The organism is Kribbella sp. VKM Ac-2568, assembly GCF_004345365.1.
Classification (GTDB): Bacteria; Actinomycetota; Actinomycetes; order Propionibacteriales; family Kribbellaceae; genus Kribbella; species Kribbella orskensis.
Genome location: NZ_SLVF01000012.1, coordinates 227,468 through 283,749, shown reverse-complemented (window position 1 = coordinate 283,749; position 56,282 = coordinate 227,468). Strand labels below are relative to the sequence as shown.

At 68.4% G+C, this 56,282-nt stretch carries 55 protein-coding genes (2 of these 55 running past the window's edge); 26 read left to right on the top strand and 29 right to left on the bottom strand.

What is annotated here, in order from left to right; all coding sequences use genetic code 11:
• Positions 1 to 153, bottom strand: the beginning of a protein-coding gene (gene dapF, locus EV648_RS31955; protein ID WP_132298839.1) for a diaminopimelate epimerase. It extends 696 nt beyond the left edge of the window; 153 of the gene's 849 nt are visible here — the first part of the coding sequence; its start codon is at positions 151 to 153; its stop codon lies off the left edge, out of view.
• Between the two features lie 23 nt (positions 154 to 176).
• Here dapF and EV648_RS31950 point away from each other — a divergent pair, with 23 nt between their 5' ends.
• Positions 177 to 446 (top strand): hypothetical protein, encoded by a 270-nt coding sequence (locus EV648_RS31950; RefSeq protein ID WP_132298838.1) that lies wholly within the window; start codon positions 177 to 179, stop codon positions 444 to 446.
• Between the two features lies 1 nt (position 447).
• Here the strand turns inward: EV648_RS31950 and EV648_RS31945 are convergent, their stop codons facing one another.
• From EV648_RS31945 to EV648_RS31925, 5 genes are read right to left on the bottom strand one after another with little or no spacing between them, the layout of a single operon-like run.
• Positions 448 to 2,016 carry an amidohydrolase family protein gene (locus EV648_RS31945; RefSeq protein ID WP_132298837.1) on the bottom strand — a complete coding sequence of 523 codons (1,569 nt, stop codon included), beginning with the start codon at positions 2,014 to 2,016 and terminating at the stop codon, positions 448 to 450.
• Positions 2,013 to 3,527, bottom strand: coding sequence for a Na+/H+ antiporter NhaC family protein (locus EV648_RS31940; protein WP_132298836.1), 1,515 nt, complete (start codon positions 3,525 to 3,527; stop codon positions 2,013 to 2,015). Before EV648_RS31940 ends, EV648_RS31945 begins: the two co-directional genes overlap by 4 nt.
• A gap of 47 nt (positions 3,528 to 3,574) precedes the next feature.
• Positions 3,575 to 4,696, bottom strand: coding sequence for an o-succinylbenzoate synthase (gene menC, locus EV648_RS31935; protein WP_132298835.1), 1,122 nt, complete (start codon positions 4,694 to 4,696; stop codon positions 3,575 to 3,577).
• A gap of 16 nt (positions 4,697 to 4,712) precedes the next feature.
• On the bottom strand, positions 4,713 to 5,372 hold the full coding sequence (locus EV648_RS31930; RefSeq protein WP_132191549.1) for a MurR/RpiR family transcriptional regulator: 660 nt from the start codon (positions 5,370 to 5,372) through the stop codon (positions 4,713 to 4,715).
• Entirely contained in the window at positions 5,365 to 6,144 is a 780-nt protein-coding gene (locus EV648_RS31925; RefSeq protein WP_132298834.1) for a GNAT family N-acetyltransferase, read from the bottom strand. The genes EV648_RS31930 and EV648_RS31925 overlap by 8 nt, the downstream gene beginning before the upstream one ends.
• 141 nt (positions 6,145 to 6,285) lie before the next feature.
• Between EV648_RS31925 and EV648_RS31920 the strand changes: the two genes are divergently transcribed.
• Positions 6,286 to 7,428, top strand: coding sequence for a M20/M25/M40 family metallo-hydrolase (locus EV648_RS31920; RefSeq protein WP_132298833.1), 1,143 nt, complete (start codon positions 6,286 to 6,288; stop codon positions 7,426 to 7,428).
• A 52-nt stretch (positions 7,429 to 7,480) separates the two neighbouring features.
• On the opposite strand, the gene ggt is transcribed toward EV648_RS31920, so the two are convergent.
• The 4 genes from ggt to miaA form a co-directional block, all read right to left on the bottom strand.
• A complete protein-coding gene (gene ggt / locus EV648_RS31915; protein ID WP_132298832.1) occupies positions 7,481 to 9,337 on the bottom strand; it encodes a gamma-glutamyltransferase in 1,857 nt (618 codons plus the stop codon).
• A 96-nt stretch (positions 9,338 to 9,433) separates the two neighbouring features.
• Positions 9,434 to 10,147 carry a hypothetical protein gene (locus tag EV648_RS31910; protein WP_132298831.1) on the bottom strand — a complete coding sequence of 238 codons (714 nt, stop codon included), beginning with the start codon at positions 10,145 to 10,147 and terminating at the stop codon, positions 9,434 to 9,436.
• Between the two features lies 1 nt (position 10,148).
• Entirely contained in the window at positions 10,149 to 10,676 is a 528-nt protein-coding gene (locus EV648_RS31905; protein WP_132298830.1) for a SigE family RNA polymerase sigma factor, read from the bottom strand.
• Complete coding sequence (gene miaA, locus EV648_RS31900) at positions 10,663 to 11,667, bottom strand: tRNA (adenosine(37)-N6)-dimethylallyltransferase MiaA (RefSeq protein WP_132298829.1); 1,005 nt, start codon at positions 11,665 to 11,667, stop codon at positions 10,663 to 10,665. The genes EV648_RS31905 and miaA overlap by 14 nt, the downstream gene beginning before the upstream one ends.
• Positions 11,668 to 11,871: 204 nt before the next feature.
• Here miaA and EV648_RS31895 point away from each other — a divergent pair, with 204 nt between their 5' ends.
• From EV648_RS31895 to EV648_RS31880, 4 genes are all read left to right on the top strand, one after another.
• A complete protein-coding gene (locus tag EV648_RS31895; protein WP_132298828.1) occupies positions 11,872 to 12,093 on the top strand; it encodes a hypothetical protein in 222 nt (73 codons plus the stop codon).
• Positions 12,094 to 12,183: 90 nt separating this feature from the next.
• Positions 12,184 to 12,429 (top strand): antitoxin, encoded by a 246-nt coding sequence (locus EV648_RS31890; protein WP_132298881.1) that lies wholly within the window; start codon positions 12,184 to 12,186, stop codon positions 12,427 to 12,429.
• Positions 12,430 to 12,524: 95 nt separating this feature from the next.
• Positions 12,525 to 12,977 (top strand): NUDIX domain-containing protein, encoded by a 453-nt coding sequence (locus EV648_RS31885; RefSeq protein WP_132298827.1) that lies wholly within the window; start codon positions 12,525 to 12,527, stop codon positions 12,975 to 12,977.
• Between the two features lie 124 nt (positions 12,978 to 13,101).
• A complete protein-coding gene (locus EV648_RS31880; RefSeq protein WP_132298826.1) occupies positions 13,102 to 14,964 on the top strand; it encodes a LamG-like jellyroll fold domain-containing protein in 1,863 nt (620 codons plus the stop codon).
• Positions 14,965 to 16,100: 1,136 nt separating this feature from the next.
• On the opposite strand, the gene EV648_RS31875 is transcribed toward EV648_RS31880, so the two are convergent.
• Together EV648_RS31875 and miaB are read right to left on the bottom strand one after the other, a co-directional pair.
• Positions 16,101 to 16,790, bottom strand: a complete 690-nt coding sequence (locus EV648_RS31875; RefSeq protein ID WP_241995785.1) for a phosphotransferase — start codon at positions 16,788 to 16,790, stop codon at positions 16,101 to 16,103.
• 39 nt (positions 16,791 to 16,829) lie between these two features.
• Positions 16,830 to 18,314, bottom strand: a complete 1,485-nt coding sequence (gene miaB / locus EV648_RS31870) for a tRNA (N6-isopentenyl adenosine(37)-C2)-methylthiotransferase MiaB (protein ID WP_132298825.1) — start codon at positions 18,312 to 18,314, stop codon at positions 16,830 to 16,832.
• A 110-nt stretch (positions 18,315 to 18,424) separates the two neighbouring features.
• Between miaB and EV648_RS31865 the strand changes: the two genes are divergently transcribed.
• The 5 genes from EV648_RS31865 (at position 18,425) to EV648_RS31845 (ending at position 23,455) form a co-directional block, all read left to right on the top strand.
• Positions 18,425 to 19,984 carry an amidohydrolase family protein gene (locus EV648_RS31865; RefSeq protein ID WP_132298824.1) on the top strand — a complete coding sequence of 520 codons (1,560 nt, stop codon included), beginning with the start codon at positions 18,425 to 18,427 and terminating at the stop codon, positions 19,982 to 19,984.
• Between the two features lie 121 nt (positions 19,985 to 20,105).
• Positions 20,106 to 20,876: an amino acid ABC transporter ATP-binding protein gene (locus EV648_RS31860; protein ID WP_132298823.1), complete on the top strand. Its 771-nt coding sequence runs from the start codon at positions 20,106 to 20,108 to the stop codon at positions 20,874 to 20,876.
• A gap of 55 nt (positions 20,877 to 20,931) precedes the next feature.
• Positions 20,932 to 21,777 carry a glutamate ABC transporter substrate-binding protein gene (locus EV648_RS31855; RefSeq protein ID WP_132298822.1) on the top strand — a complete coding sequence of 282 codons (846 nt, stop codon included), beginning with the start codon at positions 20,932 to 20,934 and terminating at the stop codon, positions 21,775 to 21,777.
• An 80-nt stretch (positions 21,778 to 21,857) separates the two neighbouring features.
• Complete coding sequence (locus EV648_RS31850) at positions 21,858 to 22,547, top strand: amino acid ABC transporter permease (RefSeq protein ID WP_132298821.1); 690 nt, start codon at positions 21,858 to 21,860, stop codon at positions 22,545 to 22,547.
• Positions 22,544 to 23,455 (top strand): amino acid ABC transporter permease, encoded by a 912-nt coding sequence (locus tag EV648_RS31845; RefSeq protein WP_132298820.1) that lies wholly within the window; start codon positions 22,544 to 22,546, stop codon positions 23,453 to 23,455. Before EV648_RS31850 ends, EV648_RS31845 begins: the two co-directional genes overlap by 4 nt.
• Before the next feature lie 158 nt (positions 23,456 to 23,613).
• Here the strand turns inward: EV648_RS31845 and groL are convergent, their stop codons facing one another.
• The 6 genes from groL to EV648_RS31815 all read right to left on the bottom strand — a co-directional run bounded on the left by groL (position 23,614) and on the right by EV648_RS31815 (position 30,608).
• Entirely contained in the window at positions 23,614 to 25,263 is a 1,650-nt protein-coding gene (groL, locus tag EV648_RS31840) for a chaperonin GroEL (protein ID WP_132298819.1), read from the bottom strand.
• Positions 25,264 to 25,281: 18 nt separating this feature from the next.
• Complete coding sequence (locus EV648_RS31835) at positions 25,282 to 26,322, bottom strand: amidohydrolase family protein (RefSeq protein ID WP_132298818.1); 1,041 nt, start codon at positions 26,320 to 26,322, stop codon at positions 25,282 to 25,284.
• A 58-nt stretch (positions 26,323 to 26,380) separates the two neighbouring features.
• Entirely contained in the window at positions 26,381 to 26,737 is a 357-nt protein-coding gene (mimD, locus tag EV648_RS31830; protein WP_199234923.1) for a propane 2-monooxygenase effector subunit MimD, read from the bottom strand.
• Positions 26,734 to 27,840 carry an aromatic/alkene monooxygenase hydroxylase subunit beta gene (locus tag EV648_RS31825; protein WP_132298817.1) on the bottom strand — a complete coding sequence of 369 codons (1,107 nt, stop codon included), beginning with the start codon at positions 27,838 to 27,840 and terminating at the stop codon, positions 26,734 to 26,736. Before EV648_RS31825 ends, mimD begins: the two co-directional genes overlap by 4 nt.
• A gap of 9 nt (positions 27,841 to 27,849) precedes the next feature.
• A complete protein-coding gene (locus EV648_RS31820) occupies positions 27,850 to 28,872 on the bottom strand; it encodes an FAD-binding oxidoreductase (RefSeq protein ID WP_132298816.1) in 1,023 nt (340 codons plus the stop codon).
• Positions 28,873 to 28,955: 83 nt separating this feature from the next.
• The gene (locus EV648_RS31815; RefSeq protein WP_132298815.1) at positions 28,956 to 30,608 is read right to left on the bottom strand and encodes an aromatic/alkene/methane monooxygenase hydroxylase/oxygenase subunit alpha; all 1,653 of its coding nucleotides are present in this window, start codon (positions 30,606 to 30,608) and stop codon (positions 28,956 to 28,958) included.
• Positions 30,609 to 30,780: 172 nt separating this feature from the next.
• Here EV648_RS31815 and EV648_RS31810 point away from each other — a divergent pair, with 172 nt between their 5' ends.
• Together EV648_RS31810 and EV648_RS31805 are read left to right on the top strand one after the other, a co-directional pair.
• A complete protein-coding gene (locus EV648_RS31810) occupies positions 30,781 to 32,568 on the top strand; it encodes a sigma-54-dependent Fis family transcriptional regulator (RefSeq protein ID WP_132298814.1) in 1,788 nt (595 codons plus the stop codon).
• A gap of 44 nt (positions 32,569 to 32,612) precedes the next feature.
• Entirely contained in the window at positions 32,613 to 33,524 is a 912-nt protein-coding gene (locus tag EV648_RS31805) for an aminoglycoside phosphotransferase family protein (protein ID WP_132298813.1), read from the top strand.
• Positions 33,525 to 33,531: 7 nt separating this feature from the next.
• Here the strand turns inward: EV648_RS31805 and EV648_RS31800 are convergent, their stop codons facing one another.
• The gene (locus EV648_RS31800; protein WP_132298812.1) at positions 33,532 to 34,821 is read right to left on the bottom strand and encodes an aspartate aminotransferase family protein; all 1,290 of its coding nucleotides are present in this window, start codon (positions 34,819 to 34,821) and stop codon (positions 33,532 to 33,534) included.
• Positions 34,822 to 34,920: 99 nt separating this feature from the next.
• Between EV648_RS31800 and EV648_RS31795 the strand changes: the two genes are divergently transcribed.
• The 7 genes from EV648_RS31795 (at position 34,921) to dhaK (ending at position 42,128) form a co-directional block, all read left to right on the top strand.
• Positions 34,921 to 36,018: an LOG family protein gene (locus tag EV648_RS31795; RefSeq protein ID WP_199234922.1), complete on the top strand. Its 1,098-nt coding sequence runs from the start codon at positions 34,921 to 34,923 to the stop codon at positions 36,016 to 36,018.
• A gap of 61 nt (positions 36,019 to 36,079) precedes the next feature.
• On the top strand, positions 36,080 to 36,784 hold the full coding sequence (locus EV648_RS31790; RefSeq protein ID WP_132298811.1) for an alpha/beta fold hydrolase: 705 nt from the start codon (positions 36,080 to 36,082) through the stop codon (positions 36,782 to 36,784).
• A 97-nt stretch (positions 36,785 to 36,881) separates the two neighbouring features.
• Positions 36,882 to 38,690 carry a GAF domain-containing protein gene (locus EV648_RS31785; RefSeq protein ID WP_132298810.1) on the top strand — a complete coding sequence of 603 codons (1,809 nt, stop codon included), beginning with the start codon at positions 36,882 to 36,884 and terminating at the stop codon, positions 38,688 to 38,690.
• Positions 38,691 to 38,819: 129 nt separating this feature from the next.
• Entirely contained in the window at positions 38,820 to 39,680 is an 861-nt protein-coding gene (locus tag EV648_RS31780; RefSeq protein WP_132298809.1) for a class II fructose-bisphosphate aldolase, read from the top strand.
• Positions 39,681 to 39,685: 5 nt separating this feature from the next.
• Positions 39,686 to 40,492 (top strand): HAD-IA family hydrolase, encoded by an 807-nt coding sequence (locus tag EV648_RS31775; protein WP_132298808.1) that lies wholly within the window; start codon positions 39,686 to 39,688, stop codon positions 40,490 to 40,492.
• The gene (dhaL, locus tag EV648_RS31770; protein ID WP_199234921.1) at positions 40,489 to 41,136 is read left to right on the top strand and encodes a dihydroxyacetone kinase subunit DhaL; all 648 of its coding nucleotides are present in this window, start codon (positions 40,489 to 40,491) and stop codon (positions 41,134 to 41,136) included. Before EV648_RS31775 ends, dhaL begins: the two co-directional genes overlap by 4 nt.
• On the top strand, positions 41,133 to 42,128 hold the full coding sequence (gene dhaK, locus EV648_RS31765; protein ID WP_132298807.1) for a dihydroxyacetone kinase subunit DhaK: 996 nt from the start codon (positions 41,133 to 41,135) through the stop codon (positions 42,126 to 42,128). The genes dhaL and dhaK overlap by 4 nt, the downstream gene beginning before the upstream one ends.
• Before the next feature lie 19 nt (positions 42,129 to 42,147).
• On the opposite strand, the gene rlmN is transcribed toward dhaK, so the two are convergent.
• Positions 42,148 to 43,269: a 23S rRNA (adenine(2503)-C(2))-methyltransferase RlmN gene (gene rlmN, locus EV648_RS31760; protein ID WP_132298806.1), complete on the bottom strand. Its 1,122-nt coding sequence runs from the start codon at positions 43,267 to 43,269 to the stop codon at positions 42,148 to 42,150.
• Positions 43,270 to 43,340: 71 nt separating this feature from the next.
• Positions 43,341 to 44,243, bottom strand: coding sequence for a LysR family transcriptional regulator (locus EV648_RS31755; protein ID WP_132298805.1), 903 nt, complete (start codon positions 44,241 to 44,243; stop codon positions 43,341 to 43,343).
• 100 nt (positions 44,244 to 44,343) lie between these two features.
• Here EV648_RS31755 and EV648_RS31750 point away from each other — a divergent pair, with 100 nt between their 5' ends.
• Together EV648_RS31750 and EV648_RS31745 are read left to right on the top strand one after the other, a co-directional pair.
• On the top strand, positions 44,344 to 45,183 hold the full coding sequence (locus tag EV648_RS31750) for an SDR family NAD(P)-dependent oxidoreductase (RefSeq protein ID WP_132298804.1): 840 nt from the start codon (positions 44,344 to 44,346) through the stop codon (positions 45,181 to 45,183).
• Positions 45,184 to 45,318: 135 nt separating this feature from the next.
• Complete coding sequence (locus tag EV648_RS31745) at positions 45,319 to 46,362, top strand: LLM class flavin-dependent oxidoreductase (RefSeq protein WP_132298803.1); 1,044 nt, start codon at positions 45,319 to 45,321, stop codon at positions 46,360 to 46,362.
• Here the strand turns inward: EV648_RS31745 and EV648_RS31740 are convergent.
• The 6 genes from EV648_RS31740 to rpsB form a co-directional block, all read right to left on the bottom strand.
• Positions 46,352 to 46,960, bottom strand: coding sequence for a GNAT family N-acetyltransferase (locus tag EV648_RS31740; protein WP_132298802.1), 609 nt, complete (start codon positions 46,958 to 46,960; stop codon positions 46,352 to 46,354). The genes EV648_RS31745 and EV648_RS31740 overlap by 11 nt on opposite strands.
• 31 nt (positions 46,961 to 46,991) lie before the next feature.
• Entirely contained in the window at positions 46,992 to 47,825 is an 834-nt protein-coding gene (locus EV648_RS31735; RefSeq protein ID WP_132298801.1) for a phosphatidate cytidylyltransferase, read from the bottom strand.
• Positions 47,825 to 48,379 (bottom strand): ribosome recycling factor, encoded by a 555-nt coding sequence (gene frr, locus EV648_RS31730; RefSeq protein WP_199234931.1) that lies wholly within the window; start codon positions 48,377 to 48,379, stop codon positions 47,825 to 47,827. The genes EV648_RS31735 and frr overlap by 1 nt, the downstream gene beginning before the upstream one ends.
• Positions 48,380 to 48,564: 185 nt before the next feature.
• Positions 48,565 to 49,326: a UMP kinase gene (gene pyrH, locus EV648_RS31725; protein ID WP_132298800.1), complete on the bottom strand. Its 762-nt coding sequence runs from the start codon at positions 49,324 to 49,326 to the stop codon at positions 48,565 to 48,567.
• A gap of 50 nt (positions 49,327 to 49,376) precedes the next feature.
• Positions 49,377 to 50,195 carry a translation elongation factor Ts gene (tsf, locus tag EV648_RS31720; protein ID WP_132191492.1) on the bottom strand — a complete coding sequence of 273 codons (819 nt, stop codon included), beginning with the start codon at positions 50,193 to 50,195 and terminating at the stop codon, positions 49,377 to 49,379.
• Between the two features lie 85 nt (positions 50,196 to 50,280).
• A complete protein-coding gene (rpsB, locus tag EV648_RS31715; protein ID WP_132298799.1) occupies positions 50,281 to 51,297 on the bottom strand; it encodes a 30S ribosomal protein S2 in 1,017 nt (338 codons plus the stop codon).
• 285 nt (positions 51,298 to 51,582) lie between these two features.
• Here rpsB and EV648_RS31710 point away from each other — a divergent pair, with 285 nt between their 5' ends.
• Positions 51,583 to 52,335: a M23 family metallopeptidase gene (locus tag EV648_RS31710; protein WP_132298798.1), complete on the top strand. Its 753-nt coding sequence runs from the start codon at positions 51,583 to 51,585 to the stop codon at positions 52,333 to 52,335.
• Positions 52,336 to 52,382: 47 nt separating this feature from the next.
• On the opposite strand, the gene EV648_RS31705 is transcribed toward EV648_RS31710, so the two are convergent.
• Positions 52,383 to 52,862 (bottom strand): Rrf2 family transcriptional regulator, encoded by a 480-nt coding sequence (locus EV648_RS31705; RefSeq protein ID WP_132191489.1) that lies wholly within the window; start codon positions 52,860 to 52,862, stop codon positions 52,383 to 52,385.
• Between the two features lie 31 nt (positions 52,863 to 52,893).
• On the bottom strand, positions 52,894 to 53,835 hold the full coding sequence (locus tag EV648_RS31700) for a tyrosine recombinase XerC (protein ID WP_132298797.1): 942 nt from the start codon (positions 53,833 to 53,835) through the stop codon (positions 52,894 to 52,896).
• A gap of 135 nt (positions 53,836 to 53,970) precedes the next feature.
• On the opposite strand from EV648_RS31700, the gene EV648_RS31695 reads away from it, so the two are divergent.
• The 3 genes from EV648_RS31695 to EV648_RS31685 form a co-directional block, all read left to right on the top strand.
• Entirely contained in the window at positions 53,971 to 55,587 is a 1,617-nt protein-coding gene (locus EV648_RS31695; protein ID WP_132298796.1) for an APC family permease, read from the top strand.
• 102 nt (positions 55,588 to 55,689) lie between these two features.
• Positions 55,690 to 56,046 carry a YraN family protein gene (locus tag EV648_RS31690; RefSeq protein WP_132298795.1) on the top strand — a complete coding sequence of 119 codons (357 nt, stop codon included), beginning with the start codon at positions 55,690 to 55,692 and terminating at the stop codon, positions 56,044 to 56,046.
• Positions 56,046 to 56,282 carry the start of a YifB family Mg chelatase-like AAA ATPase gene (locus tag EV648_RS31685; RefSeq protein ID WP_132298794.1) on the top strand. It continues 1,341 nt past the right edge of the window, so the window shows 237 of its 1,578 coding nt (coding positions 1–237); the start codon lies at positions 56,046 to 56,048; its stop codon lies beyond the right edge, outside the window. Before EV648_RS31690 ends, EV648_RS31685 begins: the two co-directional genes overlap by 1 nt.

Genomic DNA, 56,282 nt, shown 5'->3' with positions numbered 1-56,282 from the left:
GCCGTCCGCCCCGATCCCGGCGTACCGGTCGCAGAGGAACCGCACCACCGCGGGATCGAGATCCCCGTGCAGGGACCCGTCGGGGTCGGGCAGCAGCACGAAGTCGTTCTCCGTGCCGTGCCCCTTCAGCCAGGGGAAGGTACCGGTACTCATAGGGAGATCGTACGGTTTGACCCATGGCAGACGAGCACGTCGCGTACTTCTGGGACCGCGAGGACGCCGACGCCGTGGCCGAACTGCTGGGCGGACGGGTCCGGCGCGGCCGGTTCCACGGGGAGGACGACGACGAGGATCACCCCTGGGTCGTGGTGACCGCCGCCGATCCCGCAGTACTGGAGCAGGTGGCGGGTGAGCACGACGGCTGGCTGGAGGCGCCCGCCGACGAGCCGACTCCCGCCAAGCCTCCCCCGCTGCCGACAGAGCCGCGCCGGCTGAAGAACCGCTGACTCAGCCCTTCCGCAGGACTCGCCCTGGCCGGTTCGCGGTCGGTACGCCGTCGCGCAGTACGGGCTCCCCGGCGACCAGCACGTGCTCGATGCCGACGGACAACTGCCACGGCTCGTCGTACGTCGACCGGTCCGCGACGAGCTCCGGATCCAGTACTACGAGGTCCGCGACGGCGCCGGGTTTCACCACGCCCCGGTCGTCCAGGCCGAGCCGAGACGCGGGCAGCGAGGTCATCCGGCGGACAGCCTCCGCCAGGGTCAGCACCGCCCCGTCGCGCGCATATCGCCCGAGCACCCGCGGGAAGGTTCCGAAACTGCGCGGATGCGGGTGACCCTCACCGGTGGCCCGCAGGATCCAGCCGTCGCTCGCGACGCTCGTCCACGGATGACGCAGTACCGCAACCACGTCGTCCTCGCTCATCCCGTGATTGACGACGCTCACCGCGGCCTGGTGGCTCTCCAGCACGCGCAGGGCGGCCTCCGCCCCGTCGACGCCGTCCCGCCGGCCGATCTCGGCAAGGCTCTGCCCACGACATTCCTGGTAGCGCCCCGGCGGAAGCGACGCGATCACGACGTTGTCCGGATCGAGGATCGCCTGCTCTCGTACTGCGTCGAGGACCTTCGTGCGGTCGGTGGTGTCGCCGAGGCGCGCGAGCAGACCCGCAGTACCGCCTTCCATCGTCCAAGTTGGGAGGCGGGCGGTGAGAGTGGTGCTGGAGGCGGTGTACGGATAGACGTCGCAGGCAACATCCACCCCGTCCGCGCGGGCCTCGTCCATGCGTTCGAGGGCGGCGTGAACCTTCCCGTGGTTGGCCGGGCCCATCGCCTTGAGGTGAGAGACCTGCAGCCTGGCGCCACCGGCCCGGGCGGCCTCGATCGCCTCGTCGAGAGCCTCCAGCAGGCGGACACCTTCGTTGCGGATGTGCGTGGAATAGAGCAGCCCGTACTCCGCTGCGGTGGCAACCAGCGCGGCTACCTCGGACGGCTCGGCGAAGGTGCCGGGCGCGTAGATCAGGCCCGTCGAGAATCCCACCGCACCCTGGTCGGCGGCGTCCCGCAGCAGCGCCTTCATCTGCTCGAGCTCCGCCTCGGAGGGTGCGCGCTCGGCACCACCGAGGACAGCCAGCCGGAGCGCCGAATGGCCGACCTGCAAGGCGATGTTGATCGCCAGGCCGGCTCCGTCCAGGACGTCCGCGAATCCCCCGCTGTCCTGCCAGGACCAGCTGTTCTCCGGCGCCAGGAACGCAGTACCGGCTCGCATCTGGTCCAGGTCGGTGATCGGGAACGGCGACCAGCCGCAGTTCCCCGTGACCAGGGTGGTGACGCCCTGGTGCAGCTGGGTGACGGCCTCCGGGCTGGCCTCCATCGAGAAGTCCGCGTGCGAGTGCAGGTCGATGAAGCCCGGCGCCACGATGTTGCCCCCGGCATCGATCACCTCGAGGCCGGGTGGCAGCTCGGCGCCGGCGGGCAGCAATCCCGTGATCCGCCCGTCGTCGATCAGGACGGTCGCGGCGACCGCGTCGGCCCCGGTCCCGTCCAGCACGAGGCCGCCGGTGATCGCGCCGATCATGTCGTCACCAGCAGGATGCCGGCGTACATCACGCAGGCCGGGACCAGCATCAGCCAGCCGGTGATCATCATGTTCTTCAGGTTGGACGACCGAGCCAGCCCCATCGCGCCGACCATGTTCGCGTTCGGGAACGGCCCGTAGGTGTCGGCCTTCGAGGCGAACAGCAGCACCACGACCCAGGCGGCAGGTCCCACCCCGGCACTGGCCGCCAGCGTCCCGAAGACCTTGTCGAGCAGGACGACCTGCGCCGCTGTCGCTCCCGGCACCCCGACCCAGCCCAGTACTGCGATCGCGATCGCGACACCGAAGCCCGACACGGTCGCCAGCTCCGGGCCGATCGCGTCCAGGATGACCTTGAACGGCGCCAGTTCGTCGATCAGCGCGAAGAGGGCCGCGAGCAACCAGAACAGCAGCAGGATGCTGATCAGCTTGGCGCCACCGCGGTACATGTGCTCGGCGATGTCGCGCGCGGGCAACCGCCCGGCGATGCCGGTGACGACACCGAGCAGTGGCAGCGCCAGCAGCGGGAAGTTGGTGCCGGCCTCGGTGATGGTCGCGTAGACGACGCTGACGACCAGCGCGACGATGAACGCGATCGTCGCCGCCCGTGGCGCCCGGGCGGTGTGGGCGCTGTCGTCGGTGACGAGTTCGCTCAGGTCGTACTCGTCGCCGGTCCGGACCGTGCGGCGCTGGATGTAGGCGACTACGAACGGCCCGAGCAGCAGGGAGAGCACCGCCAGCGGACCGGCGCCGTACCCGAGGTAGGTGAGGTAGCTGACGTCCGCCGCGGTCATGATCGCCACGTTCGAACCGGCGAACGGTGCCACGGTCAGCCCGGCACAGCCGCCGATGAACAGCATCGAGGCGGTGGCCGAGCGGGTGTAGCCGAGACGCGCGGTGATAGGCAGCACGATCGGCGCGGCGATTGCCAGCGCGCCCGCCAGCGTGCCGAGACTCGCGACCAGCACCAGACAGGCGATCATCACGCCGAGGACGACCGCCGTACGGCTGCGGTCCCCGACCATCCGCATCACGCCGTGCACGATCGTCGAAGCGACACCGGTGACCCGGAGCACCTCGCCGACGCCGGCGCCCAGCACGATGATCAGGCCGATCGCGGTGACCGAATCGGCCAGCGACTCCCCCAGCAACGTGCCGGTCTCGAGCGGGCTCAGGCCGACGATGAGGACGCCGGACAGCACCGCGAGCACCGTGCCGACGACGATGTCCATGCCGAGCAGGCACAACACGGCGTACATCACGATCGGCAACAGGCCCCACAGCGTCGGGCCGTCGGTCGCCAGGCCGGCCACGATCGAGGCCACCAGGCCGACGGCCGCGAGCAGGTTGACCACCCGGCGGCGACCGGGCGGCAGCGCAACGTCATAGGCGTTCGCACCCTGCTCCGGCGCCCTCTTCGCCTGAGCGCCCTTGCCCGGAACGGTCTTCTCCGGAACGGACTCGTCCGGAGTGGTCGTCGGTGGTGCCGTGCTGTTCTCGTGCTGGCTCATGGGGTCCTGTTCTGTCGTGGGGGGCGGTCAATGCGCGGCAGAGCGCGTCAGATTGTGGTGGTGGCGGTGATGGAGGCAACCGTGTTGGCGGCGATCAGGTCGGTGTCGACACCGTGGCCGAGACCGGCTGACTCCGGCACCTGTACGACGCCTCGGCGCGCGACGACCGGTGGGGTCACCACGTCGCGCGCGTAGTACTTCTCCGAGGCCGAGACGTCGGACGGGAGGGTGAAGCCGGGCAGGCTGGACAGTGCGACATTCGCCGCGCGGCCGATGCCGAACTCGTGCATGCCACCGCACCAGACCGCGATCCCCGACTGCCGGGCCAGATCGTGCGCGGCCCGGGCGGCGGTCAACCCGCCCATCCGCGACACCTTGATGTTGAGCACCCGCAGCGCCTCGAGCGACAACGCCGTCTCCAGGTCGTCCAGCGTCTCCACGCTCTCGTCCAGGCAGACCGGCGTCTCCACCGCGCGCTGCAGCCTGGTGTGCGCGAGCAGGTTGCGCGGGGCGAACGGCTGCTCGATCATCGTCAGCCCGAACTCGTCGAGCGCCAGCAGGGCGGCCAGGTGCTCGGCGGACTCCGAATAGATGCCGTTGGCATCGACATGCAGATCGAGGTCCGGGTACTCCGCGCGGACCGCGCGCACCGGCTCGACGTCCCAGCCGGGCGCGATCTTCAGCTTCACCCGCGGGTAGCCGGCGTCCACCTGACGCCGTACTTCGGTGAGCAGGTCGTCGATGGTCGGCTCGATCCCGAGGGAGACGCCCGCGGTGACCTCGGAGCGGGTGCCGCCGAGCGCCTTGGCCAGCGGGACTCCGCGCAGGGTGGACCAGAGCACCCAGGCGGCGACGTCCACCCCGGCCTTGGCGAACTGGTTGCCCCGCACCTTCGCCCAGAACCGCGGCACCTGCTCGGGCTCGTCCCACTCCCGCCCGAGCACGGCCGGGAGCAGATAGCGCTCGGCGATGTGCCAGCTCGACTCCACCGTCTCCGGCGCGTAGTACGGGTCGGACGGCGAGGCGATCTCGCCCCAGCCGATCGCGCCGGAGGCGTCCTCCAGCTCCACCAGGATGTGGTCCAGCTCGGCCTTGCGGTGCGAGCTGGTCGCGAAGGCGTGGACCAGCGGCAGCCGGACCCGATGCAGCCGGGCGGCGGTGACGCGCACAGGAGTTCCCTTCGGTTCAGTCGACGACATACAGCCCCAGTTCGGTGTTCAGCCGGTCCCGTTCCCCGAGCCGACGGCGGGCACCCTTGGCGCTCGCGGTGGTCAGGGTCGCCAGCACGTGCAGAACGGCGGCGACGACGGTCGGCGAGTCCACGTACGACGCGCTGCCGGTCGCCACGTAGATGCACTGGTCCGCGATGTCGGCCAGCGGGGCGTCGTCGTAATCGGTGATCGCGACGAGTTCGCCACCGGCCTCGACGAACCGGCGCGCGACCTCGACGGTGTCCCGCCGGTAGCGGCGCAACGAGAACGCCACCATCAGGTCGCTCGAGCGGACGTCGGAGAGCACGTCGACGCTGCGGACCACGGTGCCGTCGATCAGCGTCACGTGCGAGAGCCCGGCGCTGAGGTCGAAGGCGAGCAGGGACGCGTACGAGAAGGACTTGCTCGAGCCGACGATGAACCTGCGCCGAGCGGCGACGATCCGGGCCGCGGCCCGGGCGATCGAGTCGTCGGCGAGGATCAGGTCGAGCGCCTCGGCGATCGAGGCCCGCTCCTGCTCGACCACCCGCTGCTGCAGCAGGGTGGAGGACCTGCGCTGCAGGCGGGCGTCGTACCGCTCGTGCGGGCTGGCGAGTTCACGGTTGAGAGCCCGTCGCTCCTCGGCTTCAGACATCGGTCGCCTCCTGGGCCGGCCCGAAGAAGTAGACCGCGGTATCGGCGTCGACCCGCTGGCAGGAGATCGCGACCAGGCCCTTGCCGAGCAGGTCGGCGAACGCGGAGCGCACGTCGCGGCGGACCTGGTCGGCGACGTCCGGGCGGGTTGCGCTGAGGGCTGCGAAGTCGGCCGGGAGTGCCAGCCACAGTTCGTCACCGTCGCCTGCCGGGATGCCCCAGTCCGCTTCGGTCGGTTCCACCGGAGAGATCCGTGACGGATTCGGGTGGTCTCCGCCGCGCAGGTCCCACTCGACGACGACGCGGTCGGTGCCGGGTTCGCCGTACAGGTCGGGCTTGAACCAACGGCCGCGGGCGCCGAGGACGTCCAGGTTGAAGTGCGCGTTGCGGGTCTGGAACGGGTCGTAGGTCCAGCGCATCGACGTCATCCCGTTCGCCAGGGCGATCTCGCGCTGTGCCCGCTTGAGGAGTCTGCCGAGGCCGAGGCCCTGCTGGTCGGCGGCGACCACTGCCGTCTGCGAGTAGTGGTAGAGGTTCAGGCCGTCCGTGCCGCAGAACCCGTAGGCGAGGGCGACCAGCCTGTCCGCGGTGTCCAGCACTCCCACTACGGAGCCGCCGTTTGCCACCAGCGCACCGAGCAGACGCGGGTTGAGCGCGTAATCGGGGTGCTGATAGCCGAAGACAGCGCGGTAGAGCGCGGCCGCCTCCGCGAACTGCGCCGGGGTGGTGAGAGTGACGGTACGGAACCCGCCGGCCGTGCGGTGCGCTGTCATCGATCTCCTGCAACCAAAGATACGTAACGGATCTTGTTTCGCTGCTGAGTTAACCCGTTGAGAAATCTCAGGTCAATGCCTGTCCGACAGGCGAAATACAGGAGACAACACCGGGGAGTCGTTGATGATACGTTCACTATCATGGAGAACGGATGGCAGCAGGCGGCAGCCGGACAGGCCGCGCGGATGCTCGAGCGGTTGCAGGAGTACGTCGCGCACGAGACTCCGACGGGTGATGCGGACGCGCTGAACGCGTTCGCCGACCGCCTCGTCGCCCGGTACGCCGACCTCGGTGGCACCGCCCGACGGGTGCCCGCGGCAACAGGTGACCACGTCGTCGCGAACCTGCCCGGCCGGGGTCCTTTGGCGGAGAAGCCGCCGCTCCTCTTCCTGGCCCACCACGACACGGTGTGGCCGGTGGGTCAGCTCGACGGCTCGATGCCCTGGCGCGAGGAGGACGGCATCGTCCACGGGCCGGGGGTCTTCGACATGAAGGGCGGCCTGGTCGTCCTCGAGACCGCGCTGCGACTGATCGCGGAGCAAGAGGCCGATCATCGGCCGGTGCGGATCGTGGTGGTCGCTGACGAGGAGGTCGGTTCACCCTCGGCCCGTGAGCTGGTCACCGCGGAGTCGGAAGGGGTGGTCGCCGCGCTCGGGCTCGAACCTCCGCACCCGAACGGCGATCTGAAGACCGCCCGTCGCGGCAGCAGCCGGGTCCGGATCGAGATCACCGGGCGGGAGGCGCACGCCGCGCTGGATCCGGAGTCCGGCGTGTCCGCGATCGACGAACTGGTCGACCAGTTGATCGCCGTACGCTCGCTCGTCGGGTCCTTCGACGACGTGCTGTGCAATGTCGGCACCATCACCGGCGGCGGGCGGACGAACGTCGTACCGGGGACCGCTTCGGCGGAGATCGGCTTCCGCTTCATCGATCCCGACACCGAGCGGGCTGTGCTCGACTCGATCGGCAAGTTTGAGCCGGTGCGGGACGGTGCACGAGTGCAGGTGTCGGTGATCTCGAATCGGCCTGCCTGGCAGCCCTCTGCTGAAGGCGATGAGCTGTTGGCGAAGGTCGCGGCTGCGGGTCGTTCGGTCGGCCAGGAGGTCGGCGGCGCGGTCGCGGCCGGCGCTGCGGACACGAACCTCACGGGCTGGCTCGGGGTACCCAGTCTTGATGGCTTCGGCCCGGTGGGAAAGGGCGCACACGCGACCAACGAGCAGATCGTCGCGGCCAGCCTTCCCGAGCGCGCTGCCCTGATCGCCGCGATCATCACCACCCTCTGAACAGGACAGCACCCCGCCGCCAGTGGCGACGGGGTGCTGCCTTGATGGTGAGTCAGCGCGGCCAGAGTTGGTGGACTGTGCCGGCGGCGCCGCCGCCGCGGCGCTTCGGTTCGGCTGCGGCCAGGTAGCCGCCTCCGGGTAGTACTTCGAGGGCTGCGACAGCGCCGATCTCGGCCGCTGAGGTGAGGGCATCACCTGAGGGGACGAGAACGTGGCCGTACGGCTTCAGCGCGGTGCCGTAGGCGTCGATGAACGGCGGTTCGGCGGTGACGTTGGCCGTGTTCCGCTGGGAGGCTCGCGGCGCGGCAACCGCCTCGGGGAGCGTCATCCCGCGGTCCAGCCGGTTGGTGAGCGTCTGGAGGACCGTCGTGATGATGGTCGATCCACCCGGCGAACCGAGCGCGAGGAACGGCTTGCCGTTGCGCAGCACGATCGTCGGCGACATCGACGAGCGCGGCCGCTTGCCCGGCTGGATGCGGTTCGGGTCGGCCTCGTCGTAGACCGCCGAGAAGTCCGTGAGCTCGTTGTTCAGCAGGAATCCGCGGCCCGGGACGGTGATGCCACTGCCACCGGTCTGCTCGATCGTCAGCGTGTACGACACCACGTTGCCCCACTTGTCGGCGGCCACGAGATGGGTGGTCGACAGGCCCTCGGTGTCCGGACGTTCCTGCGTCGCGACACCCGAAGCGCACGGCGCGTACGAACCATCCGGCGAACCGGCCTTCAGCGGCTTGATCGACGCCTTCGCCGGGTCGATCAGGCAGGACCGCTCGGCCCCGAACCCGGGCGACAGGAGTTCCTTGGTCGGCACGTTCACGAAGGCCGGGTCACCGACATACGCACCCCGATCCGCGAACGACAGCGCCGATGCCTCGAGGTACGTGTGCAGTGCCTGCGGGGTCGACAGCGTCGACAACTTCTTCGGCGCCAGGATGTTCAGCGCCTCCCCCACCGTCGTCCCGCCCGAGGACGAGGGCGCCATCCCGTACACGTCCAGCCCGTCGTACCGGACCTTCGTCGGGTCCCGCTTGATCACCTTGTACTTCGCGAGGTCCGCCGTCGTCAGCTTCCCCGCCTTGACCGGCAGGGTGGTCCCGGCGACCTTCGGCGGCGTCTGCACCACCGTGGCGATCTCCTGCGCGAGCGGCCCGCCGTAGAAGGCCGCCGGACCCTTCTTGCCCAGCAACTCGTAGGTCCGGGCGAGTTCCTTGTTCTTGAACACCGAGCCGACCTGCGGGGCGTCGCCGCCGGGCAGGAACAGCTTGGCCGTCGGCACGATCGCTGAGAACCGGGCCTTGTTGTCCAGCGTCTGGCTGCGGAACGTCGCATCGACGACGAAGCCGCGATCGGCCAGTTCGGCGGCAGGCTTCAACGCCTTGCCCAGAGACAGCGATCCCCACTGGTGCAGGGCGGAGTCCCAGGTGGCCAGCGTGCCGGGAACCCCGACGGAGACGCCGGAGGTGACCAGCTCGGGGAAGAAGTTGTACGGCTTGCCCGTCGCCGGGTCGATGAACGCGTCGGTCAGCATCTCCGCGGGCGCGGTCTCCCGGCCGTCGATCGTGGACACCTTGCGGCTCTTCGCGTCGTAGTAGACGAAGTACCCGCCACCGCCGACGCCGGCGGAGTACGGCTCGGTAACTCCGAGCGCGGCGGCGGTCGCGACGGCCGCGTCGACCGCGTTGCCGCCGCGCCGCAGTACGGACAGGCCGATGTTCGTGGCGTCGGCGTCGACCGAGGCGACAGCGCCACCGAAGCCGATCGCGGTCGCGTTCTTCACAGGTGGCCGCGGCGCGTGCTGGCCGACGTCCTTCGTCGGGGCGGTGCCCGTTGCCGTGGCCGTGCTCGCGGTCAGGCCGGTCAGGACGAGCGCGCCGGCCGTCAGGGTCGCGGCGAAGCTTTTCGGTCTCACTGGGTCCTCGCAGAGATCGGCGTACAGGGACAGGCCCTGCCTACCGCGTTCGCACGGTGTGCGCCACTTCTGGCGAGTCCAGTTCTGGAGGACGGGTCAGGAGACCTTGCAGGACCCCATGAAGCGACGGAGGATCTCGTCGTTCCAGTCCTTGTCCCCCACCGGCAGTTGGACCAGCAGCCACCGCTCGCCGAGCTTCACCTGCCCGGCCGCGCGGCCGGCCTCGGTGCCGACGTGGAAGACCTTGCCGTCGGCTTCGGTCACTCGGACCGCCTGCAGGCTGCGCGCCTCCGGTGCCGCCTGCAACACCAACTCCGAGGCGCTGTCCGATGAGGTCCGTACCAGCGGCGGCGTCAGCACGACCCGGTCGGTGGTCACAGGCGCCTCCGGCGTCCAGCCCTGCGGCGCGAGCGCGCAGTCGATGTTGCTCCAGGCGTGGCTGTTCGCCGTCAGTTCGATCATCGCTCCGGCGAAGACCGACGCCGACTCGCCGGCCTGGTCCGCACCGGTCGCCGGCGTTGCCGTCCCGGCCGCCTCGGTACTGGCACTGGCGCTGGCACTGGCACCGGCCTCGTCCGAGCCGGTGGCGACCTCCGTCCCGCCACCGCCCCACCACTTCACCTGGTTGCCGATGGCGAGCACGGCGGTGGTCACGACGGCGGCACACAGCACGCCGGTGACCCGGCGCCGGGTCCTGATCCGGCGCAGCGCGCGACGCCCGCGCGCCACGTCGGCCTCCACGTCGGCTGCCGGGAGGCCGTCGACCGCACGGTCGGCGAACCCCTCCAGCAACCTCTTCACGTCGTCCACGTCAACTGCTCCCGGTCGCGGGATCCGTGGCGGGATCGGGTTCCTCGGCCATCAGATCCTTCAGTCTTTTCAGCGCTTTCGCGGTCTGGCTCTTCACGGTGCCCTCGGTGCACTCCAGGATCCGCGCGCAGGTCGCCACGTCGAGATCCTCGAAGTACCGCAGCACCAGGACGGCTCGCTGCCGCGGCGCGAGGTCCAGCAGGGCACGCCGGACGGCCAGAGTGTCGACCTGGTCCGGCTCCTCGCTCAGCCTCGGCTCGAACGTCTCCGCGGTCACCACCTCGGGGTGGCGGCCGGCCCAGCGGCGCTCGTCCAGGAAGGCGTTCACCAGGATGCGATGCGCATACGGTCCGGCGCCCTCGTGCCGGATCCGATGCCAGTGCACGTACACCCGGGTGCAGGCGGTCTGGACCAGATCCTCGGCGGTGTGCACATCCCCCGCGGTGAGCAGCATCGCCGTTCTCATCAGTCTGGTGCGGTCCGCGATCAGGTACTCGCGGAACTCGGCCTCACGATCACCCCCTCGCATCGACAGCCCCCAGGCCCTCTTCCACCCCGACTACGCCGGTGACCTCACCGCGGTTGCCTTGTACTACGGACAAGGCGCGTGCCACCAGGTCCGGGTCGTCGTAGCGAAGCCAGGTGATCCGCGGATCCTTGCGGAACCAGGAGTCCTGCCTGCGAGCGAATCTCCTGGTCGTCTGGGCGGTCCGCTCGCGCGCCTCCTCCTCGGAGATCTCGCCACGCAGCAAGGCGATCACCTGGGAGTACCCGAGCGCGCGGTTCGCAGTACGGCCTTCGAGCAGGCCTTTGCCCAGTAGGTCGCGCACCTCGTCGACGAAGCCCTGCTCGAACATCCGGTCGACCCGGCGGCCGATCCGCTCGTCGAGCACCGGCCGCGGTACGTCGAGGCCGATCTGGACGGCGCCCTCGTAGATGTACTTGTGCTCCGGCAGCGTCGCGACGTACGGGCCCGCGGTGATCTCGATGACCTCGAGCGCGCGGACGATCCGGCGGCCGTTGCTCGGCAGGATCTGCTGCGCGGCGGCGGCGTCGACCTCGGCGAGGCGGCGGTGCAACGCGCCGGACCCGTGCTGCTCGAGCTCGGCCTCCAACCGCTCCCGTACCGCGGGATCCGTGCCGGGGAAGACGAAGTCGTCGAGGATCGCCCGGACGTAGAGGGCCGAACCACCGGCCAGGACGGGGACCCGCCGGCGGCTGAGGCAGTCGTCGATCGCAGTCCGGGCGAGTTGCTGGAACTCCGCCACCGTTGCCGTTTCGGTCACGTCGAGGATGTCGAGCAGGTGGTGCGGGACTCCCTGTTGTTCGGCGGCGGTGATCTTCGCCGTACCGATGTCCATGCCGCGGTAGACCTGCATGGCGTCGGCGTTGACCACCTCGCCCGGGGGCTGGCCGGCGAGGTTGTCCCCGCCGGGAATTTCCTTGCACAGGGCAACCGCGAGGTCGGACTTGCCGGCCGCCGTGGGACCGACGACCGCGACGACGAGGGACTCGACCATCAGACCAGTGTGACAGTGCCGCCGCCGGTCCGGCCGGTCGGGCGTGAACAATCGGACAAGACCGGTGGAAAGGGTTGTGGTCTGCTGATGAGTTCGATAAGAACTAGCCAAGGAGTTCTGGTCCGGACCGCACAGTGCCGATTCGATTCGGGCGCGATCGGGGGGCCGAACACAATCGCAGCACTGACCGGGAGGAATTACCCAGTGACGAATCCGTTCGAAGAGGGATCAGACGAGGCCAAGGAGGCCCTGGACCTGGACGGCGCGTTCGACGCCGCGAAGCGCAGCGGCGGCGATGTGGAGTTGAAGAAGAGCGGCGGTGACGTCGAGTTCAGCGGTGGTGACGTCGAGGCCGGTGGCGATGGCGAAGAAGGCGGCGACAGCGGTGGCGACGTCGAGACCGAACCCGGTACCGGCGGAAATTGAGCGCGTCCCACACCTCGGGGCCCGTTGGTGGAAGGATCACCGCTAGCTGTCAGTAAGTAGTTCACTACGCTAGGAATGGGAGCCCCCGAGATGGGCATCTTCGACAAGTTCAAGGGCAAGGCCGAGGAGCTCAAGGAGAAGGCCGGCGACGTGGTCGACTCGCATGGCGACAAGGTCGGCGAGGGCCTGGACAAGGCCGGCCAGTTCGTCGACGAGAAGACCGGCGGCAAGTACGGCGACAAGATCGACCAGGGTGTCGACCAGGCCAAGAACCGTCTCGACGGTCTGGACGGCCAGGACGACGACATCCCCAACAAGCCGGACAACCCTGCCTGAGCTTCGGCGCGAGGGCCGCAAGGGATCACTTCCCTTGCGGCCCTTCGTCGTTCGCGGCTGGGCGGTTGTCGGTGGGGTTCTTTAGGGTGGCCCGTATGGATTGGTTTCAGGTGATTCCCGCGGCCTACGTGGCCTTGCGCCGGGGCGACGAGGTGCTGTTGTTGCTCAGGGCCAACACCGGCTACATGGACGGCTATTGGGCGATGCCCGCCGGTCACGTCGAGCAGGGCGAATCGGTGCTGGCGGCGGCCCGGCGCGAGGTCCGCGAGGAGATCGGGGTGGAGATCGACCCGGCCGACCTCGTGCCCGTCACCGCGATGCATCGCACCGGCGCGACCGGCGAGCCGATCGACGAGCGGGTCGACTTCTTCTTCACCACCTCTCGCTGGACCGGTGAGCCTAGGCTGATGGAGCCCGGCAAGGCGGCCGGCCTGGAGTGGTACTCGCTGGACAAACTCCCCGACCCCGTCGTCCCACACGAAGCCCGGGTGCTGGCCGGCCTCCGCGACGGCACCATCCCCGCAGTGATCGCCGAAGGCTTCGAGTAGCGCCTAGGGATCTCTCACACGGGGCACTACGTTCTTCTCGCGTTCACCATCGTTGGTGGCGGCTCGTTCTAGGGTGCTCTGGACCCGTGGGCGTGAGGCACCGCGGCGGAGTGCGGAGGCGACGATGGACCAGCAGCACGACGGGACGAGCAGGCGGCGGATTCTCCAGGTCGGTGCACTCGGTGCGGGCGCCGCGCTGACCGGCGGCCTTCCGGCGGCGGCTGCCACGACAGGGATCGCCTCGGCCTCCGCTGCAGAGTCCAGTTCGTCTGCTGCTGCACTAGCCGGCTCGGGGCGGCCGGACCCGGACAACCCGCGCTTCACGCTGGCCGTCGTACCGGACACGCAGTACCTGTTCGATCTGGATCGAGGCGACCCGGCGCCGCTGACCGCGACCTTCAAGTACCTGATCGAGCAGCGGGCGGCGGAGAACCTCGTGTTCACGGCGCATCTCGGCGACGTGGTGGAGAACGCGCAGGCGAGCGAGTTCGCGCAGGCCGATCCGGTGTTCGGCGTGATGGACCAGGCCCGGATGCCGTACAGCGTGCTCGCCGGGAACCACGACATCGACTCCAGCAAGGACGACCAGCGCGGCGACTCGGCGTACCTGCGCACCTTCGGTCCGCGCCGCTTCCGCCGGATGAGCACGTACGGCGGGTCGACGCCCGACGGGTACAACTCGTACCACGTGTTCCGCGCCGCCGGACGCCAGTGGTTGCTGCTGGCAATGGACTGGCGACCCTCGGACGCTGGTTTCGCCTGGGCCCGGAAGGTGATCGCGGAGCACCCGAAGCTGCCGGTGATCCTGACCATCCACGACCTGGTGTACGCCGACGCGGGTGACCCGGTCGCGAAGTTCTCCGAGCACGGCGACCGGGTCTGGGAGCAGCTTGTCGAGGGCAACGACCAGATCTTCCTCACCCTGAACGGGCACTACTGGCCGTCCGGCCGGGTGGTCCGGAAGAACGCCGCCGGCAACGACGTGCACCTGCACATCACCAACTACCAGGACCGGTACTACGGCGGCAGCGCGATGGTCCGCCTCCACCACTTCGACCTGGCCCGCGACACCATCGACGTCGAGACGATCTCGCCCTGGATCCTGGCGGAGAAGCCCGACCGGCGCAGCGTGCTCGCCGAGGGCGAGATCGAGCTGACCGACCCCACGAACCGCTTCAGCATCTCGATCGACTTCACCGCCCGCTTCGCCGGGTTCGACCCCGAACCGGCGCGGCCCGCCCGTCCCGCTCGGGATCTGGTGATCCCCGGCACGGTGGCCTACTGGCGGCTCGATGGGGCGGTGGGCTCGCGGGTGGTGGATCACTCGGGTCGCGGCAACGACCTCACCGCAGTACTGCTGCCTGGTAGTCCGGCCGACAGCCTGAAGGCGTCGACCGAGCACCACCCGGACCAGCCTGCTCACGCGAGCTGGATCTTTGCCGGACGCAAGAATCCGGCGCGCGGCGGGTACCTGCGTACGGCCGACGACGCGCCACTGAACCGCCTCACCTTCCGCTCCGGCTACACGATCGAGGCCTTCGTCAAGCTCGCCGACGACGGACTCGACCACTCGTGGGAGGGCCTGCTCAGCCGCATGGGTACCGGTGCCGACGCAGGCAAGACCGGCAGCGACCCGTCGGAGCCCGTCGTCAACCTCGCCTTCTCAGGCGGCCGCCAACTGCAGTGGGCCGTCTACCCCCTGGACAAGAACGACACCTTCACCAACTGGGGCCACGAGGAAATCGCCGGCCGCTGGTTCCACCTCGCGGTCGTCAACGACGGCCGCCACACCGCCCTCTACATCGACTCCTCAGAACTCCTCCGCAACCCGGCGACGCCGTCAAACGGCCTGAGCACCACCGGCGCCCCCTGGCTCCTAGGCGCCAACCACTACGCCAACACCATCGAACAATCCTTCGCCGGCCACATAGGCGAACTCCGCATAGTCGACCACCCCCTAACCCCCAACCACTTCCTCACCGCCTAACCCAAACGCGCAGCCCCCACACGGCTGAACCTGCCGCTGCCGACGTAGACGGAGGTTGTTGCCACCGGCATCGGCCGAGGTGGTTGCCACCGGCATTGGCGGAGGTTGCTTCCACCGGTATCAGCGCGGGTGGTTGCGTCCCCGGGCTGCGTGATGGTGCTAGTCGGGCCGGTGTGCGTCAAGAGCGCCTCCGGCGTCCCTTCGGGATCGGAACAAGTTCCGACTCTTGACCCACACCACCCCGACCAGGGAAGGACGCAGCTATCCCGGAGCCGCTCAGAGGTGTGGCGACAAGGGCCGGGAGCTGCCTCGCCCGGAAGTTCACGGTGTTCCTTTGCCGGAGGGGAAGCGGGACTCCCGAAACCGGCACCTTGTGCACCAGCTGAGCAGATCCCGGCGACCCGGACGCTCAACCGGTGCACAAAGTGCGGCCCCGGACACCTAGTCGGGACCTCGGACACGACATTGACCTGAACCAGGTCCCCACACGGTGTCCCAGCTCCCCACAAGGTGTCCCAGCTCTCCACGTGGTGTCCCACCTCCCACGACCACACCGCCACCGGCTCCACGGCCGCAGCCGGGAGTGGCCGATGACGGGTTGTTCGGCCGCTGGCGCCTTACAAACCGCCAGCCAGCGCACACCCCGCCAGCGGCGCTCGCCGCAGCATGCCGGCACCCGCTGAGCCGCACCCGCGCCGCAATCCGAGGGGGTTACCCACCCCAGTGGGTGGTTACCCCTCCAACGCCACGGGGCACAACCCACAACACCAGCAGGTAACCCTCCGCGGTGAACGCCACCCGCGCCGTCCCGCGGTAGATCGCCCTGCGTCTGAGGGACAACCCCCTCAAACGCAGGGATGCCCACCCAGAATCCAAGGGGGCAACCCACACCCTCAGGGGTCAACCCCCCGACCGCACGCCGATACACCGAGGTGACCGGCCAAGACCCGAGGGGACAACCCACACCTTCAGTGGTTAACCCCTCAGAGGGCACGCTGGTGCGCCGCGAACCACCCGCCACTCACGCCCGGGGAACCCCCGCACTCATGTCGGGGAAACGAATCACCCGGCATACCGGCGTACCGGTTGATCGGTGGTTGGGAGATGCCCGGGCGGCCTCCGCCGACCGGGGTGGATCAGGTTGGCAGGTGGGAGCGGATGAGGTCGGCTTGGGCGGGGAGGAGGGCCAGTTCCTCCGGGGTGAGGGTGATGTTGCGGCCGCGGGAGGCGAGGGCGGCGTCTAGGCCTGGGGTGGGGTTGATGGAGTTGGCCAGGTAGGTGGAGAGGGCCTCGCGGAGCATGGGGGTCAGGGAGGCGAAGGCGGGGTCCAGGGCTACCTGGGCGAAGATGATCGCGGTCATGGCGACGTCGAACTCCGGTTGGCCTTCCTCGGCGTTGGCCCAGTCGATGACTACCGGGCCGTCGGCGGTGAGGATGACGTTGTACGGGTGGAGATCGCCGTGCACCAAGACCTGCCCCGCGGTACCGCTGGGAGCCGGGATTGCCTGAAGGCGGCGGTGGAGGTCCGCATGGATCAGGCCGACTTCCACCGGTGACACGTCGCCGGCGATCGCCGCGTCCGCGAGGGTCGGGCCGGTGAGGCGCTCCAGGACGATGTCCGGGCCCTCGACCTGCCGCACCGCCGGGACGGGGTAGTCGTACTTCCGGACCCAGCGCATGAAGTCGGCTTCGTCACGCACCGGGCGTCCGTCGCGGTAGCGGCGCACCACCCACGCCTCGTCGAGCGAGTAGACATCCGCGTCCCGCCCAAACGCGAACGGCTCAGCCCCCTCCGGCAACAACCCATCCGCCTGTACGTCGTCCATCGGGCGAGGGCTGTCGGGGGTGGAGTCGTGTGGCACGGGTCAGTTGACCTGGCAGCCGCCGGCGGCGGCGGGCTCGAGGGGGGCGGGCTTGCCGATCACTGGCATGCCGAGCATCACGCCAGGGGCAGCAGCCGAGGCAGGAGCATCCTGGGCCCGCTCCCAGGCGTCGCCCGCGCGCGTACGGCGTACGGAGCCGAAAGCGTCGGCGACCAGGTGGTGCGGGGCGGCGTAGGTGATCTCGACGGTCGCCAGGTCGCCGGGGCGAGGCTTCTCGACACCTTCGGGCAGGGCGAAATGGACGAGCCGGTTGTCGCGGGCGCGGCCGGAGAGGCGGTGGGTGGCGGCGTCCTTGCGACCCTCCCCCTCGGCGATCAGCACCTCGACGGACTGGCCGACGATCTTCTTGTTCTCGTCCCACGCCATGTCGTCCTGCAGCGCGACCAGCCGCTCGTAACGCTCCTGGACGACCTCGCGCGGCACCTGGTCCTCCATCGACTCGGCCGGAGTGCCGGGGCGCTTGGAGTACTGGAAGGTGAACGCGCCGGCGAAGCGCGCCTGGCGGACCACGTCGAGCGTGCCCTGGAAGTCTTCCTCGGTCTCACCGGGGAAGCCGACGATGATGTCGGTGGTGATCGCGGCATCCGGCATCGCCGCGCGCACGTCCTCGATGATGCGCAGATAACGATCGCGGCGGTAGGACCGGCGCATCGTCTTCAGGATCTGGTCCGAGCCGGACTGCAGCGGCATGTGCAGCGACGGCATCACGTTCGGGGTCTCGGCCATCGCCTCGATCACGTCCGCGGTGAAGTCGCGCGGATGCGGCGAGGTGAAGCGAACCCGCTCCAGCCCGTCGATCGTGCCGCAGGCGCGGAGCAGCTTCGAGAACGCGTACCGATCGCCGAACTCGACGCCGTACGAGTTGACGTTCTGGCCGAGCAGGGTCACCTCGAGCACGCCTTCGGCGACGAGCGCCTCGACCTCGGCGAGCACGTCACCCGGGCGGCGGTCCTTCTCGCGGCCGCGCAGCGCCGGGACGATGCAGAACGTGCAGGTGTTGTTGCACCCGACGCTCACCGACACCCAGGCGGAGTACGGCGACTCGCGGCGGGTCGGCAGCGTCGACGGGAAGACGTCGAGGGACTCGAGGATCTCGACCTGCGACTCCTCCTGGATCCGGGCCCGCTCCAGCAGCACCGGCAGCGAGCCGATGTTGTGGGTGCCGAAGACGACGTCCACCCAGGGCGCCTTCTTGGTGATGCTGGCCTTGTCCTTCTGCGCCAGACAGCCGCCGACGGCGATCTGCATGCCGGGTTTCTTGGCCTTCACCGGCGCCAGGTGACCGAGGTTGCCGTACAGCTTGTTGTCGGCGTTCTCGCGGACCGCGCAGGTGTTGAAGACGACCACGTCGGCCTGGTCACCCTCGGGCGCGCGGACATAACCAGCGTCCTCCAGCAGCCCGCGCAGGCGCTCGGAGTCGTGGACATTCATCTGGCACCCGTAGGTGCGGACCTCATAAGTACGCATGACAGCCACCAAGAGTACGTCAGCAGGGCTGCTTGGTAGACATATCCCTACCTGGGTCAGGGCGGCTGCTACCCCTGACCGCGACGGGCTCCCCCAGAACACTTGAACCCATGAACAGTTCCCGTCGTCAGTTCCTCGCCCGTACCGTCGTCGGCGCCGCTGTGGTTGCCGGAGGCTCCCTTGTCAACGGCGCCGCCGCAGGCCCTGCCTCGGCCCTGATCAATCCACTCGCCTCCGTCGGCACCGCCCGGATGACGGCCCTGACCGGCGTCACCGTGATCGACGTCGCCACCGGCCGCCGGGACAAGGCGCAGACCGTGCTGATCAGCGGCGACCGGATCGTCGCCGTCGGCCGCAACCTGCCCGTCCCCCGCGGCGCGACCGCGATCGACCTGACCGGGAAGTACGTCATCCCCGGCCTCGCCGACATGCATGTGCACAGCCTCGGCGACGAGCGCGTCTCGCCGCAGCTCTACCTCGCGAACGGCCTCACCACGGTCCGCGAGATGTCCGGCAACAACCCGATGCTGTACGAGTGGCGCGACCGGATCGACGCGGGCACCCTGCTCGGTCCGAGGATGATCGTGGCCAGCAAGATCATCGACGGCGACCCGACCCTGTGGGACCCGAACCTGCTGCCCGTGCTCGTGGTGAAGGACGAGGCCGGCGCGCGGGCCGCGGTACGGCAGGTGAAGGCGGACGGCGCCGACTTCGTGAAGGTCTACTCGCGCCTCAACGCCACGGCGTACCGGGCGATCATCGACGAGGCGCGGCGCAACGGGCTGACCGTGCACGGGCACGGGCCCGACGAGCTGACCACGAAGGAGGTGAGCAACGCCGGGCAACGCAGCATCGAGCACATCCACTCGCTCGGTCTGTCGGTCTCCAGCCGGGAGTTCGACGTACGGCGAATGCTGCGGGCGATCAACGTCAGTACCGGCGACTACAACTCCTGGTTCCGCCGGCTCCACCCGATCGAGTGGCTCGCCGCGAACACCTTCAGCCAAGCCCGTGCGGCCGACGTCTTCGGCACCTTGCGGCACAACCGGACGCGGGTCACCCCGACCCTGACTATGCACAACGTGCTCGATCAGCCGGACTACTCCGCGCCCAATCCGGCCACGCTGAAGTACCTGGCCGCCGACTCGATGGCGACCTACGAGTACGTGCTCGAGGAGCTCTACAAGGCGAACCGCCCGGCCGAGGAGATCTCGCGCCAGCGGCAGATGTGGGCCTACCGGCAGCGGTTCGTGGGCGAGCTGTTCGACCACGACGTACCGATCCTGGCCGGCACCGACACCGGTACGCCGTTCATGGTGCCCGGGTTCGCGTTGCACCACGAGCTCGAGCTGCTCGTCGGCGCCGGGGCCACGCCACGGCAGGCGCTACACGCCGCGACGGTGGAACCGGCCAGGTTCCTGGGGATGAGCCGCGACCTGGGCTCGGTGGAACCACGCAAGATCGCTGACCTGGTAGTGCTGGACGCCGACCCGCTGAAGGACATCCGCAACACCCGGCGGATCCACTCCGTGATCAGCCGCGGACGGGTGATCTCTCCGCAGGCACGGCAGCGGATGCTTGCCGACGTCGAGGCTGCCGTCAAGGAACCGGTGACCGCGACAGCCATCCCTGCGGGAGGATGCTGCGGAACGCGCCGTCCCGGACACTAACGGTCCGGACCGAGCAGGCTGTGACCGAATGGTCACGGCCCGCTCGGCGTTGTCGCAGATCGTTACCACCGTGGAACCGGGGATCCGTGCAGTCACCCCCTGCCTCCGCTAGGTTCTCGCCATGAGCGATTCCTCTGCCGTCGATACCGTGACGACAACCGGTCTTGTCGCCCTGCGGGATGTCAACAAGCATTTCGGTGACCTGCACGTTCTGAAGGACATCAACCTGTCCATCGGCAAGGGTGAGGTCGTCGTGGTGATCGGCCCGTCCGGGTCGGGCAAGTCGACGTTGTGCCGCGCGATCAACCGGCTGGAGCCGATCGACTCGGGCCTCATCATGCTGGACGGCCAGCCGCTGCCGCTCGAGGGCAAGCCGCTGGCCCGGCTCCGGGCCGATGTCGGCATGGTGTTCCAATCGTTCAACCTCTTCGCCCACAAGACGATCCTGCAGAACGTCACGCTGGGGCCGATGAGGGTCCGCGGCCAGTCCAAGGCCGAGGCGGAGAAGCACGCGCGGGCGCTGCTGGAGCGCGTCGGCGTCGAGGCGCAGGCCGAGAAGTACCCGGCACAGCTGTCCGGCGGACAGCAGCAGCGGGTCGCGATCGCACGGGCACTGGCGATGGACCCGAAGGTGATGCTCTTCGACGAGCCCACCTCGGCGCTGGACCCGGAGATGATCAACGAGGTGCTCGACGTGATGGTCGGGCTCGCCAAGCAGAGCATGACGATGGTCGTCGTCACCCATGAGATGGGCTTCGCCCGCAAGGCGGCCAACCGGGTCGTCTTCATGGCCGACGGCCAGATCGTCGAAGAGGCCCAGCCGGAGAAGTTCTTCACCGACCCGCAGACCAAGCGGGCCCAGGACTTCCTCTCGAAGATCCTCACCCACTGACCGCCAGCCCGTCCCCTGCAATCCTGAGCAGTTCCGAATACTGGAGGAAAACACCATGCGACAGCGGATCATCGCTGCCCTCGGCATCTCGGTCATGGCCGCGGCCGGCCTGACGGCCTGTGGCGACGACGCGTCGGACGCCGGCGGCTCCGGCAGCGGCGGCGAGAAGATGACGATCGGCATCAAGTTCGACCAGCCCGGACTCGGCCTGAAGGAGGGCTCGAACTACACCGGCCTGGACGTCGACGTGGCGAAGTACGTCGCCAAGGAGATGGGCGTCGACGAGGGCAACATCGAGTTCAAGGAATCGCCGTCCGCGCAGCGGGAGAGCCTGCTGGCCAACGGTCAGGTCAAGATGATCTTCGCGACCTACTCGATCACCGACACCCGCAAGGAGAAGGTCTCCTTCGGCGGCCCGTACCTGACCGCCGGTCAGGATCTGCTGGTCAAGGCCGACAACACCGACATCACCGGGCCGGAGACGCTGAACGGCAAGAAGCTGTGCTCGGTGACCGGTTCGACCTCGGCCCAGAAGGTGGCGGACAAGTTCGCCAAGACCGTCCAGCTGCAGAAGTACGACACCTACTCCAAGTGTGTCGAGGCGCTGAGCTCGGGCGCGATCGACGCCGTCACCACCGACAACACGATCCTGGCCGGCTTCGCCGCGCAGGAGGCGAACAAGGGCAAGTTCAAGGTGGTCGGCAAGACCTTCTCGACCGAGCGCTACGGCGTCGGCCTGAAGAAGGGTGACACCGAGACCTGCACCAAGGTCAACGACGCGCTGAAGAAGATGGTCGACTCCGGCGAGTGGCAGAAGGCTTTCGACAAGAACCTCGGCACCGCCGGTCTGACGCTGGACCCGGCGACCAACCCGCCGAAGACTTTCGACGCCTGCGCCTGACCTGAAGTCCTCGTGGGGAGGGACCGGCAGCGGTCCCTCCCCACGCTTGGGTCTCGACCTCGATCCCCCGCGGGAGCACCATGGACGTGATTTCTGAGTTCTTCACCGAGTACGACGGTCTCAAGGCCTTCCAGCAGACCATCTACCTCACCCTGCTGTCCGCGCTGTTCGCGCTGGTGATCGGCACCGCGGTCGCGGTGATGCGTGTCTCGCCGGTCAAGGTGCTCCAGGTGATCGGCAGCGCCTATGTCAACATCGTCCGGAACACGCCGCTGACGCTGGTGATCGTGTTCTGCAACCTCGGCCTGTTCCTCCAGCTGGGCATCCAGCTGGCGAACCCGAACTCACCGACCTCGATCGACGACAACAACTTCCGGCTCGCCGTGCTCGGCCTGTCCGTGTACCACGCGGCGTTCGTCGCGGAGGCGATCCGCAGCGGGGTCAACACGGTCCCGCTCGGCCAGGCGGAGGCGGCCCGGGCGATCGGCCTGCCCTTCCTGAAGACGCTGCGGTACGTCGTCCTGCCGCAGGCCTTCCGGGGTGCCATCGCCCCGCTCGGCAACGTGCTGATCGCGCTGACCAAGAACTCCACCGTCGCTTCGGTGATCGGCGTGACCGAGGCGTCCGCGGTGATGAAGGTGATGATGGAGAACCGGCCCGACGTGATCTTCGTCGTGTTCGGGATCTTCGCCATCGGCTTCGTCATCCTGACGCTGCCCGTCGGCATCCTGTTCACCTCGATGTCCAAGCGCCTGGCGGTGAAGCGATGAGCACCACCAGCGTTCTCTTCGACGCCCCCGGCCCGAAGGCCAAGCGCCTGTACGCCGCGGTCGGCGTCGGCAGCATCGTCGTACTGCTGCTGATCCTGTGGTTCGTGATCTCCAAGCTGAACGAGAAGGATCAGCTCACGGCGGCGAAGTGGAAGCCCTTCCTCACCGCGGAGATCTGGACCGAGTACCTCATCCCCGGCCTGATCGGCACCCTGACCGCGGCTGCCATCGCTGTGGTCCTCTCGCTCACGATCGGCATCCTGCTGGGCGTCGGGCGGCTGTCGGCCGCGGCCTGGATCCGCTGGCCCTGCGGCATCGTGGTGGAGTTCTTCCGCGCCGTGCCCGTGCTGATGATGATGCTGTTCGCCTACGCGCTCTTCGGCTACTACGACCTGTTCCCGTCCGAGCGGCTGCCGCTCGCGGCTGTGGTGTTCGGCCTGATGTTCTACAACGGCGCGGTCGTCGCCGAACTGGTCCGCTCGGGTGTGCACTCGCTGCCGAAGGGGCAGAACGAGGCCGCGCTGGCGATCGGTCTCACCACCCAGAAGACGATGCGGCTGGTGTTGTTGCCCCAGGCCATCACCGCGATGCTGCCGGCCATCGTCGGCCAGTTGGTGGTGATCCTGAAGGACACCGCGCTCGGCTACATCATCACCTACGAGGAACTGCTCCGGAAGGCGGAGCAGATCGGCAACTTCAAGTCGAACCTGCTGCCGGCGCTGATCGTCGTCGGCGCGATCTTCGTGATCGTGAACTACTTCCTCGGCCTGGGCGCCGTCAAGGTCGAGCAGCGGATGCGCCGCCGCGGCCGGTCCGCCGGCGGGCCCCTCGCCCCGGACCAGATCGACCAGACAGCGGTAGCCGCCGCAGCAGCCGCTGCGCTCCCCCCGCAGGAACAGATCCGCTGATCCACTAGAAGAGTCCCCGGTACGCCGAACCCCGGCGTACCGGGGCTCTTTCCGTTGAGGTGCTCCCTTGCTCCCTGCGGGTCGGCGTCCGCCGCGACACGGACGCCGCCCCCGGCGGAGGGACCGGGGGCGGGCGGGCCAACTGGGTCATCCGGTGATCAGTAGATGTTGGAGGGGCGGACCATGCCTTCCGCCAGGTCTCCGAAGCCGGGAGCCACGATGGCGCCCGGGTTGCCGAGGACCTCCTCCACGATCGCGGTCTCCGTGGTGATCAGCAGGGCGGCGATCGACGCGGCGCTCTCCAGCGCGGACCGGGTGATCTTCACCGGGTCCATCACGCCGAAGTCGAACATGTCGCCGTACTCGCCGGTCAGCGCGTTGAAGCCCTGCCCGACTGGCAGCTCCGACACCGTCTTGACCACCTCGTCGCCGTCGTACCCGGCGTTGATCGCGATCCAGCGCAGCGGCTCACCGAGCGACTGACGGACGATCTCCCGCCCGACCAACGCGTCACCCGTGAGCTCCAACTTGTCCAGTTCGTCACGCGCCTGGGCAAGGGCCGAGCCGCCACCCGCGATCACGCCTTCCTCGAGCGCGGCCCGCGTCGCGGACAGGGAGTCCTCGACCCGGTGCTGCTTCTCCTTGAGCTCGACACCCGTCGCCGCACCGACGTGGATCACGGCCACGCGTCCGGCGAGCCGCGCGATCCGCAGCCGCAGGTTGTCCTGGTCGTGCTCGTTGTCGGTCCGCTCCAGCTCCTTCTCGAGCTGGTGCAACCGGGCCTCCACCGCGGTGGAATCCCCCGCGCCGCCGACCATCGTCGTACCGGCTTCGGTGATGGTGATGCGGTGGCAGGTGCCGAGGTCGGCCAGCGAGACCGAGTGCAGGTTGACGCCTGAGTCCTCGCTGACCACACGGCCGCCGAGCACCGCGGCGAGGTCCTCCAGCTCCGCGACCCGGCGGTGTCCGAAGCCGGGGGCCCGGACGACGACCGAGCGGAAGGTGTCGTGCACATTGTTGCTCACCAGCATCTGCAGCGCCGGGCCGTCCACGTTCTCGGCCAGGATCACCAGGGGCCGGCCTGCCCGTGTCACCAGCTCCAGCGTCGGCATCAGGTCCTGCAGCTGGCTGATCTTCTTGTTCGTGAGCAGGATGAACGGGTCGTCGAAGACGGTCTCCATCCGGTCCTTGTCGGTCACCATGTACGGCGAGATGAAGCCGTGGTCGAACTCGATGCCGTCGACAACGGTCAGGCTCAGCCCGTACGCCGGTGACTCCTCGACGGTGACCACCCCGGTCTTGCCGACCCGGCTCATCGCCTCGGAGATGACGGACCCGATCTCCGGGTCATCGTTGGCCGACAGGGTCGCCACGAACAACAGGTCGCCCTGGCCGCCGATCTCGGACGTGCGGGCATGCAGCGTCTTCACGATCGCGGCGACGGCCTCCTCGATCCCCCGGCGCAACTGCATCGGGTTGGCGCCCTCGTCGACGGCCCGCAGTCCCTCGCGCACAAGGGCCTGGGCGAGCACGGTGGCGGTGGTGGTGCCGTCACCGGCGACACCGTTGGTCTTCATCGCGACTTCCTTGACCAGCTGGGCGCCCATGTTCGCGAACGGGTCGCGCAGCTGGATCTCGCGGGCGATGGTGACGCCGTCGTTGGTGATGGTGGGCGGCCCGGTCAGCTTCTCCAGTACCGCGTTGCGCCCCTTGGGCCCGAGTGTCACTTTGACCGCGTCTGCGAGGGCATTCACGCCTTGTTCGAGCAGTTGCCGCGCGTCGTTGCTGAAGCGGAGGTCCTTGGCCATGGTGGTGTTCCCTTCGGGTCAGGCGACCTGGACCGGCGAGGCGCCGACCGGCTTGTCGGAGTCTTCGGTGTCTTCGGCGATCCGCAGCTCGGCCGGTACGTCGAGGCCGTACAGCTTGGCGGCGTTCAGCCCGAGGATCTTGCGCTTCACGTCGGGCGTCAGGACGCCGTACTCCGACTGCATGTCCTCGGGGATCTGGAAGTCCACGAACTTCTCGATCAGCCACTTCGGCTGCCAGATCGCGTAGTCGCTGGCGAAGGTGATCCGGTCCTCCCCGATCCAGTACAGGAGCTCGCCGATGATCTGCGCGAAGTACCTGGGCCGGCTGTGGATGAACGGCATCGCGACGGCCAGGCCGCCGTACACGTTGGACTCCTGGGTGGCGATCCAGCAGAAGTCTTCGAGCCTGGGCAGCCCGACGTGCTCCACGATGAAGTTGAGCTCGGGGAAGATCGAGGCCGCGTAGTCGATGTCCTGGACGTCGAAGGCGTCCCGGTTCAGCGGGTAGATCGTCGGGCCCTTGTGCACGTGGATGTTGGTGATGCCGAGCTCGATGCACTTGCGCAGGTACGGCTCGGCCGACGGGTCGGACAGCTTCCAGCCCTTGGAGTCGCCCTTCCACTCGGCGGTGTAGAGCTTCACGCCCTGCAGGTTCCAGCGGGCGTGGAGTTCCTCGAGCTTCTCCAGCCCCTCCTCGCCGTCGCGCGGGTCCCACGCGCCGTTCGTGATGAACTTGCCCGGGTTGTTCTCCGCCACCGCGCCGTCGCGCTCGGTGGTGTTGAACCCGTCGACGTAGAAGTCGGTCAGGTAGGTCGGCTGGAAGATCGCCTTGTCCACATAGCCGATCTCGAACAGGTCGTGGACCAGGTCGGCCTCGGAGTAGGCGCCGAACTTCTCCGGCGTCCAGACGTACTCCTCGGGCGACAGGTTGCGGTGGTAGTCGTAGAAGCAGGCCGTGAAGCCCTCGCCGTACCGGTTCCGGTTGTTCTCCGGCCGGCCGTTCCAGAAGTGCACGTGGCTGTCGACGACGTAGTACTTCTCGCCGTTCTTCTCATACATGGTTTTGCCTCCCTGGCAGGCAACAGCCTGGGCCCCGGCAGGCCGGGGCCCAGGGGAATCAGCTGGGGACCTCGACCAGGTCGAAGTCGATGTACTCCGCGGCCTCCTCCGGGCTGGAGAAGAGCATCGTCTTGTCGTCGAAGTGGACCATCCGCCCGTAGTGGGTGGACATGATCTCCTCGAAGTCGGACTGGTCGAAGTCCGCGCCGAGCGCGTCGGTGATCTCGGCGTAGTCGAAGGTGAGCTTGCCGACGCCGTCGACCCGGATCATCGAGGGGTACTCGGTGATCGTCACGTTGTCCTTGCGGCCCATGATCTCGGCGACCACGTAGCCGTTCTGGTTGTTCATCAGGGTCACGCCGCACATGTTCGAGAAGGTGCGGTCGGCCGCGCCGAACTCCTTGGTCGTCGTCACTGGTCCAGCTCCTTCGGGGCTTCGAGGTCGAGGTCGGCGAGCACGCTGCGGAAGGTCGCCTTGGCCGCGTCCAGCGAGTCGGCGAAGGTGACGACCTTCTCGTTCGGCTGCGACCAGATCGGCTGCAGCTCGTGGGCCGCGCGCAGGCTCTGCGGCACCCAGGTGGACAGCCACTCACCGAGCACGGCCTTGTTCTCGTCGCCGTGCTTCTCGTCCCGGGTCAGCATCGAGAACAGCGCCCGGGTGTAGCCGAGGTCGCGGCTGTAGTCGTTCTCGCCGGCGCCGACGATCGTGGGCGTGATGTAGTCGCCGTTGCGGGCCGAGATCTGCATCAGCAGGTCGCTGCGGAACAGCACCCCGACGAGCGACTCGAAGACGATGTTCGTCGCGAACAGCGCCTCACCCCAGTCGCCGATCGCGGTCAGCCGCTCGGCGTTCTCCCGGACGCCCTGCCAGGCCGGATCGTTCTGCCAGACGTCCCGGTGCACCTGACCGTCGAAGTCGATCTCCGACTCGGCCAGGTCGAGGTTGAACAGCGCGAGGTCCTGCGCGAACCGCAGTTTGTGCGCCGCGTTGACGGCCATCGCGTTGTTGATCATGTTCGTCGGCGCCGACCGTTGGGCCGCCGTGAACACGTGCATGCCCAGCCCGTTCTCGGCGTGCATCCAGGCACCGAGGTTGCGCTCGATGAACCGGACCCAGGCCGGGTTCCAGTGGCTGTAGGCCTTCGCCCGCTTGGCGTTCTCCAGGCTCAGGCTGATCTGCCGGACGACCGCCGCGTTGTTGCGGTAGATCGTCTTCTCCCACTCCTCGTTCGGGTCGCGGAACTGGTGCCAGTCCGAGGACTTCAGCCGGGTCCAGTCCTGCGGGTAGCCGCCGGGAGTGTTCGCGAAGCCGTAGATCCAGCCCTGCGACAGGTGCCGCTCCGGGTCCGGCTGGACGTCGAAGGTGACGTCCTCGTACGTCGTCGCGCGGGCCTTGGCCGGCTTGTAGTAGTTGTAGCTGCGACTGGTGGAGCTCGGGAACGTGAGCGCGCCGGCCTCGGAGTCGGTGAACTCCGGGTGCGGGAAGCTCCGTTCCTTGTTGACAGCTGCTTGTGCCATCGCTATCTCCTATTCCGCCACCGAGGTGGTGAACTTGTCGTAGTGGATGTGCTCCGGCGGAACGCCCGTCATCTCCAGCAAGGCGATCGCCGCGTCGACCATCGGCGGTGGTCCGCACAGGTAGGCGTCGCACTCGGCCAGCCCTGGCTCCAGCCGCTGCACCACCTCGGTCACGAACCCGGTGTTGGCCCAGCCGTCCGGCCAGCTGTCCGACAGGCAGCCGACGAACTCGAAGTCGGTCAGCTTCGCGCCGAGCTCCTCGATCTGCTCCAGGTAGAACAGGTCCGCGTGGTTGCGTGCGCCGTAGAAGAACCGCACCGGCCGGTCGATGCCGTCGGCAACGAGATGGCGGAGCAGGCTGAGGATCGGGGCCAGGCCCGCTCCCCCGCCGATGCAGACGATCCGCCGGTCCGACGACTTCTTCAGCGTGAACGTCCCGTACGGACCGTCCAGCTCGAGCTCGTCACCGGGCTTCAGGGTGTCGTCGAGCAGTCCGGAGAAGTGCCCGCCGGGGTACTTCTTGATCAGGAACTCCAGCGGCTCTCCCGGCAGGTTCGCCATCGAGAACGACCGGTGGCCGTCCTGTCCCGGGATCCGGATGTCGGCGTACTGGCCGGGTTTGAAGGTGAAGGCGGCAGGCTCGACCAGGTCGAGTCGCAGCGACACGATGTCGTGCGTGACCGGCTCGATCGCGGCGATCCTGGTCCGCAGGTGCTGCAGCGGTACGGCGTTGCGCAGTTCCTCCTCGTCATAGTTGATCAGCTCCACGGTGAGGTCGGAGTACGCGTGCGACTTGCACAGCAGGATGTAGCCCTCGTCGCTCTCGTACTCCGCCAGCGCGAACGTCGAGTACCGGTCCATCTGCACGTCACCGTCCAGCAGGAAGGACTTGCACGCGGCGCACTGGCCCTCCTTGCACCCGTGCATCAGCGCGATGCCCTGCCGGAAGGCGGCGTTCAGCACCGTCTCCTCCTCGTCGACCTCCATCTCGAGGTCGACAGGCTCGAACCTCACGACGTGCTTGTCACCCATCAACGTCTCCTGTCGAGTCAGGCGATCGGTGGCGGCGAGAGGTGCCAGGGTTCACCGCCACCGACCTGCCCGTGGGGGAAGGATCAGACCTTGGCCGGCGCCGGCCGCCCGGCCGGACCGCCCGCCTTGTACGCCGCGACGTGGGCCTCACGGTCCGCGTCGGACATCTCGTTCAGCAGGATGTTCGGACTGGCGAAGTTGATGCCCCGGACGTCGTCGAGGGTCCACAGCTTCTTCTGGTCGTCCAGGTCCAGGTGCGGCTGCGGGATCAGCGTCTTGCCGTCGTCGCGCACGTAGCCGAGGTCCTTGATGATGTCGGCCAGGTCCCGGTTGTGGTGCAGCGTCTCCCACTCGCGGTGCCCGGTCAGCCGGCCCATGTTCGGCGTCGGCCGGCCCTCGTACTCCGGCCGGAACGCCTTAATGTCGGTCCAGGCGCAGGTCTCGGAGCAGTAGGTGCGCCACTGGCCGTCGACCTTCTCGGTGACCATGTCCTCGCGGATCAGCGCCGGCACCATGCAGGTCCAGCAGCGGTGCGGGTACTGGTAATCGACGTCCTCGAACGCGATCGGCTTGTTCTTGCCGGGGTAGCGCAGGCGGTTGTAGTTCTCCCACCACTTGCCGTACTTGTTGTACCAGCCTGGGTACTTCTCCTCGAACCACTCGAAGTCGGTGTCCGTCATCGGGTCGATCCGCCAGTAGTTGACCGGCCAGCCGGTGGCGAAGAACTGCGCCACCTCGTGCACGTAGCCCTTGTTGTAGATCCGGTTCCACGCCTCTTCGACCAGGTCGTGCGGGATCTTCAGGCCGTACTTCTCCAGCGGGATCAGGTAGCTGCGGTAGTAGTCGTCGTAGATCCACCGGCGCCACATCTCGGCGTACGAGTCGCGGTCCTTACGGCGGTCCTTCGTGCCGTACTCGATGAAGGTGCCGATCGCCGCGTCGACGACGCAGTGGTTGTTCCACCAGGCGTAGCGCAGGTCCCGCTCGAGCAACTGCCGGTTGTCCTCGTCGGCCAATGCCATCAGCAGGATCGAGTACCCGTTGCTGATGTGGCGCGACTCGTCGGACTGGACCGAGTGGAAGACGGTCGGCAGCAGGTAGTCGCCGTTCGCCGCGGCCTCGTCGGGCATCGCGACGAACAGCGTGTTCGTGAAGGCGGTCTCGGCCACCACGGTCAGGTAGATGTTCGCCGCGGTGATCGCGTCACCGGTGATGAACCCCTCGCCGAACTGCCGGCCGATGGTGCCCGCGTAGTTGTTCGCGAACGCCTTCTCGGTGATGTCGAACCCGGCCGGGTCGATGTAGTGGTTCATATAGAGCTTCTTGAGGTTCATCTGGATCGTCGAGTGCCGGACCTCGTCGATCATCTGCACGGCCAGGCCGTTGTGGATCTCCGGGTTCGGCACCGCGTCGATCGCCATCGGCATCGCCCGGGCGGCGGAGATCTCGGGGAACGGGATGATGGACAGGAAGAGCTTCTGCCACTCCATCCAGCGCTGCTGCACCTGGCGGAACATGTTGCCGCGGATGGCGCCGTCCATCGCGCCGAAGACGCGGTTGTCCTTCTCCTCCTCCATCGGGAAGTAGGACCGCATGATCTGCTTCAGCGGGTCCTTCTTCGGGGCCTTGTCGAACGTGTAGTCGGTTCCGAAGCGTGTCGCGGGAGTGGCGAAAGTCGGCTCCCAGGACAGTTCGGTGATCTTGGCATGTGCCTTGCTCAGACTCTGCCTGCTCACGGTCTGCCTCCTCGGGGTACAGATCAGGTCAGCGGCTCTGCAGGTGCTCTGGGCCGCCGTGGAGAAGATCACACCCCGGACGGGGCCTTGCACTTGTCTCAATCTGAGACACAGTGGGGGGGACCGACGGACCTAGTCTTTGGGACAGGCCCCGACGAGGAGAGGCGTGTCTATGGATCAAAACCACTGGACCAGTACGCCGAAGCCGGGCCGGCGGCTGCAGCAGGCCCGGGACTCATTTCTGACGTCCGGTGACCTGAACTCCAAGGTGGTGCGCGAGCCGATCCAGGCGTCGTGGCTGCGGTCCTCCCGGCTCCAGGTGGACACGGACAACCTCGACCCCGCCTACCACGAATTGGATGGCCCCACTCCGCTTGCGCTCAGCGCAGCCCCTGTGTTGAGCGCTCTCGCGAACGAGCTGGCGAACGAGTCGGTCAGCATCATCCTCACCGACCGGCACGGCCTCGTCCTGCAGCGCGCCTGCCCCGACCCGGCCCTGGTCCGGCAGCTCGACAAGGCCTACCTTGCGCCTGGTTTCAGCTACGCCGAGGAAGAGGTCGGCACCAACGGCATCGGGACCGCCCTGGAGGCCGGAGTACCGACGATGGTGACAGGCAGCGAGCACTTCACCGGCAGCCTCGGCGGCTTCGCCTGTGCGGGTGCTCCGATCCACCACCCGGTGACGGGGTCTCTGCTCGGCGTACTGGACCTCACCTCGTCTGTCACGCATTCCAATGCCCTGCTGATGTTCTGCGCACGGTCCACAGCGCAGAAGATCGAACAACAACTGCTGACGCGGTCCGGAGCTCGGGAGCTCGCCCTGTTCCGCGACTACCTGGCGGCGTGTCAGCACCCCGGCAGTGGCGTGATGGCGCTCAGCGCGGATCTGGTGATGATGAACAACCAAGCGCAGCAGCGCTTCGATCCCGCAGACCAGGCCGCCCTGCTGGCGAGGTCTGCAGATGCCGCGGGATCCCCGAACCCGGTGACCCTGGTTGCGGACCTCCCGAGCGGTCTGGTGGCCCGGATGGACTACCGGCCGTCCTTCGCGGGGTCGGAACTGGCCGGTGGCGTACTGCGGATCCAGGTGCAGTCGGGGCTCGACTCGTCGACCGGAGCGCCAGCCAGCGTCGTACCGGTGATGCCTGGACTGGCAGGGACTAGCGCGACGTGGCAACGGGTCTGCCAGGCGGTGGACACCAGCAGGCGCAACGGGTCGTGGATGGTGCTGGAGGGCGAGGCCGGAGTCGGCAAGATCGCCTTGCTGCGGTCCGTGAACCAACTCCGCAACAGCTCTGGCCACTTCCGCGTGATGGACTCGGCCGAGGCAAGTCCGGCCTGGCTGGACACGATCGCGGAGGAGTTGTCGGCCGGCGCGGGCTCCTTGGTCGTACGGCGAGCTCACCTGCTCGACAGCGACACGATCAGCGCCCTGTCCGAACTACTCCTCGAGTACGCCGACCAGCGGCGCGGGGTCTGGGTGGCTCTGACGATGCGGAGCGAGCCGCGCAACCCTGAGGTGGATGCGCAACTGTTGCCCCACTTCTCGCACACCGTCGAGGTACCACCGCTGCGCCACCACCTGGAAGACATGCACAAGCTGGTCCCTCATCTGCTGGGCCGCTTGAACCGTGGGAACAAGCTGAGCATCTCGCCCGCGGCCCTGGCCCAACTGATGCGGCTGCCGTGGCTCGGCAACGTCGAGCAACTCCGGCGTGTCCTGCTGCGGATCGCGCAGCACCGTCGCTCAGGCACGATCGAGCTCGACGACCTCCCCGGCGAATGCCGCGCGACCACCCGCCGCCGGCTGACCCAACTGGAGTCCCTGGAACGCGACGCCGTCGTCAAGGCCCTCGTCATCCACCGCGGCAACAAAGACAAGGCCGCCAGCGACCTAGGCATGTCCCGAGCCACCATCTACCGCAAAATCCGCGACTACGGCATCGTGCTGACGATCTGAAAAGCCCTTGCACCGCGGTGCGACGGGCCATGAGACTTTGGCCGATGATCGAGAACCCGAATCCCGACGGCCGTGCCGGTATCGATGTCGGGCTGGTGAAGCGGCTGATCAAGGCGCAGTTTCCGCAGTGGAGCGACCTCGCGGTGACGCCGGTCAAGGTGGATGGCTGGGACAACCGGACCTACCGGCTTGGTGACTCCATGACGGTTCGCCTGCCCACCGCCGCGGCGTACGCGCCGGCTGTGGACAAGGAGGACGAGTGGCTGCCCCGGCTGGCGCCGCACCTGCCGGTCGCAGTACCGGAGCCCGTCGGGAAGGGCGTTCCGGGCGAGGGCTACGCCTTCAACTGGTCGGTTCGCCGCTGGTTGGACGGTGAGACGGCAAGCCTGGAAACGATCGATGATCTGCCGGCGTTCGCGATCTCGGTGGCTGAGTTCATCCTCGCGTTGCAGGGCTGCGACGCGACGGGTGGGCCGGTGGCTGCCGCGCATAGCTTCTACCGGGGTGCGCCGCCGGTGCATTACGACGAGGAGACCCGTCGGGCACTCGTCGCTCTCGAAGGTCGGGTCGACACCGCGAAGGCTGCCGCTGTTTGGGACGCGGCGCTCGAGTCGGTGTGGGACGGCCCGCCGACGTGGTTCCACGGGGATATCGCCAGTGGCAATCTGCTGGTCGAGAACGGCCGGCTGTCCGCCGTGATCGACTTCGGCACGTCAGGCGTGGGTGATCCCGCCTGTGATCTGGTGATCGCCTGGACGATGTTCTCCGGGGACAGCCGGGAGGCGTTCCGCAGTACGGTCGGTCAGGATGTTGCCACCTGGGCGCGGGCGCGCGGCTGGGCGCTGTGGAAGGCGCTGATCGTGCTCGCCGATGTCATCGACACCGACGAGCAGAGCGCCGCGGTGAACCTGCTCGTGATCGACCAGGTGCTGGCCGACCACGAGCAGGCTCGGTAGATCCGGTTCAGCGCAGGGTGTTGAAGGAGTCCCGGAGGATCTCCAGCGCCTCGGAGGTCTCTTCCTCGGTCAGCGTCATCGGCGGGGCCATCCGCAGGACGTTGCCGTAGAGGCCGCCCTTGCCGACCAGCAGGCCGCGGTTCTTCGTCTCCTGCTGGAGCTTGGCCGTGGTGGCCGCGTCCGGCTTGTCGTCCTCGGGGTTGACGATCTCAGCGGCGAGCATCAGGCCCTTGCCGCGGACGTCGCCGATCTCGGGGAACTCCTCCGAGATCCCGCGCAGGCCGTCCATCAACTGCGCGCCCCGCTTGGCCGCGTTGGCCTGCAGGTCGTTGTCGACCAGGTACTCGATGGTGGCCTTCGCCGCGCTGGTCGAGATCGGGTTGCCGCCGAACGTCGACAGCGAGTTCGCGCTCAGGCTGTCCATCAGTTCCGGCCGCGCCACCACCCCGCCGATCGCGAACCCGTTGCCGAGGCCCTTGGCGAATGTCATCGCGTCCGGCACCACATCGTGCGCCTGGATCCCCCAGAAGTGCTCACCGGTCCGGCCCCACCCGGTCTGGACCTCGTCGGAGATCAGCAGGATGCCGAACTCGTCGAGCACCTCCTTGAACGCGGCGTACAGGCCGTCGGGCGGTGACGAGAAGCCGCCGACGCCCTGGATCGGCTCGACGATCAGGCAGGCCACGTCGCCCGCCGTACCGGTGTCGATGACGTTGCGGAGGTCGTCCACGCAGACCTTGATGTACTCCGCGTCCGGGAGGTCCTTGAACGGGCTGCGGTAGCGGTACGCGCCCTGCACGTACTGCACGTTCACCGGCGACAGGCTGCTCGCGGACCAGCCGCGGTTGCCGGTGATGGCGACGGTGCCGAATCCGCGTCCGTGGTACGAGTTGCGCATCGCGAGCACCTGGTTCGAGCGACGCTTCTGGGTGGCGAACAGCATCGCCGCCTCGTTCGCCTCGGTGCCGGAGTTGGTGAAGAAGACCTTGGCGTCCTTGATCCCGGACAGCCCGGCGATCTTCTCGGCCAGCTCGATCTGGCGGCGGATCAGGTACACCGTCGAGGTGTGCGCGACCCCGCTGGCCAACTGTTCGCGGACGGCGTCGGAGATCTCCGCGATGTCGTACCCGATCGCGTTGGTCAGGATGCCGGCGAAGAAGTCGATGTACTCCTTGCCCTCACCGTCGGTGACCCGGCGCCCGGATCCCTTGACGATCTCGATCGGCTCCTCGTAATACAACGCGAGCCAGTCCGGCATGACGGCCTTGTGACGCTCCCACAGCTCCGCATGTGTCATGTCTTAGCAATACCTCATCTCGGTCGTGACTGATAGAGCCGCTCTGTCAGTCCGCTCGGCGTCGCGTGGCGGCTCTGCCGGTGACTTAGGGTGCTGATCGTGACGACCCCGAGCATCCCGCACCTGGACATCGAGTCCCTGGCGCACTTCGACAAGGTAGCCGCCGCCGGAGCCACCTCGATGAACGGCTGGCGGGTGCAGTCGGTGGACCTGACCAGCCGTACGCCGGTGCTGCTGAAGTTGTCGCCGGTGGGGTCGGTGTTCCTCGGCTGCGACCTGGAGGAGACCGCGGCCGCCTGGATCCGGGATGGCGGCGGGCTGATCTTCCCGGCGATCCCCGAACTGCCCTTCGACCCGTACCGCGGCTGCCTGTACACCGCGGACGACCTGTACGCGGGGCTGTCCTCGGGGTACGAGGCGACTCCGGACGCGCAGGTCTACGCCTGGTCGCGGCAGCACGACGAGAAGGGCGACACCAGCCGTACCCTCGCGGCCGCGCTGCACGACCACTCGATCGCGGACGCTCTGCACGAACTCCCCGGCAGCAGACCGTGGATCGGCGTGATGGGCGGCCATGGGATCGCCCGCACCAGCCCGACGTACCGGTCGGCTGTCCTGCTGGGCCGCACGCTCGCCCGCGCCGGCCTCACCGTGGCCACCGGCGGCGGCCCGGGCGCGATGGAGGCCGCGAACCTCGGCTCCAGCCTCTCCTCGTATGACGATGCCGCGGTCGACGCTGCCCTCGAGGCTCTAGCGGAGGTGCCGTCCTTCAAACCTTCCGTGGCCGCCTGGGCCTCAACAGGCCTCGCCGTACGCCGAGACTTCCCGGGCGACGGTGGCGTCTCCATCCCCACCTGGTTCTACGGCCACGAGCCGCCGAATGTCTTCGCCTCCGCGATCGCGAAGTACTTCTCCAACGCCCTGAGGGAAGACGTCCTCCTCAGCCGGGCCCGAGGCGGCATCATCTACCTCCCCGGCGCCGCCGGCACAGTCCAGGAGATCTTCCAGGCCGTCACCCCGAACTACTACGGCGACCCGGCCACCCAGATCCCGATGATCCTCGTCGGTGTCGACCACTGGACGGTCGACCTACCGGTCTGGCCCCTCGTGACCGCCCTCGCCGGCGACCGCCCGATGGCCTCGTCCCTCCACCTCGTCGACACCATCGAGGAAGCGGCCAAGCTCGTCAGTCCGTGAACGGTCTGCCCAGCGGAGAACGCCGTACGGATTGTCGGCGGGACTGTCTAGCCTGACCCGCATGTCGAATTATGTGTTGGTTCCTGGGGCGTGGCTTGGTGCGTGGGCTTGGGACGAGGTGGCCGAGGAACTGCGACAGGCGGGGCATGGGGTCTGTCCGGTGACGTTGTCCGGGCTGGCCGAGCGGCGGGATGAGGCGGCGGCTCAGGTGGGGCAGAGCCAGCATGTCGCCGACATCGTGGCCGTGGTCGAGGACAACGATCTGCGCGATGTCGTGCTGGCCGGGCACAGCTACTCCGGGATCCCGGTGGGGCAGGCGGCCGGGCTGATCGGCGATCGGCTGCGGCGCGTCGTGTATGTCGACTCGAACGTGCCGTCCGACGGGAAGTCGTTCGTCGACGGGTGGTCCGACGAGGGGCGTGCGTGGGTCGAGGGACAGCTGGCCGAGAGCGGTGGATTCTGGCCGCCGTTGGCTGCGGAGGACTACGCCGGTCAGGACCTGACCGATGAGGTTGTCGCGACGATCGTCGAGCGGTCGACTCCCCATCCGGGCTTGGCGATCACCGAGCCGGCCAAGCTCGTCCGCCCGATCTCCGAGCTCCCGACCACGTACCTCAAGTGCCTGATGGACGGCGCCGTGCCGTCCTCCGATGTGCTGAAGCTGCTCAAGTCCGACTCATGGGAGCTGGCGGAGCTGCCGACCGGCCACTGGCCGATGTTCTCCCAGCCGGCAGCCCTCGCGAAGGTCCTCCTCCAGGCCGGCTGACGAGGCAGCAAGACGGCGGGCCTCTCCCGGCCTGTGCTACACAGGAATCTCCACTCACAGGATTCTTGCTCGGCGCGTCCCGGAGGGAGGCTCGGCGGTGACTGTCCGCGACGGGGCTGTCCGGTCGGGTTCGACGCTGGCCGCTCGCGTCGAGGCGTTGAACGCCGTCGCCGAGGATCTCGCCGGCGAGCTGATGCTGCAACCCTTGCTGGAGCGGATCCTGCGCCGGTGCACCGAGCTGATGGGCTGTTCCGCCGGCTCGATCTCGAGCGTCGACGAGGCCGCGGGCACCTACCGTAAACAGGCCGACATCGGCATCCGGTGTCAGATGGGCCACGTGTTCCCGCTCGGCGAGGGGATGACCGGCGAGGTCGTCCGCCGGCGCGGCCCGGTCTGGTTCGACCGGTACGACGATGTCGCCGGCGGGCACATCAGCGACGAGGACCGGGCGACGCTCAAGGGTGTGATCGGGGTGCCGCTGGAGTGGCGCGGCCGGATCATCGGTGCCTGCGTCGTGTTCTCCCGGGAGGAATCCCGGAAGTTCGACCGGGCCGACGCCGATCTGCTGCGGATGTTCGCCAAGCACGCGACCGTGGCCCTGGTGAACGCCAACTCCTACGAGGCCGCGGAGGAGCGGGCCCGGCTGCACGCGGCCTCGGCCGAGCGGGAGCGGCTCCTCGACGAGGTCCACGACCTCCTCGCCCAGGGCCTCGACGAGCTGCTGTCCGGGCTCGAGACCGCAGAGCGGCTGGCGCCCGCCGACGGCGAGCTCGCCGAGCATCTCCGCCAGGCCCAGGCGTCGGCCAGAGACACGGTCGCCTCGATCCGTCGGGCGCTCCTCGGCGCTGGCGTCTCGCCCCTCGAGGGGCACAGCCTCGAAGACGTGTTGCGGTCCGAGCTGGCCTGGGCGACGCGGGCCAGGGGGCTCGACGCTCGTCTGGTGGTCGCCGGCACGCCGGTGCCGCTCGACCCGACGCTCGCGCAGCATGTCCTGCGCATCGCGCAGGAGGCGATCACGAACATCGTGCAGCACTCGCGCGCGAACACGGTGAGGGTCGGACTCGTCCACGAATCCGCTTCGCTCTCGCTGCTGGTCCAGGACGACGGGCAGGGCTTCGCGGCCGGCCAAGGGCTGCATGAACCGGACGAGAATCGGACCGGCCTCGGGCTGCGCCGCATGAGTGAACTGGCCCACGCGGTCGGCGGCTCGCTCTCCTTGGACTCGATGCCAGGCTGGGGCACCAGCATCCGCGCCTGGTTCCCGTACCAGCGCACGGAGGCGGCGGACGACGTACGAGCAGAAGTGCTCGTGGTCGCCGCGCAGCCGATGCTGCGGGCCGGCCTGTCGCGCCTGCTCGCCTGGTCCGAGCCGGCGTTCTCGGTGGTCGGCGAGGCGGCCACGATCACCGAGGCGATGGACTCGGCTGCGGCGCTGCGGCCCGCGGTAGCGATCGTCGCGACCGACCTCCCCGGCGGGGCGATGGAGTTGATCCGCGCGCTGGCGGAGACCGAGCCCGCGCCCGCGGTGATCGCGATCTGTCCACCCGGCGACCATCAGGCCGTGGTCGACCTGCTCCTGGCCGGCGCCCATGGCTGCGTCGAAACGTCGGCGGACGGTGCCGCGCTCGCCCGTGCCGTGGCGGCGGCCGCGCGCGGTGAGTCGATCGTGCCGCGCGGTGAGGTCTGGGAGGGCAGACTCGCGAGCGACCCCAACACGGAGGGGCTGACCGCACGCGAGCGGGAGGTTCGCGCGCTCGTGCAGCAGGGGCTTCCGGACCGCGCGATCGCCGAGCGCCTGGTGATCGCCGTGAAGACCGTCGAGAAGCACGTCGGCGCGGTGCTGCGCAAGACCGGAGCACGGAGCCGCTCGGAGTTGATCGCGGCCTCCCACGGCCATCTGAGCTGACTCGGTGCGGTAGGGACATCCCCCACAACAGACGGGTGGTTTCCCGAATGTCACCCAGCGGTCGTCTCTCCTAGCGTTACCCATGCAGCTGACTCAGCAGCTGACTTTGGCGCGCTGGAGGTGTCCGGCATGGGTGTCGTACCGCTGAAGGAGATCGTCGATCGGGCGCTGGCCGACCGCTACGGGGTGCCTGCGATCAACATCGTCAACGACCTGACGCTCGAGGCCGTGCTCGCGGCGGCGGTCGAGCAGCGCTCCCCGATGATCATTCAGACCTCGGTCAAGACCGTCCGGTCCGTCGGCGCGGAAGTGTTGATGGCGATGTGGCGCAGCATGACCGCGGGCATCGAAGTACCGGTGGCGTTGCATCTGGACCATTGCCCGGATCGCTCGGTGATCACCGACTGCCTCGCCAAGGGCTGGAACTCGGTCCTGTTCGACGCCTCCGCCATGCCGGTCGAGGAGAACCAGCGACAGACCATCGAGGTGGTGCGCGAGGCACACGCCGTCGGCGCCCACGTCGAGGGCGAGATCGAGTCGATCACCGGCGTCGAGGACGACCACGGTTCCGACGAGGAGTCGAAGCGGCAGACCCTCGAGGTGTCGCTGACCTTCATCGAGGCGACCGGCGTCGACGTCTTCGCGCCCTCGATCGGCAACGCACACGGCATCTACTCGAGCGCGCCGGAACTGGATGGCCAGCGGGTCACCGACATCGTCGAGGCGACCGGCATCCCGATCGCGTTGCACGGCGGCAGCGGGATGTCGGACGCGCAATTCCAGGACCTGATCGCCCGCGGCTGCGCGAAGGTGAACATCTCGACCGCCCTGAAGATCGCGTACATGAAGTCGAATCTCGCGTATCTGCGCGACGCCGAAACCCACGGCTCGTGGGATCCGCCGTCGCTCTTCGCCCACGTCCGCACCGACGTGATCGACCTCGTCACCGGCCTCACCGACCGCTTCGGCAGCACCGGAAAGGCCTGGTGACCCTGGTGTCCGACGACCGGTTCGCCGTCGTTTTCGACGTCGACGGCACGCTCGCGGACACTGAACGCTACGGCCACCTGCCGGCGTTCAACCAGACCTTCGCCGAGTTCGGGCTGCCGGTGCAGTGGACCGAGGACGAGTACGGCGAGAAGCTCCGCATCGGCGGCGGCAAGGAGCGGATGGCCAGCCTGCTCACGCCATCGTTCGTCGCCGAGGCCGGACTGCCGCCCGATCCCGAAGGCCAGGCGCAGGCCGTTGCCCAGTGGCACAAGCGGAAGACCGAGATCTATACCGCCATGGTCGCCGCCGGTGCGCTGCCGGCCCGGCCCGGGATCGCTCGGATCGTCGAGGAGGCGTACGCCGCCGGCTGGGTTCTCGCGATCGCGTCGACATCGGCCGAGGCGTCCGTCCGCGCGGTACTGGATCACGTCGTCGGCATCGCACGGGCCCGTGATTTCACCGTCCTGGCCGGAGACGTCGTGCCGCGCAAGAAGCCGGCGCCGGACATCTATCTGCTGGCACTGGAACGCCTGGGGATGACCGCCGACCGAGTGGTCGCCGTCGAGGATTCGCGGCCCGGACTAGGCGCCGCGGTCGACGCGGGAATCACCTGCGTCGTGACCGTCAACGGCTACACCGAGCACGAGGATTTCACCGGCGCGGCGTTCGTCGTCGACTCGCTGGGCGACCCGGGCGCCGAGCCGGTCGCAGTACTGGCCAATCACAGCTCAGCTTCGCCCGGTGCGTACATCACCCTGGCCGACCTGGCGGCGACGCTGCCGGCGATCACTGAACGGAGGCAGCAACCGTGACCGACCCGGTGACGAACTCACCGGTCGAGCGGGTGGTCAACACGATGGCCCGCACGGCCGTGGCGAACGAGAAGTACTTCGGCGATCTCGACGCGGTCGTCGGCGACGGCGACTTCGGCTACTCGCTGGCGCGCGGCTTCGAGATCGTGCTGAACGACTGGGACAGCTACGACCGCACCGACATCTCCACGTTCCTCAAGAAGATCGCCGTCGTCGTCACGAGTCGCATCGGCGGCACGTCGGGACCGATCTGGGGTACGGCGTTCCTGCGCGCCGCCGCGGTCACGGCGGGGAAGTCCGAGGTGGACGGACCGACCGCGGTGGCCATGCTCCGCTCCGCGGCCGACGGGATCATGGCCCGCGGCGGCGCGAGCCTCGGCGAGAAGACGCTGCTGGACTCGCTCGTTCCGGCGACCGATGAGATCGAGCGCCAGGTGGAACAAGGCCACGACGCGCTCACGACCCTGAAGGCCGCGGCGGCCGTCGCACGGTCCACCGCGGACGACACCGCGAAGCTCCAGGCACGCCGCGGGCGTGCCGCCTACACCGGCGAACGCAGCATCGGCAGCGTCGACGCCGGCGCGACCGCGGTCGCCGTCATGTTCGAAGCATTGGTGCAAGAGTGGCAAGGAGACCCAGCATGAAGAAGTTCGTGAACGCTCCCAAGGATTTCGTACCGGAGATGCTGAAGGGCCTCGCCCTCGCGAATCCCGACACGCTCAAGTACGTCCCGGAGTACAACCTGATCATGCGGACGGACGCGCCGAACCCGGACAAGGTCTCCGTCATGCAGGGCTCCGGCTCCGGCCACGAGCCCGCGCACGTGATGATCGTCGGCAAGGGCATGCTGGACGCCGCCTGCCCGGGTGATGTGTTCTCGGCTCCGCCGATGGACTACGTGCTGGAGACGAGCAAGCTGCTCGCGTCGCCGAAAGGCGTGCTGCACATCGTGAACAACTACACCGGCGACCGGATGGGCTTCGACATGGGCCGCGAGATGGCCGAGGCCGACGGGGTGACGATCAAGACCATCGTGGTCGACGACGACGTGGCGGTGTCCGACTCGACATACACCGTCGGGCGTCGCGGCGTGGCCGGCAACTTCTTCGTCATCAAGGCGGTCGGCGCCGCGTCAGAGGCAGGCGCGGACCTGGACGAACTGGTTCGCATCGGCGACAAGGTGAACTCGGTGACGCGCACCATGGGCATGGCACTCACGTCCTGTACGCCGCCGGCGAAGGGGAGCCCGCTGTTCGACCTGGGTGACGACGAGATGGAGATCGGCGTCGGCATCCACGGCGAGCCCGGCCGCCGCCGGGAGAAGCTCGCCGACGCGAACACGATCATCGACGAACTGACCGAGGCCGTCGTGACCGATCTGCCGTACGAGCGGGGTGACAACGTCGCGCTGATGATCAACGGCCTGGGCGGTACGCCGATCAGCGAGCTCTATCTCGCCTACGGCCGCGCCCACGAGCAACTGGCCGATCGGGGTATCACCGTCGGTCGTAGCTATGTCGGCGAGTACTGCACGTCACTCGACATGGCCGGCGCATCGGTCACGCTGGTGCGGCTGGATGACGAGATCACCTCGCTGCTCGCCGCGCCCGCCGACGTCGCCGTACGGATCTTCTGAGGCTCGGCAGCGTCTGAGGTCAGTCGCGGTTGGCGGCCGCGAGCTGGCCGCAGGCGCCATCGATCTCCTGGCCGCGGGTGTCCCGGACAGTCGTCGGGATACCGCCGGCCTGGAGACGGCGGACGAACTCGCGCTCGTCGGCCGGGTCGGACGCGGTCCACTTGGAGCCCGGGGTCGGGTTCAGCGGGATCAGGTTGACGTGCACCCAGCCCCAGTCACCGCGGGCGGCGAGCTTCTCCGCCAGCAGGGACGCGCGCCAGGCGTGGTCGTTGATGTCGCGGATCATCGCATACTCGATCGACACGCGGCGCTTGGTCTTCTCGGCGTACCCCCAGGCGGCGTCGAGGACCTCGTCGACCTTCCACCGGTTGTTGATCGGGACCAGCTCGTCGCGCAGTTCGTCGTCCGGCGCGTGCAGCGACAGCGCCAGCGTGACCGGGATGCCCTCGGTCGCGAGCTGGTTGATCCGCGGTACCAACCCGACGGTCGACACCGTCACGCCGCGGGCCGAGATACCCAGGCCGTCCGGCGCGGGCTCGGTGAAGCGTCGGACCGCGCCGATCACCGCCTTGTAGTTGGCCATCGGCTCGCCCATGCCCATGAAGACGATGTTGTTGACCCGGCCGGGCCCGCCGGCGATCTCGCCCCGGGCCAGCGCGCGAGCACCGTCCACGACCTGCTCGACGATCTCCGCGGTGCTCATGTTGCGAGTCAACCCCGCTTGACCGGTCGCGCAGAACGGGCAGGCCATGCCGCAACCGGCCTGCGAGGACACGCACATGGTGGTGCGGTCGGTGTAGCGCATCAGCACGGACTCGACCAGCGAGCCGTCGAGCAGCTTCCACAGCGACTTGCGGGTGGTGCCGTTGTCGCACTCCAGGTCGCGGACCTTGGTGAGCAGCGGCGGCATCAGCTCGGCGACCAGCTTGTCCCGCGTCGCGGCGGGCAGGTCGGTCATATCGGCCGGGTCGGAGACGAGCCGGGAGAAGTAATGGTTCGACAGCTGCTTGGCGCGGAAAGCGGGCTCCCCGAGCGCGGTCACCGCAGTACGACGCTCCTCACCGCTGAGGTCGGCCAAGTGCCGCGGCGGCTTCTTGGCACGGCGCGGTTCATCGAAAACAAGCGGGAGGGAGGTAGTCATCGCCCTCGATTGTCCCCCGCGAGCCACCCCGTTCACAAATTCACATCAGTGACCCTGGCCACCCACTCGGACTATCCGGCCGTCGTCACGTCCGATGCGGCGGCCACCTCGGTCACGATCTCGAGCACCGCCCTCAGGACCGGGGAGGTGTTGCCGGGCAACCAGACCATCTCCGTGCTGATGGATTCGCCGGTGATCGGCACGAACACCACACCAGTGCGCCGAAGACTGTTCGCGGAGCGGGCGAGCCACGTCACCCCTACCCCGGCCGCGACCAGCCCGAGCAGTCCCTGCGGACTCGGGTCACGCTGCACGACCTTCGGCACGAACCCCGCCTCGCGGAACTCCTTGTCGTGCACCTGGTGCCAGGGCTCCCATGAACTGCGCGGTGCCAGCACCCAGTTCTCGTCGGCCAGGTCCTTGAGGGTCACTTCATCCCTGTCTGCCAGCGGATGACCCACTGGGAGTACTGCGCAGACCGGCTCGGTAGCCAGCGTTCTGGTCGCCAGTCCGTCGACCAACGGCGGGCGGGAGAACGCGACGTCGTACCGGCCGGTGGTGAGGCCCTCGACCAAGGCGCTGATCGTGGTCTCCTCCGTGCTGAGTTGCAGGTCCGGTAGGCGCTCCCGGACAGCCCGGACCACCAGCGGCAGAAGGTAGTTCGCCGTGGTGGACAGGAAGGCGAGCCGGAGGCTGCCGATCTCCCCGCGGACCGCCCGGGTGACTACGGCGACCGCGTCGTCGGCGCGTTGCAGCACAGCGCGTGCCTCGGGCAGGAAGAGCTTGCCGACCTCGGTCAGTTCCGTGCCCCGGCTGTCACGATCGAACAGCTTCGCGCCGAGCGTGCGCTCCAGCAGGGTGATCTGCTGCGAGAGCGACTGCTGGGCGATCAGCAGCCTGGCCGCGGCCCGGGTGAAGCTCGACTCCTCCGCGACGGCGACGAAGTACCTCAACTGCCGGAGATCGGGGGTCACAGGCTCAGGCTACTGCCGCGGCAGGAAACCGGTGTTGGTCCGGGGCCAGGCCGCGACGAAGACTCGAAGAGAAGGAAACACCACTGGAATCGGAGCAAAGATGAGCAACGAAGGACAGGACCGGGTGTGGCTGATCACCGGGTGTTCGACCGGGTTCGGCCGCGAACTGGTGCTTGCCGCACTGGCCGCCGGCGACCGGGTGATGGCCACCGCGCGCCGGCCCGAGGCGCTGGCCGACCTGGCTGAGCTCGGCAACGGCCGGGTCAGCACGGCGGCGCTGGACGTCACCGATCCCGCCTCCGTCGAGGCCGCCGTACAGGCGACGCTCGCGGTGTTCGGCCGGATCGATGTCCTGGTCAACAATGCGGGCTCGCTGGTGATGGGTGCGCTGGAGGAGGTCGGCATGAAGAGGCTGCGTGAGCAGTACGACGTGGTCTTCTTCGGCGCCGCCGAGGTGACCAGCGCGGTCGTACCGGTGCTGCGCGAGCAAGGCCACGGGACGATCGTGCAGATGAGCTCGCTCGGCGGTCTCAAGACGTACCCGGGCTACGGCGCCTACAACTCGGCGAAGTGGGCGCTCGAAGGGTACTCGGAGGTACTTGCCGCAGAGCTGGCGCCCCTGGGCATCCGGGTGCTGATCGTGGAGCCGGGAGCGTTCCGTACCCCCTTCAACCGCAACAAGGTGACCACCCCGGAGTTGTCGGCCTACAAGGACTCCGCCGGGTTGACTCGGCAGGCCACTGAGGCGCTGCTGGACTCGGAGGAGAACGACCCTGTGAAGGGCGTGGCGGCGATTATGAAGGCGCTCGACAGCGACAACCCGCCGCTGCGCCTGCTGCTGGGCAACGACGCCGTCGACGGCTTGCGCGAACACCACGAGGCGCTGCTCGCCGAGGTCACCGAGTGGGAGGAACTGAGCCGCTCAACCGCCATCTCCTGATGGCAAACCGACCGGGCCGCCGCTAGGCACCCGGGTCCCCCACCCCGCCGCGCCTCGCCCGTTCCGCCCGGGCTGGGGCCCAGCGAGGGCCGGGGTGGGAATGGGAGTTCCAAGAGGGTCGTTGGACTTTGCATCATGGACTCTTCGGCCGGACTCCCCCAGGCGTCACTGAACGGTGTGCCTCTGTCGATCCTCGACCGGTCCCGCACTCGTGCGGGTGAGACTGAGGCCGAGACCTTGCGCGGCACCGTCCGGCTGGCGCAGCAGGTCGAGGAGCTCGGGTACCACCGGTTCTGGGTTTCCGAGCACCACAGCGTCCCCGGCGTGGTCGGCTCAGCCCCAACAGTCCTGGCCGCGGCCGTCGCCGCCAGTACCACCCGCATCCGGGTCGGCACTGGCGGCGTAATGCTTCCCAACCACCAGCCACTCGTTGTAGCCGAGCAATTCGGAGTACTGGAGTCCCTGTTCCCCGGACGCATCGACATGGGGCTCGGCCGGTCCGTCGGCTTCACCAACGGCATCCGCCGAGCCCTCGGCGTCGAGAAGGACGCTGCGGATGACTTCACCTCCCAGGTCCAGGAACTGCTCGGCTATTTCACCGGCGCCCAGCAGAACCACCCGCAAGTGCACGCACGCCCAGGCGAAGGTCTGCGCGTACCGCCGTTCGTGCTGGCTGTCGGTGACGGCGCCCTCCTCGCAGCCTCACTCGGCCTCCCACTGGTGATCGCCGGCGTCAAAGGCGAGCAGGAACTCCTCAGCCTCCTCGCCCGCTACCGCGCCGACTTCCAACCGTCTCCCTGGGCGAGCAGCCCGTACGTCGTACTGGCCGTCACGGCGGCGGTGGCTACCACAACGGAGTCGGCTAGGCGGCTGCTCCTGCCAGAGGCGTGGTCCAGCGCCTATTCGCGGACGCGCGGGGTGTTCCCGCCACTGCTGCCGGTCTCGGAAGTCCTGCAACTGGAGATGACCGACAAGGAGCGCGGCTTCTACGAGCAGTCCCTCCGCGGCCAGATCTACGGCACACCGGACGAGGTGAACGCAGCCTTGGGCGGACTGGTGAGCCGCGCCGGCGCAGACGAGATACTACTCACAACGAACACCTACAACCGAGCAGACCTGCTCGAGTCCTACCGCCTACTGGCCGAAGCCGCCCAACTCCCAGCCCTAGTCACCCGCTGATCCTTGCCAGCAGGCCTTTGCGGACATCGGGCCACTCGTCGGCCAGGATCGAGAAGACCACGGTGTCGCGGAACGAGCCGTCCGCCAGTCTCTTGTGCCGGCGCAACACCCCTTCGCGGGTAGCGCCAAGCTTCGCGATCGCCGCCTGCGACCGAGTGTTCGTCAGCCCGGTCTGGATCTTCACCCGCCCGAATCCGCAGTCCTCGAAGGCGTGCTGGAGCAGCAGGAACTTGCAGGCCGGATTCACCGCCGTCCCCCAGACCGCCGGCGCGTACCCCGTCCAGCCAAGGTGCACCGACTCGTTGGGGAGATCCACGTCGCCCAGGCTCGTACTGCCGACCACCGTGCCCTCTGCGCCGAGCGAGCTGTCCCCGACCAGACGGACCACATATGCGGCGCGCTGAGCTGCGGACTCCACCCACTGCTCGCGCATGTGCTCCGCGTCCGTAGGCATGCCGGCGCTACCTCCGCCGAAGCCGGCGGCGTACACCTGCTCGTTGCCGATCGCGGCGTACAGGGGTTCGATGTCTGAGGCCTGGAGCCTGTCGAGGCGGACGACATCGCCGACCAGGGACCGGCCGTCAGGAGCAATGGTCATGCAACCAGCCAACCCGGCGGACCGGGTGGCGTCAAACGAGTAGATACAGCAACAACCAGACAGCGGGAGCCGTTGCCAGCAAGGAATCCAGCCGATCCATCACGCCACCGTGGCCCGGCAGGAGGTTGGACATGTCCTTGATACCGAGGTCGCGCTTGATCATCGACTCGGCCAGATCGCCGACCGTCGCGGTCAGTACGGCGACGGCGCCGACGATCGCGCCGACCCACCACTCACCGTCGAGCAGCCAGATCACCGACCCGATGCCGGCACCGATGCAGGCCAGCGTGGAGCCGGCGAAGCCCTCCCACGACTTCTTCGGGCTGATCGTCGGCGCCATCGGGTGCTTGCCGAACAGGACGCCGGCCACATAACCCCCGACATCGCTGGCCACGACAACCAGGAAGAACGTCACCACCCGCTGCGGACCGTCGTCCTCCGGCTGGACCAGCAGGATGGCGAAGCCGGCCAGCAGCGGCACGTACCCGATCAGGAAGACGCCGGTGGTCACGTCACGGACGAAGCCGATCGAACCACCGGGCATCCGCCAGAAAATCGTCGCCAGCACGGTGAATGCCAAGGCGACCAGCAACGCGAGCGGACCACCGAAGTACGCGGAGACCAGCATCGCCGTCGTACCGGCGAACAGCGGGATCCGCGCCAGCGTCGCACCGGAGGTGCGGAACACGCGGACGAGTTCGTCGACAGCCGCCAGCACAGCGGCCAGCACGACGAAGATGAAAAGGACCTTCTGCCAGTAGAGCGAACCGAGAATGACCGCACCGAGGCCGACGCCGACCGCGATCGCCGCGGGCAGGTTGCGCCCGGCGCGGCTCGACGCGGGCGTGCTCTGGTCTACGCCCATCACACCTCGAGCAGTTCGGCTTCCTTGTGCTTGAGCAGCTCGTCGATGGAGTCGACGTACTTCCTCGTCAACCCGTCGAGGCGCTTCTCAGCACTCTTGCCCTCGTCCTCGCCCGCCTCGCCGGCCTTGACGGTCTTGTCCACCTCGTCCTTGGCGTGCCGGCGGATGTTCCGCACGGACACCTTGGCCTCCTCGGCCTTGGTCTTGGCGACCTTGATGTACTCCTTGCGCCGCTCCTCGGTGAGCTGCGGCATCACGACCCGGATCACCGAGCCGTCGTTGCCCGGGTTCACCCCGAGGTCGGAGTCGCGGATCGCCTTCTCGATCGCCGCCATCGCGCCCTTGTCGTACGGCGAGATGAGCACCGTGCGCGGTTCCGGGACCTGGAACCCGGCCAGCTGCTGCAGCGGCGTCGGGCTGCCGTAGTAGTCGGCCACGATGCCCGCGAACATCTGCGGGTGCGCCCGGCCGGTGCGGATCGCGGCGAAGTCGTCCTTGGCGACCTCCACGGCCTTCGCCATCTTCTGCTCGGCTTCGCGGAGTGCTTGGTCGATCACGACATTCCTCGCTTCCTAGTGGCCGCATCGGTTGCGGCCGCTCCAACCCTACGAACGCAGGTTTACCAGATACCGGACATCCGGCCGTGTGTTGAGCGTGATCTTAGTGCAAACGGGGCTACTGGCCCGGTGGGCCCGGTGGAAACGAGGCTATTGGCCCGGCGAGACTGGCGGAAACGAGGCTACTGGCCCGGCGAGACGACCGTGCCGATCTTCTCGCCGCGGACGACGCGGGCGATGTTGCCCTCCTCGAGTCCGAAGATCACGATCGGCAGCGCGTTGTCGCGGGCCAGGCTGATCGCCGTCGCGTCCGCGACCCGCAACCCGCGGGCCAGGAAGTCGTCGTACGAGAGCTGGTCGAACTTCACCGCGTCCGGGTTCTTCTTCGGGTCGGAGTCGTAGACCCCGTCGACACCCTGCTTGCCCATCAGGAGCGCCTCGGCACCGATCTCCAGCGCCCGCTGCGCGGCCACCGTGTCGGTGGAGAAGTACGGCATGCCGGAGCCGGCGCCGAAGATGACGACCCGGCCCTTGGCCAGATGGCGGTCGGCCTTTCGCGGGATGTACGGCTCGGCGACCTGGCCCATCGTGATGGCCGTCTGGACCCGGGTCTCGACGCCCAGCTTCTCCAGGAAGTCCTGCAGTGCCAGGCAGTTCATCACCGTGCCGAGCATGCCCATGTAGTCAGCGCGGTTGCGTTCCATCCCGCGCTGCTGCAGTTCCGCGCCGCGGAAGAAGTTGCCGCCGCCGACCACCACGGCGCACTGCACACCGGCCCGGACCACCTCGGCGATCTGCTTGGCGATCGAGTTCACCACGTCGGGGTCGACGCCGAGTTTGCCGCCGCCGAACACCTCACCCGACAACTTCAGCAGCACCCGGTGGTAGGCCGGATCGAACGGCGAAGAGGCCGGATTCGTCTCGGTACCCAGGGTTTCCGTCACGACTCCGGCCTCCTCGTCGACTGCGTTGACTAGTGCTGGTCGCTGAGCCGTCAGGCTCCGACCTCGAAGCGAGCGAACCGCTTGACGGTCACGCCGGCCTCGTCCAGAACTGCCTTCACGGTCTTCTTGCTCTCCTGGACCGACGACTGCTCGAGCAGCACGACCTCCTTGAAGAAGCCGTTCACCCGGCCCTCGACGATCTTCGGCAGCGCCTGCTCCGGCTTGCCCTCCTCGCGGGCGGTCGCCTCGGCGATCCGCTTCTCGTTCTCGACCGTCTCGGCCGGGACCTCGTCGCGGGTGGTGTACAGCGGCCGCATGGCGGCGGCCTGCATGGCCGCACCGCGGGCGGCGTCGAGGTTGTCGCCCTCGAACTCGACCAGCACGCCCACCTGGGCCGGCAGGTCGGCCGCGCGCTTGTGCATGTAGGCCGCGACCTTGCCGTCGAAGACGGCGACCTTGCCGAGCTCCAGCTTCTCGCCGATGACGGCGGCCAGGGCCTCGATGTTCTCGGCCACGCTCTTGCCGTCGGCGAGCTTCTCGCCGAGCAGACCCTCGACGTCACCCACCTTGCTGGCGGCGGCGTGCGCGACGATGTCGGCCGCGAGCTGCTGGAACTGCTCGTTCTTGGCGACGAAGTCGGTCTCGCAGTTCAGCTGGACCAGCGCGTTCTCCGCCGCGGCCACCAGGCCGTTGGTGGCGGAGCGCTCGGCGCCACGCTTGGCGGCCTTGGCCGCGCCGTGGATGCGCAGCTCCTCGATCGCCTTCTCGAAGTCACCGTCGGTGGTCTCGAGTGCCTTCTTCGCGTCCATCATGCCCGCGCCGGTGGCGTCGCGGAGCTTCTTCACGTCAGCGGCGGTGTAGTTCGCCATTCCTCGTTCTCTCGATCTTTGTCGATGCGTCAGCTGGATGGGAGCGGTCGCCCGGCCAACAGGACCGGGCGACCAGGAAGCCTGATCAGGCCTCGTCGGCTTCCTTCGGGGCCTCGGTGCCCTCGACCGGGGTGTCGTCGGCCTCCGCGATGGTCTCGGCGACAGCGGCGCTCTCGGCGACCGGCGGGTTCTCCGCGACCTCGTCGGCGGCGGCAACGGCCTCGAAGGCCGGGACGTCGGCCACGGGAGCCTCGGCCACGGGGGCATCGGCGGCGGGGGCATCGGCGGCGGGGGCGTCGTCCTTCTTGGCCTCGGTGGTGGCGCCGTTCTGGCTCTCCAGCAGCTCACGCTCCCAGGCAGCCAGCGGCTCCTCGGCGCCCAGCTCCTCGCCGGCCGCGGCGGCACCCTGGCCACCGCGCGACATCAGACCGTCGGCGACGGCGTCGGCCACCACGCGGGTCAGCAGGCCGACCGAGCGGATCGCGTCGTCGTTGCCCGGGATCGGGAAGTCGACCTCGTCCGGGTCGCAGTTGGTGTCGAGGATGCCGATGATCGGCAGCTTCAGCTTGCGCGCCTCGTCGACCGCGAGGTGCTCCTTCTTGGTGTCGACGATCCAGACCGCGGCCGGAACGCGCGCCATGTCCCGGATACCACCGAGGGTCTTGAGCAGCTTGTCGTGCTCGCGACGCTTCTGCAGCAGCTCCTTCTTCGTCACGCCGGAGGCCGCGACGTCGTCGAAGTCCAGCAGCTCGAGCTCCTTGAGGCGCTGGAGCCGCTTGTTGACGGTCTGGAAGTTGGTGAGCATGCCGCCCAGCCAGCGCTGGTTCACGTAGGGCATGCCGACCCGGGTCGCCTGCTCGGCGATCGCTTCCTGGGCCTGCTTCTTGGTGCCGACGAACAGGATCGCGCCGCCGGAGGCGACGGTGCTCCGGACGAACTCGTAGGCGCGGTCGATGTACGACAGCGACTGCTGCAGGTCGATGATGTAGATGCCGTTGCGCTCGGTGAAGATGAATCGCTTCATCTTCGGGTTCCAGCGACGGGTCTGGTGCCCGAAGTGGACGCCGCTCTCGAGCAGCTGCTTCATGGTCACGACGGCCATGAGGTGTTCCTCCTGTCGCGCCCCGGCTCAGCCGGAGACGCCTGTCTCGGTTGTCCCGCGCCGGACCGGGATGGTCCGCCGCGCCTGACGCCCGCGCGAACCCATCCCGGCGAGCCGGGACCGAGGGGTACGCGTTGGATGCGGGCGTGCGAAGTCGTCCCACTCACGTGAGACGCCTCCAAAAGTCTACGGGACGACACCCGCCGGGAGCGAACCGGCCCCCACTTGTCCACAGGCGGCAATTTCCCCGCCGCTCACCACCCGCTCCAACGGCACATTTCCAGTATGAATCCCTCACCTGTAGCCGCCCGCCCCAACCTCACCCCCAAAGCCCTGGCGGCCCTCCTCCCCCTCGCCGCCCTCCCCTGGTTCCTCCCGACCCCGGCCGCCGCAGCCCCTGTCCCCACGGCACCTCCCGAGGCGATCTGGCCCCTCGCCCCACGACCACCCGTCATCCGAGGCTTCGAGCAGCCGGCGAAGCCCTGGCTCCCAGGGCACCGAGGCCTCGACCTGGCCGGCTCCCCTGGCCAGCCCGTCCGGTCAGCCACCTCCGGCACGATCACGTACGCCGGTCCGCTGGCCGGCCGCGGCGTCATCGTCGTCTCCCGCGGCCCCATCCGCACGACCTACGAGCCAGTGGTCCCCGCGATAAAGCCCGGCGCCGCGGTCACTCCTGGCTCGGCCCTCGGCACCCTGTCAGCCGCCGGCTCCCACTGCGCCCCCAAAACCTGCCTCCACTGGGGCCTCCTCCAGTCCGACACCTACCTCAACCCCCTGAGCCTCCTCGGCAGTAAGCCAGTCCGCCTACTCCCACTCACCCCAGCCACCAACCCCGCCCCCCAACGCGGCACTCCCCACCCCACCGCAGACCCACCCGCCGCGGACACCCATCCCACGCCCCAGACGAGCGCCGACCAGCAAACTGCCGCTGCCCTGAACCACTCACCCAGCGAAGGCGGCGATATGGCAGCCGGCCTTGTCGTCGCCGCGGCCGGTGTGCTCACGGTCGGCGGCGGGCTGATGATCAGGCGCCACTGATGCAAGGCCAGCGGCCCGATCTACCAACTACCGGGGACGCGGGCCTGCTAGCTACCGGGGACGCGGGCTTGCCAGGCGTCTTCGTCGCGGGAGCGGCGCTCGACCCCGGCGGGGAGCTTGCCCTTCGCCAGGTCCGTCAGCGTCGTGTGTTCCAGCACATCCCGCAAGCTGGCCCGGGCCGCGATCCAGACGCGCTGCAACACGACAGCCCGCTCGTTGTAGGCGACGCTCTCCGGCCGGACCCCGGAGATGCTCACGATCGGCCCGTCCACCGCCCGCATCACGTCCGCGACGGAGACCTCGTTCGGATCGACGGCGAGCTTCCACCCGCCGGACTGCCCTCGCTGGCTCGAGAGCACCCCGGCCCGGCGCAGGTCCGCCAGGATGCCCTGCAGGAAGCCGTGCGGAATGCCCTGCGCACGGCTGAGTTCCTCGGCGGAAACCACCGAGGGGTCGTTCGACACCCATCGCTGGGTGATCTCGATCAGCGCCCGCAGCGCATAGTCAGACTTCGCCGAAACCCGCATGATCCGCAGTCTGCCGTATCCAGGCCCCAGGTCAGGCCCGTGGATGGGCTTGTTCGTACGCGCGTCGCAGCCTTTCCCCCGAGACGTGCGTGTAGATCTGGGTCGTCGCCAGGGACGCATGTCCCAGCAACTCCTGCACGCTCCGGAGATCCGCGCCGCCTTCGAGCAGATGTGTCGCGGCCGTGTGGCGCAACCCGTGCGGCGACAGATCCGGCGCGTTCACCGCGTCGATCCGGGCGTGGACGAGGCGCCGGACGGCCCGTTGATCGATCCGCCCCCCTCGAGAGCCGAGGAACAACGCCGGCCCGCTCCCCGGCCGCGCGAGCTTCGGCCGCGCCTCCGCGAGCCACCTGTCCAACGCAGCACCCGCCGGTACGCCGTACGGGACCGAGCGTTCCTTGCGGCCCTTGCCGAAGACGCGGACCACCCGCCGCGCGTCGTCGACCTCGTCGATGTCGAGCGCGCAGAGTTCGCCGACCCGGATACCCGTTGCGTAGAGCAACTCCATGATCGCGAGATCGCGGAGCCCGACCGGGCTGCCGTCGTCGGCCGCGACCGCCGCGGCGTCGAACACAGCCCGTGTGTCGGCCTGCCCGAGCACGCCCGGGAGGGGTTTGTGCGGCTTGGGACTGGCGAGCAAGGCGCCTGGATCGGTCTCGATCCGGCCGGTCCGCTGCGCCCAGGCGGTGAAGACTCTCGCGGCCGTGGCACGGCGGGACATTGTGCTGCGGGCCTTGCCCAGGCTCTGCTGCTTCGCCAGCCAGGACCGCAGCCCACGGATGTCGAGGCTGCGCAGATCATCGTGACCAAGACGAGTCAAATGATCGATTAAATCCATCACATCACCGATGTAGGCTCGCACCGAATGTTCGCTGAGGTCCCTCTCCGCCGTCAGATGCCGCTCGTAGTCAGCCAGTAACACAGAGAAACCTTCCGGCCTGGAGGGGCTTTCACTGACATCGTCCGGCGCCATGTCCTGACCATGCGGGAGCGACCCCGGCGGCGCAAGCAGCCGCGCGGAGTTCGACAGAGGAGGTCTGGCCCGTAGCCCACTGGTCGACTACTGTTCGGCCCGATTGCCCTAGTAGCAACGGAGGCACCCCTGACCATGGCCCCCTCAGCGAACGGACAGACCGTAGGCCGGCGCCTGCCGGTCGAGTCGGCGTTCACTCGAGTCGAGGATGCGCGGCACCGTCTGCCGCGTCTGTTCGGTCGTCGCGACCTAGTCGTTCTCGGACTGGGTGTGATGATCGGGTCCGGCATTTTCAGCCTGAGCGGTAAGCAGGCTGCCAATGTGGCCGGCCCCGCCGTGATCTTGTCGTTCCTGATCGCCGCGGTGGTGTGCGTGCTGGCTGCGGCCTGCTACGCCGAACTCTCGTCGACGATCCCGGTCTCGGGTAGCGCTTACACCTTCAGCTACGTGACCTTCGGTGAGATGTGGGCCTGGCTGGTCGGCTGGGCGCTCGTGCTCGAACTCGTCACCGCGGCCGCGATCGTGGCCAGAGTGTGGTCCGCGTACTTCCTGGCGACCCTCGACGGATTCGGCGTCACCCTTCCCGAAGGGATCGCGCAGTTCTTCGGCCCGGACGCCAAGGTCAACCTGGTCGCGCCGCTGCTGCTGCTGGTGCTGACGGCGCTGATCGTGACCGGCACGAAGCTCTCGGCCCGGGTGCTCACGGTCGTGGTGCTGGCGAAGGTCGCGGTGATCGTGCTGGTCGTCGTCATCGGCGCGACCCACATCAACTTCGACAACTACCGGCCGTTCGTCCCGGACGCGCGCCCGGCACCCGCCACCGCCAGTCCGACCTTGCTCAGCTGGATCCTGGACTCGTCCTTCGGCTCCTTCGGGTTGATGGGCATCTTCACGGCCGCCAGCTCGATCGTCTTCGCCTACATCGGCTTCGACCTCATCGCGACCGCGTCCGAGGACGCCCGGAACCCGCGCAAGACGGTCCCGCAGGGCATGCTGCTCGGCGTCGGCGCCGTGACGATCCTGTACGTCGCGATGGCCGTGGTGCTGGTGGGCATGCGGCCGTACGGCCAGCTGGGTGGCGCCGCACCGGTGTCGGAGGCGATGTCCGCGGTCGGGGTCGGGTGGGCCGCCAAGGTGGTCAATCTCGGGGCGCTGCTAGCCCTGATGACGGTGATCATGGTCGTCTTGATCGCGCAGAGCCGCGTGCTCTTCAACATGGGCCGTGACGGCCTGCTGCCGAAGAGTCTCGGCCGGGTCAGCCGGGTCTACTCCTCTCCCGCTCGCGCCGCTGCCGCGGCCGGCTTCGCCGCAATCGCGCTGACCCTGTATCCGGGGGTCCTCGAGCTGGAGGAGCTGCTGGTCATCGGTGCGCTCTTCTGCTTCGCGTTCTGCGCGGTCGGCGTGCTGACGCTGCGGCGGACCGAGCCGAACCTCGAGCGCGGTTTCCGCGTCCCGATGGTGCCGCTCATCCCACTCCTGTCGCTGGCGGCGACGCTGTGGCTGATGCTCAACCTGAAGACGAGCACGTGGACCAAGTTCGGCCTCTGGATGCTGCTGGGCCTCGCGATCTACGGCCTGTACGGCCGCTGGCACAGCCGCCTGGCGAACGAGGACAGCTGGGACTTCGACATCGGCGACACCGACCCGGGAACGGGCGGCCTGCAGGCGTACCGCTCGGAGTCGGACGACCACGAACTTCGCGCTGTCCGGACGCCACCGAAGTCCACTCGCGGCAAGCACATGCGCAACTGAGGTTCTCGCGGCACCGCTGACGAGTCTGTTGTCCACAGGTTCTGAAGTCGGCCCCGAGATCGGTGACTTTCCCGGCATGTTCTTAGCCGGAGGTGGTCATCGATGCGGACCAAGGACGCAGTCGGGCAGTACGGCGAGGAGCTCGCCGCCAGGTATCTCGCGAAGTGCGGTTTCGCGATCCTCGAGCGCAACTGGCGCTGCGAGCTGGGCGAGATCGACATCGTCGCCCGTGACGGCGAGGCGCTGGTCGTCTGTGAGGTGAAGACCCGCCGCGGGCTGAACTACGGCAGCCCGCTGGAGTCCATCACCTACAAGAAGCTGGCGAAACTGCGCCGGCTGGTCGGCCGCTGGCTGCAGGAGCACGATCTGCGGCCGGGCGAGGTTCGGATCGACATCGTCGCCGTGCTCCTGCCACGCGGTGGCGACCCGAGCGTCGACCACGTCAGGGGCGTGGCCTGATGCCGCTGGCCCAGGCCTGGTCCGTCGCCCTGGTCGGCCTCGAAGGCCACCTGGTCGAGGTCGAGGCCGACATCGCCCAAGGCCTGCCGAAGACCACGCTGATCGGTCTGCCCGACGCATCGTTGTCAGAGGCAAGGGATCGCGTCCGCGCCGCCGTGGTCAACAGCGGCGAGAAGTTCCCCGACCGCAAGGTCACCATCGGCCTCTCCCCCGCCACCCTGCCGAAGACCGGCTCT

Coding starts and splice junctions, on each gene's coding strand:
- EV648_RS31925 (WP_132298834.1), bottom strand. CDS start 6,144: ATGACAGCGCACCGCACGGCCGGCGGGTTCCGTACCGTCACTCTCACC.
- miaA (WP_132298829.1), bottom strand. CDS start 11,667: ATGGTCGAGTCCCTCGTCGTCGCGGTCGTCGGTCCCACGGCGGCCGGC.
- EV648_RS31920 (WP_132298833.1), top strand. CDS start 6,286: ATGGAGAACGGATGGCAGCAGGCGGCAGCCGGACAGGCCGCGCGGATG.
- EV648_RS31710 (WP_132298798.1), top strand. CDS start 51,583: ATGAATCCCTCACCTGTAGCCGCCCGCCCCAACCTCACCCCCAAAGCC.
- EV648_RS31860 (WP_132298823.1), top strand. CDS start 20,106: ATGAGCGATTCCTCTGCCGTCGATACCGTGACGACAACCGGTCTTGTC.
- EV648_RS31745 (WP_132298803.1), top strand. CDS start 45,319: ATGGACTCTTCGGCCGGACTCCCCCAGGCGTCACTGAACGGTGTGCCT.
- EV648_RS31735 (WP_132298801.1), bottom strand. CDS start 47,825: ATGGGCGTAGACCAGAGCACGCCCGCGTCGAGCCGCGCCGGGCGCAAC.
- EV648_RS31875 (WP_241995785.1), bottom strand. CDS start 16,790: ATGGACGACGTACAGGCGGATGGGTTGTTGCCGGAGGGGGCTGAGCCG.
- EV648_RS31845 (WP_132298820.1), top strand. CDS start 22,544: ATGAGCACCACCAGCGTTCTCTTCGACGCCCCCGGCCCGAAGGCCAAG.
- EV648_RS31790 (WP_132298811.1), top strand. CDS start 36,080: ATGTCGAATTATGTGTTGGTTCCTGGGGCGTGGCTTGGTGCGTGGGCT.
- EV648_RS31950 (WP_132298838.1), top strand. CDS start 177: ATGGCAGACGAGCACGTCGCGTACTTCTGGGACCGCGAGGACGCCGAC.
- rpsB (WP_132298799.1), bottom strand. CDS start 51,297: ATGGCCGTCGTGACCATGAAGCAGCTGCTCGAGAGCGGCGTCCACTTC.
- EV648_RS31695 (WP_132298796.1), top strand. CDS start 53,971: ATGGCCCCCTCAGCGAACGGACAGACCGTAGGCCGGCGCCTGCCGGTC.
- EV648_RS31945 (WP_132298837.1), bottom strand. CDS start 2,016: ATGATCGGCGCGATCACCGGCGGCCTCGTGCTGGACGGGACCGGGGCC.
- EV648_RS31690 (WP_132298795.1), top strand. CDS start 55,690: ATGCGGACCAAGGACGCAGTCGGGCAGTACGGCGAGGAGCTCGCCGCC.
- dhaK (WP_132298807.1), top strand. CDS start 41,133: ATGAAGAAGTTCGTGAACGCTCCCAAGGATTTCGTACCGGAGATGCTG.
- EV648_RS31825 (WP_132298817.1), bottom strand. CDS start 27,840: ATGGCACAAGCAGCTGTCAACAAGGAACGGAGCTTCCCGCACCCGGAG.
- miaB (WP_132298825.1), bottom strand. CDS start 18,314: ATGCGTACTTATGAGGTCCGCACCTACGGGTGCCAGATGAATGTCCAC.
- EV648_RS31800 (WP_132298812.1), bottom strand. CDS start 34,821: ATGACACATGCGGAGCTGTGGGAGCGTCACAAGGCCGTCATGCCGGAC.
- EV648_RS31705 (WP_132191489.1), bottom strand. CDS start 52,862: ATGCGGGTTTCGGCGAAGTCTGACTATGCGCTGCGGGCGCTGATCGAG.
- EV648_RS31835 (WP_132298818.1), bottom strand. CDS start 26,322: ATGTATGAGAAGAACGGCGAGAAGTACTACGTCGTCGACAGCCACGTG.
- rlmN (WP_132298806.1), bottom strand. CDS start 43,269: ATGACTACCTCCCTCCCGCTTGTTTTCGATGAACCGCGCCGTGCCAAG.
- EV648_RS31820 (WP_132298816.1), bottom strand. CDS start 28,872: ATGGGTGACAAGCACGTCGTGAGGTTCGAGCCTGTCGACCTCGAGATG.
- tsf (WP_132191492.1), bottom strand. CDS start 50,195: ATGGCGAACTACACCGCCGCTGACGTGAAGAAGCTCCGCGACGCCACC.
- EV648_RS31890 (WP_132298881.1), top strand. CDS start 12,184: ATGGGCATCTTCGACAAGTTCAAGGGCAAGGCCGAGGAGCTCAAGGAG.
- EV648_RS31850 (WP_132298821.1), top strand. CDS start 21,858: ATGGACGTGATTTCTGAGTTCTTCACCGAGTACGACGGTCTCAAGGCC.
- EV648_RS31740 (WP_132298802.1), bottom strand. CDS start 46,960: ATGACCATTGCTCCTGACGGCCGGTCCCTGGTCGGCGATGTCGTCCGC.
- EV648_RS31905 (WP_132298830.1), bottom strand. CDS start 10,676: ATGCGAGGGGGTGATCGTGAGGCCGAGTTCCGCGAGTACCTGATCGCG.
- EV648_RS31880 (WP_132298826.1), top strand. CDS start 13,102: ATGGACCAGCAGCACGACGGGACGAGCAGGCGGCGGATTCTCCAGGTC.
- EV648_RS31930 (WP_132191549.1), bottom strand. CDS start 5,372: ATGTCTGAAGCCGAGGAGCGACGGGCTCTCAACCGTGAACTCGCCAGC.
- EV648_RS31810 (WP_132298814.1), top strand. CDS start 30,781: ATGGATCAAAACCACTGGACCAGTACGCCGAAGCCGGGCCGGCGGCTG.
- EV648_RS31865 (WP_132298824.1), top strand. CDS start 18,425: ATGAACAGTTCCCGTCGTCAGTTCCTCGCCCGTACCGTCGTCGGCGCC.
- EV648_RS31750 (WP_132298804.1), top strand. CDS start 44,344: ATGAGCAACGAAGGACAGGACCGGGTGTGGCTGATCACCGGGTGTTCG.
- EV648_RS31885 (WP_132298827.1), top strand. CDS start 12,525: ATGGATTGGTTTCAGGTGATTCCCGCGGCCTACGTGGCCTTGCGCCGG.
- EV648_RS31940 (WP_132298836.1), bottom strand. CDS start 3,527: ATGAGCCAGCACGAGAACAGCACGGCACCACCGACGACCACTCCGGAC.
- EV648_RS31855 (WP_132298822.1), top strand. CDS start 20,932: ATGCGACAGCGGATCATCGCTGCCCTCGGCATCTCGGTCATGGCCGCG.
- EV648_RS31805 (WP_132298813.1), top strand. CDS start 32,613: ATGATCGAGAACCCGAATCCCGACGGCCGTGCCGGTATCGATGTCGGG.
- EV648_RS31700 (WP_132298797.1), bottom strand. CDS start 53,835: ATGGCGCCGGACGATGTCAGTGAAAGCCCCTCCAGGCCGGAAGGTTTC.
- groL (WP_132298819.1), bottom strand. CDS start 25,263: ATGGCCAAGGACCTCCGCTTCAGCAACGACGCGCGGCAACTGCTCGAA.
- EV648_RS31780 (WP_132298809.1), top strand. CDS start 38,820: ATGGGTGTCGTACCGCTGAAGGAGATCGTCGATCGGGCGCTGGCCGAC.